This window comes from Actinomadura sp. NTSP31 (genome assembly GCF_041951385.1).
Lineage (GTDB): Bacteria > Actinomycetota > Actinomycetes > Streptosporangiales > Streptosporangiaceae > Spirillospora > Spirillospora napierensis.
Genome location: NZ_JBGNUT010000033.1, coordinates 1 through 56,056, shown reverse-complemented (window position 1 = coordinate 56,056; position 56,056 = coordinate 1). Strand labels below are relative to the sequence as shown.

General features: G+C 73.1%; 56 protein-coding genes (1 of these 56 cut by a window edge). 40 read left to right on the top strand and 16 right to left on the bottom strand.

Going from position 1 to position 56,056, the window contains the following annotated elements; all coding sequences use genetic code 11:
* Positions 1 to 293: the beginning of a LysR substrate-binding domain-containing protein gene (locus tag ACA514_RS39270; RefSeq protein WP_375046376.1), read on the bottom strand. It extends 637 nt beyond the left edge of the window; only the first 293 of its 930 coding nucleotides appear in the window; it begins with the start codon at positions 291 to 293; its stop codon lies beyond the left edge, outside the window.
* A 115-nt stretch (positions 294 to 408) separates the two neighbouring features.
* Between ACA514_RS39270 and ACA514_RS39265 the strand changes: the two genes are divergently transcribed.
* The 8 genes from ACA514_RS39265 to ACA514_RS39230 all read left to right on the top strand — a co-directional run bounded on the left by ACA514_RS39265 (position 409) and on the right by ACA514_RS39230 (position 7,200).
* A complete protein-coding gene (locus ACA514_RS39265) occupies positions 409 to 1,845 on the top strand; it encodes a 2-hydroxymuconic semialdehyde dehydrogenase (protein WP_375046375.1) in 1,437 nt (478 codons plus the stop codon).
* A gap of 11 nt (positions 1,846 to 1,856) precedes the next feature.
* Positions 1,857 to 2,657: a 2-keto-4-pentenoate hydratase gene (locus ACA514_RS39260; protein WP_375046374.1), complete on the top strand. Its 801-nt coding sequence runs from the start codon at positions 1,857 to 1,859 to the stop codon at positions 2,655 to 2,657.
* A complete protein-coding gene (locus ACA514_RS39255; RefSeq protein WP_375046373.1) occupies positions 2,654 to 3,403 on the top strand; it encodes a 2-keto-4-pentenoate hydratase in 750 nt (249 codons plus the stop codon). Before ACA514_RS39260 ends, ACA514_RS39255 begins: the two co-directional genes overlap by 4 nt.
* Positions 3,400 to 3,834, top strand: coding sequence for a RidA family protein (locus ACA514_RS39250; RefSeq protein ID WP_375046372.1), 435 nt, complete (start codon positions 3,400 to 3,402; stop codon positions 3,832 to 3,834). The genes ACA514_RS39255 and ACA514_RS39250 overlap by 4 nt, the downstream gene beginning before the upstream one ends.
* Entirely contained in the window at positions 3,831 to 4,403 is a 573-nt protein-coding gene (locus ACA514_RS39245) for a 3-hydroxyanthranilate 3,4-dioxygenase (protein ID WP_375046371.1), read from the top strand. The genes ACA514_RS39250 and ACA514_RS39245 overlap by 4 nt, the downstream gene beginning before the upstream one ends.
* 25 nt (positions 4,404 to 4,428) lie before the next feature.
* Positions 4,429 to 5,484 (top strand): amidohydrolase family protein, encoded by a 1,056-nt coding sequence (locus ACA514_RS39240; RefSeq protein WP_375046370.1) that lies wholly within the window; start codon positions 4,429 to 4,431, stop codon positions 5,482 to 5,484.
* On the top strand, positions 5,481 to 6,758 hold the full coding sequence (kynU, locus tag ACA514_RS39235) for a kynureninase (protein WP_375046369.1): 1,278 nt from the start codon (positions 5,481 to 5,483) through the stop codon (positions 6,756 to 6,758). The genes ACA514_RS39240 and kynU overlap by 4 nt, the downstream gene beginning before the upstream one ends.
* Positions 6,759 to 6,996: 238 nt before the next feature.
* Positions 6,997 to 7,200 carry a cold-shock protein gene (locus ACA514_RS39230; RefSeq protein ID WP_285920686.1) on the top strand — a complete coding sequence of 68 codons (204 nt, stop codon included), beginning with the start codon at positions 6,997 to 6,999 and terminating at the stop codon, positions 7,198 to 7,200.
* A gap of 9 nt (positions 7,201 to 7,209) precedes the next feature.
* Here ACA514_RS39230 and ACA514_RS39225 read toward each other — a convergent pair whose 3' ends face one another.
* Positions 7,210 to 8,106, bottom strand: a complete 897-nt coding sequence (locus tag ACA514_RS39225) for an SDR family NAD(P)-dependent oxidoreductase (protein WP_375046368.1) — start codon at positions 8,104 to 8,106, stop codon at positions 7,210 to 7,212.
* 116 nt (positions 8,107 to 8,222) lie between these two features.
* On the opposite strand from ACA514_RS39225, the gene ACA514_RS39220 reads away from it, so the two are divergent.
* A complete protein-coding gene (locus tag ACA514_RS39220) occupies positions 8,223 to 9,038 on the top strand; it encodes a helix-turn-helix transcriptional regulator (protein ID WP_375046367.1) in 816 nt (271 codons plus the stop codon).
* Here ACA514_RS39220 and ACA514_RS39215 read toward each other — a convergent pair.
* Entirely contained in the window at positions 9,027 to 10,214 is a 1,188-nt protein-coding gene (locus ACA514_RS39215) for an MFS transporter (protein WP_375046366.1), read from the bottom strand. The two genes, ACA514_RS39220 and ACA514_RS39215, sit on opposite strands and share 12 nt — an antisense overlap.
* A gap of 73 nt (positions 10,215 to 10,287) precedes the next feature.
* Between ACA514_RS39215 and ACA514_RS39210 the strand changes: the two genes are divergently transcribed.
* Positions 10,288 to 11,325 carry an ROK family transcriptional regulator gene (locus ACA514_RS39210; protein WP_375046365.1) on the top strand — a complete coding sequence of 346 codons (1,038 nt, stop codon included), beginning with the start codon at positions 10,288 to 10,290 and terminating at the stop codon, positions 11,323 to 11,325.
* Between the two features lie 41 nt (positions 11,326 to 11,366).
* Here the strand turns inward: ACA514_RS39210 and ACA514_RS39205 are convergent, their stop codons facing one another.
* A complete protein-coding gene (locus ACA514_RS39205; RefSeq protein WP_375046364.1) occupies positions 11,367 to 12,047 on the bottom strand; it encodes a TetR/AcrR family transcriptional regulator in 681 nt (226 codons plus the stop codon).
* Complete coding sequence (locus ACA514_RS39200; protein ID WP_375046363.1) at positions 12,044 to 13,267, bottom strand: acyl-CoA dehydrogenase family protein; 1,224 nt, start codon at positions 13,265 to 13,267, stop codon at positions 12,044 to 12,046. Before ACA514_RS39200 ends, ACA514_RS39205 begins: the two co-directional genes overlap by 4 nt.
* Before the next feature lie 46 nt (positions 13,268 to 13,313).
* On the opposite strand from ACA514_RS39200, the gene ACA514_RS39195 reads away from it, so the two are divergent.
* Positions 13,314 to 14,060: an SDR family oxidoreductase gene (locus ACA514_RS39195; RefSeq protein WP_375046362.1), complete on the top strand. Its 747-nt coding sequence runs from the start codon at positions 13,314 to 13,316 to the stop codon at positions 14,058 to 14,060.
* Between the two features lie 35 nt (positions 14,061 to 14,095).
* Positions 14,096 to 15,052, top strand: a complete 957-nt coding sequence (locus ACA514_RS39190; protein ID WP_375046361.1) for a zinc-binding alcohol dehydrogenase family protein — start codon at positions 14,096 to 14,098, stop codon at positions 15,050 to 15,052.
* A 4-nt stretch (positions 15,053 to 15,056) separates the two neighbouring features.
* Here the strand turns inward: ACA514_RS39190 and ACA514_RS39185 are convergent, their stop codons facing one another.
* Entirely contained in the window at positions 15,057 to 15,734 is a 678-nt protein-coding gene (locus tag ACA514_RS39185; protein ID WP_375046360.1) for a response regulator, read from the bottom strand.
* 22 nt (positions 15,735 to 15,756) lie between these two features.
* Positions 15,757 to 17,004, bottom strand: coding sequence for a sensor histidine kinase (locus tag ACA514_RS39180; RefSeq protein ID WP_375046359.1), 1,248 nt, complete (start codon positions 17,002 to 17,004; stop codon positions 15,757 to 15,759).
* A gap of 156 nt (positions 17,005 to 17,160) precedes the next feature.
* Here ACA514_RS39180 and ACA514_RS39175 point away from each other — a divergent pair, with 156 nt between their 5' ends.
* The 4 genes from ACA514_RS39175 to thrS all read left to right on the top strand — a co-directional run bounded on the left by ACA514_RS39175 (position 17,161) and on the right by thrS (position 21,775).
* Positions 17,161 to 17,247: a putative leader peptide gene (locus ACA514_RS39175; RefSeq protein ID WP_375046440.1), complete on the top strand. Its 87-nt coding sequence runs from the start codon at positions 17,161 to 17,163 to the stop codon at positions 17,245 to 17,247.
* 75 nt (positions 17,248 to 17,322) lie between these two features.
* Positions 17,323 to 17,838 carry a cysteine dioxygenase family protein gene (locus ACA514_RS39170; RefSeq protein ID WP_375046358.1) on the top strand — a complete coding sequence of 172 codons (516 nt, stop codon included), beginning with the start codon at positions 17,323 to 17,325 and terminating at the stop codon, positions 17,836 to 17,838.
* Between the two features lie 180 nt (positions 17,839 to 18,018).
* On the top strand, positions 18,019 to 19,488 hold the full coding sequence (locus tag ACA514_RS39165) for a sugar porter family MFS transporter (RefSeq protein WP_375046357.1): 1,470 nt from the start codon (positions 18,019 to 18,021) through the stop codon (positions 19,486 to 19,488).
* Between the two features lie 301 nt (positions 19,489 to 19,789).
* The gene (gene thrS / locus ACA514_RS39160; RefSeq protein ID WP_375046356.1) at positions 19,790 to 21,775 is read left to right on the top strand and encodes a threonine--tRNA ligase; all 1,986 of its coding nucleotides are present in this window, start codon (positions 19,790 to 19,792) and stop codon (positions 21,773 to 21,775) included.
* Between the two features lie 55 nt (positions 21,776 to 21,830).
* Here the strand turns inward: thrS and ACA514_RS39155 are convergent, their stop codons facing one another.
* Positions 21,831 to 22,937 (bottom strand): hypothetical protein, encoded by a 1,107-nt coding sequence (locus tag ACA514_RS39155; protein ID WP_375046355.1) that lies wholly within the window; start codon positions 22,935 to 22,937, stop codon positions 21,831 to 21,833.
* 96 nt (positions 22,938 to 23,033) lie between these two features.
* On the opposite strand from ACA514_RS39155, the gene ACA514_RS39150 reads away from it, so the two are divergent.
* Together ACA514_RS39150 and ACA514_RS39145 are read left to right on the top strand one after the other, a co-directional pair.
* Complete coding sequence (locus ACA514_RS39150; RefSeq protein WP_375046354.1) at positions 23,034 to 23,600, top strand: TetR family transcriptional regulator; 567 nt, start codon at positions 23,034 to 23,036, stop codon at positions 23,598 to 23,600.
* Between the two features lie 114 nt (positions 23,601 to 23,714).
* Positions 23,715 to 24,323 carry a hypothetical protein gene (locus tag ACA514_RS39145; RefSeq protein ID WP_375046353.1) on the top strand — a complete coding sequence of 203 codons (609 nt, stop codon included), beginning with the start codon at positions 23,715 to 23,717 and terminating at the stop codon, positions 24,321 to 24,323.
* 35 nt (positions 24,324 to 24,358) lie between these two features.
* On the opposite strand, the gene ACA514_RS39140 is transcribed toward ACA514_RS39145, so the two are convergent.
* Positions 24,359 to 24,934, bottom strand: a complete 576-nt coding sequence (locus ACA514_RS39140; protein WP_375046352.1) for an Asp23/Gls24 family envelope stress response protein — start codon at positions 24,932 to 24,934, stop codon at positions 24,359 to 24,361.
* A gap of 258 nt (positions 24,935 to 25,192) precedes the next feature.
* Between ACA514_RS39140 and ACA514_RS39135 the strand changes: the two genes are divergently transcribed.
* Positions 25,193 to 25,732: an HIT domain-containing protein gene (locus tag ACA514_RS39135; RefSeq protein WP_375046439.1), complete on the top strand. Its 540-nt coding sequence runs from the start codon at positions 25,193 to 25,195 to the stop codon at positions 25,730 to 25,732.
* Positions 25,733 to 25,790: 58 nt separating this feature from the next.
* Positions 25,791 to 26,192: a thiol-disulfide oxidoreductase DCC family protein gene (locus tag ACA514_RS39130; protein ID WP_375046351.1), complete on the top strand. Its 402-nt coding sequence runs from the start codon at positions 25,791 to 25,793 to the stop codon at positions 26,190 to 26,192.
* 26 nt (positions 26,193 to 26,218) lie between these two features.
* Here the strand turns inward: ACA514_RS39130 and ACA514_RS39125 are convergent, their stop codons facing one another.
* From ACA514_RS39125 to ACA514_RS39110, 4 genes are all read right to left on the bottom strand, one after another.
* Positions 26,219 to 27,172: a hypothetical protein gene (locus ACA514_RS39125; protein ID WP_375046350.1), complete on the bottom strand. Its 954-nt coding sequence runs from the start codon at positions 27,170 to 27,172 to the stop codon at positions 26,219 to 26,221.
* Complete coding sequence (locus ACA514_RS39120) at positions 27,169 to 27,624, bottom strand: hypothetical protein (RefSeq protein WP_375046349.1); 456 nt, start codon at positions 27,622 to 27,624, stop codon at positions 27,169 to 27,171. The genes ACA514_RS39125 and ACA514_RS39120 overlap by 4 nt, the downstream gene beginning before the upstream one ends.
* A 9-nt stretch (positions 27,625 to 27,633) precedes the next feature.
* A complete protein-coding gene (locus ACA514_RS39115; RefSeq protein WP_375046348.1) occupies positions 27,634 to 28,440 on the bottom strand; it encodes a polysaccharide deacetylase family protein in 807 nt (268 codons plus the stop codon).
* 198 nt (positions 28,441 to 28,638) lie between these two features.
* A complete protein-coding gene (locus ACA514_RS39110; RefSeq protein ID WP_375046347.1) occupies positions 28,639 to 30,807 on the bottom strand; it encodes an elongation factor G-like protein EF-G2 in 2,169 nt (722 codons plus the stop codon).
* Positions 30,808 to 31,135: 328 nt separating this feature from the next.
* Here ACA514_RS39110 and pgsA point away from each other — a divergent pair, with 328 nt between their 5' ends.
* From pgsA to ACA514_RS39020, 18 genes are all read left to right on the top strand, one after another.
* Entirely contained in the window at positions 31,136 to 31,855 is a 720-nt protein-coding gene (pgsA, locus tag ACA514_RS39105; RefSeq protein ID WP_375046346.1) for a phosphatidylinositol phosphate synthase, read from the top strand.
* Complete coding sequence (locus ACA514_RS39100; RefSeq protein WP_375046345.1) at positions 31,852 to 32,784, top strand: phosphatidylinositol mannoside acyltransferase; 933 nt, start codon at positions 31,852 to 31,854, stop codon at positions 32,782 to 32,784. Before pgsA ends, ACA514_RS39100 begins: the two co-directional genes overlap by 4 nt.
* On the top strand, positions 32,781 to 33,935 hold the full coding sequence (locus ACA514_RS39095) for a glycosyltransferase family 4 protein (protein ID WP_375046344.1): 1,155 nt from the start codon (positions 32,781 to 32,783) through the stop codon (positions 33,933 to 33,935). The genes ACA514_RS39100 and ACA514_RS39095 overlap by 4 nt, the downstream gene beginning before the upstream one ends.
* Positions 33,936 to 33,945: 10 nt before the next feature.
* Positions 33,946 to 34,488, top strand: a complete 543-nt coding sequence (locus ACA514_RS39090; protein WP_375046343.1) for a hypothetical protein — start codon at positions 33,946 to 33,948, stop codon at positions 34,486 to 34,488.
* 131 nt (positions 34,489 to 34,619) lie between these two features.
* On the top strand, positions 34,620 to 35,651 hold the full coding sequence (locus tag ACA514_RS39085) for a DUF3048 domain-containing protein (RefSeq protein ID WP_375046342.1): 1,032 nt from the start codon (positions 34,620 to 34,622) through the stop codon (positions 35,649 to 35,651).
* 136 nt (positions 35,652 to 35,787) lie between these two features.
* Positions 35,788 to 36,693 (top strand): pyridoxal 5'-phosphate synthase lyase subunit PdxS, encoded by a 906-nt coding sequence (gene pdxS, locus ACA514_RS39080; RefSeq protein ID WP_375046438.1) that lies wholly within the window; start codon positions 35,788 to 35,790, stop codon positions 36,691 to 36,693.
* A gap of 146 nt (positions 36,694 to 36,839) precedes the next feature.
* Positions 36,840 to 37,454, top strand: coding sequence for a hypothetical protein (locus tag ACA514_RS39075; RefSeq protein ID WP_375046341.1), 615 nt, complete (start codon positions 36,840 to 36,842; stop codon positions 37,452 to 37,454).
* A gap of 129 nt (positions 37,455 to 37,583) precedes the next feature.
* Positions 37,584 to 38,207, top strand: coding sequence for a pyridoxal 5'-phosphate synthase glutaminase subunit PdxT (gene pdxT / locus ACA514_RS39070; protein ID WP_375046340.1), 624 nt, complete (start codon positions 37,584 to 37,586; stop codon positions 38,205 to 38,207).
* Positions 38,208 to 38,211: 4 nt separating this feature from the next.
* A complete protein-coding gene (locus ACA514_RS39065) occupies positions 38,212 to 38,967 on the top strand; it encodes a YebC/PmpR family DNA-binding transcriptional regulator (RefSeq protein ID WP_375046339.1) in 756 nt (251 codons plus the stop codon).
* Between the two features lie 95 nt (positions 38,968 to 39,062).
* Entirely contained in the window at positions 39,063 to 40,214 is a 1,152-nt protein-coding gene (gene eis / locus ACA514_RS39060; protein ID WP_375046338.1) for an enhanced intracellular survival protein Eis, read from the top strand.
* A gap of 81 nt (positions 40,215 to 40,295) precedes the next feature.
* A complete protein-coding gene (ruvC, locus tag ACA514_RS39055; protein ID WP_375046337.1) occupies positions 40,296 to 40,931 on the top strand; it encodes a crossover junction endodeoxyribonuclease RuvC in 636 nt (211 codons plus the stop codon).
* The gene (gene ruvA, locus ACA514_RS39050) at positions 40,928 to 41,533 is read left to right on the top strand and encodes a Holliday junction branch migration protein RuvA (protein ID WP_375046336.1); all 606 of its coding nucleotides are present in this window, start codon (positions 40,928 to 40,930) and stop codon (positions 41,531 to 41,533) included. Before ruvC ends, ruvA begins: the two co-directional genes overlap by 4 nt.
* Positions 41,533 to 42,597 (top strand): Holliday junction branch migration DNA helicase RuvB, encoded by a 1,065-nt coding sequence (ruvB, locus tag ACA514_RS39045; RefSeq protein WP_375046335.1) that lies wholly within the window; start codon positions 41,533 to 41,535, stop codon positions 42,595 to 42,597. Before ruvA ends, ruvB begins: the two co-directional genes overlap by 1 nt.
* A gap of 178 nt (positions 42,598 to 42,775) precedes the next feature.
* A complete protein-coding gene (gene yajC / locus ACA514_RS39040) occupies positions 42,776 to 43,273 on the top strand; it encodes a preprotein translocase subunit YajC (RefSeq protein WP_375046334.1) in 498 nt (165 codons plus the stop codon).
* Positions 43,274 to 43,315: 42 nt separating this feature from the next.
* Positions 43,316 to 45,106: a protein translocase subunit SecD gene (gene secD, locus ACA514_RS39035; protein WP_375046333.1), complete on the top strand. Its 1,791-nt coding sequence runs from the start codon at positions 43,316 to 43,318 to the stop codon at positions 45,104 to 45,106.
* Positions 45,107 to 45,109: 3 nt separating this feature from the next.
* Positions 45,110 to 46,282 carry a protein translocase subunit SecF gene (gene secF, locus ACA514_RS39030; RefSeq protein WP_375046332.1) on the top strand — a complete coding sequence of 391 codons (1,173 nt, stop codon included), beginning with the start codon at positions 45,110 to 45,112 and terminating at the stop codon, positions 46,280 to 46,282.
* A gap of 106 nt (positions 46,283 to 46,388) precedes the next feature.
* Positions 46,389 to 46,913, top strand: a complete 525-nt coding sequence (locus ACA514_RS39025) for an adenine phosphoribosyltransferase (protein ID WP_375046331.1) — start codon at positions 46,389 to 46,391, stop codon at positions 46,911 to 46,913.
* A gap of 705 nt (positions 46,914 to 47,618) precedes the next feature.
* Positions 47,619 to 49,793, top strand: coding sequence for a RelA/SpoT family protein (locus ACA514_RS39020; protein WP_375046437.1), 2,175 nt, complete (start codon positions 47,619 to 47,621; stop codon positions 49,791 to 49,793).
* Positions 49,794 to 49,853: 60 nt separating this feature from the next.
* On the opposite strand, the gene aspS is transcribed toward ACA514_RS39020, so the two are convergent.
* From aspS to ACA514_RS39005, 3 genes are read right to left on the bottom strand one after another with little or no spacing between them, the layout of a single operon-like run.
* Complete coding sequence (gene aspS, locus ACA514_RS39015; protein WP_375046330.1) at positions 49,854 to 51,614, bottom strand: aspartate--tRNA ligase; 1,761 nt, start codon at positions 51,612 to 51,614, stop codon at positions 49,854 to 49,856.
* Positions 51,611 to 52,891, bottom strand: coding sequence for a histidine--tRNA ligase (hisS, locus tag ACA514_RS39010; protein ID WP_375046329.1), 1,281 nt, complete (start codon positions 52,889 to 52,891; stop codon positions 51,611 to 51,613). Before hisS ends, aspS begins: the two co-directional genes overlap by 4 nt.
* 12 nt (positions 52,892 to 52,903) lie before the next feature.
* Complete coding sequence (locus tag ACA514_RS39005; protein WP_375046328.1) at positions 52,904 to 53,599, bottom strand: MBL fold metallo-hydrolase; 696 nt, start codon at positions 53,597 to 53,599, stop codon at positions 52,904 to 52,906.
* A gap of 252 nt (positions 53,600 to 53,851) precedes the next feature.
* Between ACA514_RS39005 and ACA514_RS39000 the strand changes: the two genes are divergently transcribed.
* On the top strand, positions 53,852 to 54,604 hold the full coding sequence (locus ACA514_RS39000) for a peptidylprolyl isomerase (protein ID WP_375046327.1): 753 nt from the start codon (positions 53,852 to 53,854) through the stop codon (positions 54,602 to 54,604).
* Positions 54,605 to 54,641: 37 nt separating this feature from the next.
* Positions 54,642 to 55,913: a DUF349 domain-containing protein gene (locus ACA514_RS38995; protein ID WP_375046326.1), complete on the top strand. Its 1,272-nt coding sequence runs from the start codon at positions 54,642 to 54,644 to the stop codon at positions 55,911 to 55,913.
* Positions 55,914 to 56,056 lie beyond the last annotated feature (143 nt).

The window sequence follows — 56,056 nt, the reverse complement described above, 5'->3', positions numbered from 1 at the left end:
CCGTCGGCGAGCCCGGTGATCCGCTCGCCGGCGCGGCGCAGCTCGGCCAGCACGGCGCGGGCGTGCTCGACGAACGCGTCGCCGAACATCGTCGGCGTCACGCCGCGCGGTCCGCGGGTGAACAGCTCGACGCCGAGGATGTGCTCGACCTCGCGCAGGCTGCGCGTCACCGCGGGCTGCGCCAGCCGCAGGTGCTCGGCGGCGCGCAGCACGCTGCCCTGGTCGGCGATGGCGACGACGAGGACCAGGTGCCGCAGCTTGAGCCGGCCGTTGAGCAGGTCGATCGCACGCATGCCGCCTTGATATCACAGCCTCGTCATAGCTCTGCGGATCTTTGGTATTTGCAAGGCATAGCTGTCCGGGCGGAGGATCTGATCGTCGGGGCAGGTCACGTCGTGGAGGAGCGGGATGAAGGCTGAGCACTACGTCGGCGGGGTCTTCCGTTCGGACGGACCGGCCTTCCCGCTTGTCTCGCCCGCGGACGGCGCGGAGATCGGCACCGTCCCGGAGGCGCCGCGCGAGGCCGTGGACGACGCGGTCGCGGCGGCGCGCGAGGCGCTGCGCGGCCCCTGGGGCGCGGCCGGCGTCGAGGAGCGGGCCGCCGCGATGCGGCGCATCGCCGACGGGATCCAGGCGCGCTCCGGCGAGTTCGTGGACGCCGAGATCGCCGACACCGGCCGCCCGCGCGCGTTCGCCGAGACCGTCGACGTGCCCCGCGCCATCGGCAACTTCCGCGCCTACGCCGACCTGCTGTACGGGCGGCCCGAGCGCGCCTACACCACGCAGGTGCCGGGCTGGAGCGCCGGCGGCGGGCAGGCCCTGAACTACACGGTGCGGCGCCCGCTCGGCGTCGTCGCGATCATCTCGCCGTGGAACCTGCCGCTGCTGCTGATGACCTGGAAGGTCGCGCCCGCGCTCGCCGCCGGGAACGCGGTCGTCGTCAAGCCGTCGGAGGAGACCCCGTCCACCGCGACGCTGCTCGCCCGGGTCATCGACCAGGCGGGCCTGCCGGCCGGCGCGTTCAACCTCGTGCACGGGCACGGCCCCGGCGCGGCCGGCGAGTTCCTCACCGGGCATCCGGGCGTCGACGCCATCGCGTTCACCGGCGAGTCCGCGACCGGCACGGCGATCATGCGCAACGCGGCCGACCACGTCACGCCGGTCTCGTTCGAGCTGGGCGGCAAGAACCCGGCGCTGGTGTTCGCCGACGCCGACCTCGACGCCGCCGTCGACGGCACCGTCCGCTCGTCCTTCACCCACTCCGGGCAGATCTGCCTGTGCACCGAGCGCGTCTATGTCGAGCGCCCGGTCTTCGACGAGTTCGTGGAGAGGCTCGGCGCACGCGCGAAGGAACTCGCGGACTACGGGCCGATGATCTCCGCCGCACATCGCGACAAGGTGCTGTCGTACTACCGGCTCGCCCGCGAGGAGGGCGCCACCGTGGTCGCGGGCGGCGGCGCGCCGTCGTTCGGCGACGCACGCGACGGCGGCTTCCACGTCGAGCCGACCGTCCTCACCGGACTCCCCGAGACGGCCCGGACCGTCCGCGAGGAGATCTTCGGGCCGGTCTGCCACGTCGCGCCGTTCGACACCGAGGACGAGGCGCTCCGGCTCGCCAACGACAGCCCCTACGGCCTCGCCTCCACCGTGTGGACCCGCGACCTGTCCCGGGCGCACCGGGTCGCGCCGAAGGTGGAGACCGGCATCGTCTGGGTGAACTGCTGGAACCTGCGCGACCTCCGCACGCCCTTCGGCGGCGTCAAGGCGTCCGGGATCGGCCGCGAAGGGGGAGAGTACTCACTGGACTTCTTCTCCGAGCCCGTCAACGTGTGCATCCAGATCTGAGAGCGAGCCAAGTGACCAGCGACATCGACGCGGCGGCCGAGCGCATCCTCGGCGCCTACGCCTCGGGCGTCCCGTGCGAGCCCGTCCGCGACCTCATCGCGACCGCCGACGACGCCTACGCCGTGCAGGACCGGATGACCGAGCGGTGGCTCGGGGAGGGGCGGCGGCTGTCCGGCCGCAAGATCGGCCTGACCTCCCGCGCCGTCCAGGAGCAGATGCGGGTCGACAGCCCCGACTTCGGGATGCTGTACGCCGACATGGCCGTCCCGGACGGCGACGAGATCCCGGCCGGCGCCGTCCTGCAGCCGCGCGTCGAGGCGGAGGTCGCGCTCGTGCTGGAGCACGACCTCGCGCACGAGCGGCACACCGTCGCCGACCTCATCCGCGCGACCGCGTTCGCGCTCCCGGCCATCGAGATCGTCGGCAGCCGCATCCGCGACTGGGACATCACGCTCGCCGACACCGTCGCCGACAACGCCTCGTCCGGCATGTACGCGCTCGGCAACCGGCCCGTCCGGCTCGAGGACGTCGACCTGCGGCTGTGCGGGATGGTCATCGAACGGCGCGGCGAGCAGCTGTCCAGCGGCACCGGCGCCGCCTGCCTCGGCCATCCGCTGAACGCCGCGCTGTGGCTCGCCGACACCCTCGCCCGCGTCGGCCGCCCGCTGCGCGCCGGCGACACGGTGCTGACCGGCGCGCTCGGCCCGGTCGTGCCCGCCGCGCCCGGCGACGTGTTCGAAGCCCGCATCGACGGCCTCGGCGACGTCCGCGTCGCGTTCGGCCGCGCCGACCAGGACAGGGAGGAATCGTGACCGTTGACGTGCACGCGCTCGCCGCGACGCTGGACGACGCCGCCCGGGACGTCCGCGCGATCCCGAAGCTCACCGACGCCGCGCCGTTCGACGTGGCGACCGCCTACGCGGTGCAGCGCGAGCTGGTCGAGCACCGGATCCGGCGCGGGGAGCGGCTCTCCGGCGTGAAGATGGGCTTCACCAGCCGCGCGAAGATGGTCCAGATGGGCGTGGACGACGTCATCTGGGGCCTGCTCACCGACCGGATGCAGGCCGGGGACGCGGCGGACCTGTCGAACCTCATCCACCCGCGGATCGAACCGGAGATCGTGTACCTGATCGGCCGCGAGGTCCGCTCCGTCGCCGAGGTCGAGTCGGCCGTGGCGGGCGTCGCCGTCGGCTTCGAGATCCTCGACTCCCGCTACGCGGACTTCAAGTTCACGCTCCCGGACGTCGTCGCCGACAACGCCTCCGCCGCCCTCTACGGGTTCGGCGCCTGGCACGAGCCGCGCGACCTGTCCAACATCGGGCTGCTCATGGAGATCGACGGGCGGCCGGTGCAGACCGGGTCGTCCGCCGCGATCCTCGGCGACCCGGCCCGGTCGCTGCGCGCCGCCGCCCGGCTCGCGCTCGGCGCCGGGATGGCCCTCGAACCCGGCTGGGTGGTGCTGGCCGGCGCCGCGACGGCCGCCGTCCCGCTGCCCAAGGACGCCCACGTCCGCGTCACCGGAGCCGGCCTCGGCAGCGCGGAGGTGACGACCCGGTGAGCGATGCGATCCTCGTCGAGGGCAAGGCCAAGCCGCGCGGGCGGTTCCCGCATGTGAAGCGGGCCGGGGACTTCGTGTTCGTCTCCGGCACCAGCTCGCGGCGGCCCGACGGCACGTTCGCCGGCGCGAGCGCCGACCCGATGGGCGTCACCGACCTCGACATCCGCGTGCAGACCCGCGCCGTCATCGGCAACATCGCCGACCTGCTGCAGGCCGCCGGGGGAGGGCTGGCCGACGTCGTCAGCGTCACCACCTACCTGGTGAGCATGAACGACTTCGGCGGCTACAACGAGGTCTACGGCGAGTACTTCGACGAGACCGGCCCGGCCCGCACCACCGTCGCGGTCCACCAACTCCCGCACCCGCACCTGCTCATCGAGATCTCGTGCGTCGCCCACATCCCACGCAACGGCGAGGAGGCCGGAGCATGACCCTGCCGCAGCTGACGTTCGGACGCCCCTTCAACTTCCAGGCGTGGATCGACGAGCACCGCGACCTGCTGAAGCCGCCGGTCGGGAACGTCCAGGTGTTCGACGACGCCGGGCTGATCGTCATGGTGGTCGGCGGGCCCAACCAGCGCACCGACTTCCACGACGACCCGACCGAGGAGTTCTTCTACCAGCTCAGGGGCAACATGGTCCTGCGGGTCATGGAGGAGGAGGGCAAGCCGCCCACCGACCTTCAGATCAACGAGGGCGACGTGTTCCTGCTGCCGCCGCACGTGCGGCACTCCCCGCAGCGGCCCGAGGAGGGCTCGATCGGCCTCGTGGTGGAGATCCCGCGGCCCGAGGGGCTCACGGAGGCGTTCGAGTGGTACTGCACCGAGTGCCACCACCTCGTGCACCGCGCCGAACTTCAGGTCCGCTCGATCGTGGACGACCTGCCGCCCGCGTTCGAGGGCTTCTACGGCGGCGACCGCGAATGCCCGAACTGCGGCGCCGTCCACCCGGGCCGCCGGTGGCCCGAATCCATGGTCCCCAAGACGGCGCCGCGCGCCTGACCCCCTCGCGTTCGACGGAGCTCCAGTGACAGTCATCGACGTCCACGCCCATGTCTTCCCCCGGCTCGGCCGTGCCGAGGGCCGGATCCTCGCCGACGGCGGTGAGCCGTGGCTGCGCGTCCACGGCGACGGCACCGGCATGATGATGAGCGGCGACCGGGAGTACCGGCCGGTCGAGGAGGGGCTGTGGGACCCCGCGCGGCGGGTGGCCGACATGGACGCCGCCGGAGTCGACGTCCAGGCCGTCTCGTCCACCCCGCTGATGTTCGGGTACGAGGCCGAGCCGTCCCGCGCCGCCGACTGGTGCGACCTGGTCAACGACCGCATCCTCGCATTCTGCGCGGACGCGCCGGACCGGCTGCTGCCGCTCTGCCAGGTCCCCTTGCAGGACCCGGCGCTGGCCTGCGAGGTCGCGACGCGCGCGGCGGCGGCCGGGCACCGCGGCGTGCACATCGGCAACCACGTCGGAGACCGGAACCTGGACGACCCCGGCATCACCGCGTTCCTCGCGCACTGCGCGCGGATCGGCCTGCCCGTGCTCGCGCACCCGTGGGACATGCTCGGCGCCGACCGGATGCGGGGGCACATGCTGCCGTGGCTGTCGGGCATGCCCGCCGAGACGCAGCTGAGCATCCTCGGGCTGATGCTGTCCGGCGCGTTCGAGCGGATCCCCGCGTCGCTGCGGCTGTGCTTCTGCCACGGCGGCGGCAGCCTCGCCTTCACGCTCGGACGCGCCGACAACGCCTGGCACCGGCGCGACATCGTCCGCGCCGACTCGCCGCGCCCGCCGTCGGAGTACACCGACCGGTTCTTCGTCGACTCCGCCGTGTTCGACCCGCGCGCGCTCCGGCTGCTGGTGGAGGTGATGGGCGCCGACCGCGTCATGCTCGGCACCGACTACCCGTTCCCGCTCGGAGAGCAGGAACCGGGCGCGACCATACGAGCGTGTCCCGGCCTGGACGACGCCGACTGCGCCAAGCTGCTCGGCGGCAACGCGCAGGCGTTCTTCGCGCCCGCTACGGTCCCTGTCGCCGGCACGGCCGGCACGGCCGGCACGGCGGTCGCGGGGAGCGCGTCGTGAGCGCGGAACGGGAGGCCCTGGAGCGCGAGGCGCTGCGGCTGGACGAGACCGACCCGCTGCCCACGCTGCGCGGGGAGTTCCTGATCCCGCCCGCGCCCGGCGGGACGTATCCCGAGGCCGCCTACTTCGCCGGCAACTCCCTCGGCCTCCAGCCGAAGGCCGTCGCGGGCCGCCTGCGCGAGGAGCTCGACGACTGGGCGCGGCTCGCCGTCGAGGGCCACACGCAGGCGCGCCGCCCGTGGGTCGACTACCACGAACTGCTCCGCGAGCCCGCCGCCCGCCTCGTCGGCGCGCTGCCGCACGAGGTCGTCGCGATGAACTCGCTGACGGTCAACCTGCACCTGATGATGGCGAGCTTCTACCGGCCGTCCGGAGACCGCACCCGCATCGTCATCGAGGACTCGGCGTTCCCGTCCGACTCCTACGCGGTCGCCAGCCAGGCGATCCACCACGGGCTCGACCCCGCGGACGCGGTCGTCCGGCTGGCGCCGCGCCCGGGCGAGGACAACCTGCGCACCGAGGACGTCCTGGCGTTCCTCGAACGCGAGGGCGGCACGGTCGCGCTGCTGATGCTGGGCGGCGTCAACTACCTGACCGGCCAGCTCATGGACATGCCCGCGATCACCAAGGCGGGCCGCGCCGCCGGCGCCGTCGTCGGCTGGGACCTCGCGCACGCCGCCGGGAACGTCCCGCTGCGGCTGCACGACTGGGACGTCGACTTCGCCGCCTGGTGCACCTACAAATACCTCAATAGCGGGCCGGGCGCGGTCGCGGGCTGCTTCGTCCACGAACGGCACGTCGCCGACCCGTCGGTGCCGAAGCTGTCGGGCTGGTGGGGCACCGAGCCGTCCGTCCGGTTCCGGATGGAGCCCGACATCGCGCCGCCCGCCTCCGCCGACGCCTGGCAGCTGTCCAACCCGCCGATCCTCGCGCTGGCGCCGGTGCTGGCCTCCCTGGAGATCTTCGACCGGGTCGGGATGGCGGCGCTGCGCGCCCGCAGCGAGCGGCTCACCGGCTACCTCGCGGCCCGGCTCGCCCCGCTGCGCGGCGTCCAGGTGATCACTCCGGACGACCCGGCGGCGCGCGGCAGCCAGCTGTCGCTGCGGGTGGCGGGCGCGGAGGGCGCCGGGGGACTGGTGCGGCGGCTCGCCGAGACCCACGGTGTGGTCGCCGACGCACGCGAGCCGGACGTCGTGCGGTTCGCCCCCGTGCCGCTGTACTGCACGTTCCACGACTGCCACCGCGCGGCCGTCGCGCTCGATGATCTGACTTAGGTGTGTCGGGGTTCCCTCCGGGCCCGCATGGGGTAGGTTCGTTGCTGTCGCCGCGACCGGCCAGGTGCGGCGGCCAAGCAGTCTCGAACGTTTGCTTTATGAAACGCCCGCAGAAGTTCAAGACGAGGGCGTTCTCCGTTGCAGCTCCGGGTGAATCCGGGCGGACGTGAGATGAGTCCGCTTGCAGCCCGGCCGCCGTCCGGCGGCTGGTGATTCCGTTCACCCAGAGGAGAACATCATGGCCGAAGGCACCGTGAAGTGGTTCAACGCCGAAAAGGGCTTCGGGTTCATCGCCCCCGACGGCGGCGGCCCGGACGTGTTCGTCCACTACTCGGCGATCACCTCCAACGGCTACCGGAGCCTGGACGAGAACCAGCGCGTCGGCTTCGAGATCACCCAGGGCCAGAAGGGCCCGCAGGCCGAGGGTGTCTACCCGCTGTAAGGCCGGCGTTCAACGCGTGAATCGGCCGGGGACGTCCGCCGTCCCCGGCCTTTCGCATGCCTGCCCGCCGTAGGTCGCGGCGTCGATGCCGACGGCCCGCAGGAGCAGCCGGTCACGGGCGCGGTCGGGGAGCTTCGCGAGCGCCGCCATCATCCGGGCGTCCCGGCCGACCAGATAGCGCGACTTCGGGCGGCGCTCGGTCAGCGCCCTGACGATCGTCTTCACGGCCGAGTCGACCGGTCCCGGCTTCGCCCGGGCGTTGAACTCGCCCATCTTCGTACTGACCCCTTCGTAGAGGCGCTGAGCGTCGGCGTCGCCGCGCCATCCGGTCACGCGCCGCGAGGCGCCGGACTTGCCGAAGATATCGGTGTCCAGCAGGCCGGGCTCGATCACGCACACCTCGACGCCGAGCGGCCGCATCTCCACCCGCAGCGCCTCGGTGACCGACGCCAGCGCCGCCTTGGACGCGGCGATCGGCCCGAACGCGGGGCCGCTCATCCTCGAACTCACGGCGCCGATGTTGACGATCCGGCCCTTCGCGGCGCGCAGCATCGGCAGCACCGCCTGGGTCATCGCGATCTGGCCGACCACGTTGACGTCGAACTGCCGGCGCCAGTCCTCCAGCGGCACCAGTTCCACGGGGCCCTCGACGATGACGCCGGCGTTGTTGACCAGCGCGTCCAGGCGCCCGCCGGTGCGCGCGGCGATCTCCTTGGCGGCGGCGTCGACCGTCTCCTCGTCGATCAGGTCGACGACGAGGGGATGCGCCCCGCCGGGGACCCGGCCGGCGTCGGACGGCCGCCGCACCCCGGCGTACACCTCCCAGCCCAGTTCGGTCAGCCTGCGGACGGCCGCGGAGCCGACCCCGCCGGCCGCGCCCGTGATCAGTACGGTTCGAGTGCTCATGCCGCCGATGCTGCGCCCCCCGGCCCGGCCGGACAAGATTAGAGTTAACGCTATTAACGCCACTGACAGGCATGCGCGAAGCGAGGTGACCGGTCCTGCCCTCCCCGACCGCCGACGTGCGGCGCAAGGAACTCGGCGACTTCCTGCGGTCCCGCCGCGCTCGGCTGCGGCCGCAGGAGGCGGGCATCGTCCCCGGCCCGCGGCGCCGGACGCCGGGGCTGCGCCGCGAGGAGGTCGCGACGGCGGCCGGCGTCAGCCTCACCTGGTACACCTGGCTGGAGCAGGGCCGCGTCAACGGGGTGTCGCGGCAGGTCCTCGACAGCCTGGCCCGCGCGCTGCTGCTCGGCGAGGCCGAGCACCGGCACCTGCTGGAACTGGCGGGGGAGCCCGCCGCCGAGCCGCCGGAGCCGGCCGCGGTGACGCGCGAGGTGCGCGACCTGCTCGCCATGGTCGAACCGAACCTCGCCCACGTGGTGACCCGCTGCTTCGACCTCGTCGCCTGGAACGCGCCGGTGGAGGCGCTGCTGCGCACCATGCCCGAACGGCCCGCGGGCGACGACCTCAACGTCGTCTGGCTGATGTTCCACAACGCCTGGATGCGCGAGCGGTTCGCCGAGTGGGAGGCCGAGGCCCGCTGGCTGACCGCGCTGCTGCGCAACGAGTCCGGGCGGCAGGCCGGAAACCCCCGCTTCCAGCGGCTCGTGGCGCGGCTGGCCGCCACCAGCCCCGATTTCCGCGCGTTCTGGGCGTCCCACGAGATCACCCCGTTCACGCCGTCCGAGCGGGTGTTCCGCCACCCGGCCTTCGGGGAGATCACGCTCCGCTACATGAAGATCAATGTCGAGAACGATCCGGATCAGAGCGTCCTCGTGCACTACGCGCCGCCCGGGTCGGCCACGGCGGCGATCCTCGCCCGTCTCTCAGGGGCGTAGCTCCCGGACGGGGGGCTCGACCGGCGGTCCGGCGGGCGCCGCGACCGGGGCGGGACGCGGGCGCAGCGCGCCGGCGAACAGCAGCGTCGGCGCGACGATGCAGGTGATGAGCGCGAACGCGGCCGGGTAGGACAGCGCGCCCGCCGCCCAGCCCGTCACCGCCGGCGCCGTCAGCCCGGACAGGTAGGTGATCGTGGCGACGCCCGCCACGCCCTCGCCCGGGGTGTTCCCGGCATTGCCGGCCGCCGCGAACACCAGCGGGACGACGGTCGCGACGCCGGTGCCGAGCAGCGCGAAACCGGCGATGCCCGGCACCGCGCTGCGCGCCGCCACCACCAGGACGCCGCCGAGCACGGCGACGCCCCCGCCGCAACGCACGACCATCGCGGGACCGAACCGGCGGACGAGCCGGTCGCCGGCGAGCCGGGTCGCCGCCATGCACGCCATGAAGACCGTGTAGCTGGCGGCGGCCAGTCCCGGGCCCGCGTCCGCGACCTTGGTGAGGTAGACCGCCGACCAGTCGGCGCTCGCGCCCTCGGCGAACGTCGCGCAGAACCCGACGACGCCGATCGCCGCGATCGCCCGGTTCGGCAGCGCGAACCGGCGCGGCGCCGGGGCGTCCGCGTCGGCCCGGTCGGGGAGCAGGCCGCGGCCCGCCGCGGCGCCCGCGGCGAGCAGGAGCAATGCGACCACGCCAAGGTGCACGCGGGCGTCCACCCCGGCGTGCGCGGCGAGGATGCCGACACCACCCGCGGCGAGGCTCCCGACGGCCCACAGCCCGTGCAGACCCGACATGATCGGCCGCTTCAGGTGCCGTTCCACCGACACCGCGTGGCCGTTCATCACCACGTCCGACATCCCGGCGGCCATCCCGTAGACCAGCATGGCGGCGAACAGGAAGCCGGGCGCGGGCGACAGCGCGGGCAGCGCCAGGGCCGCGGCCCAGAAGGCGATCAGGGCGCGGGTGGCGGTGCGCTCCCCGATGCGGTGCGCGATCCGGCTCGCGGTCGGCATCGTGGCGAACGCGCCGATGGAGGGGCACAGGAGGGCGAGCCCGAGGAGCGTGGCGCCGAGGTGGAGGTGGTCCTGGATCCAGGGGATGCGGGTCGCGAGGGTGCCCGCGACGGCGCCGTGGACGGCGAAGACCGCGGCGATGGCGCGATGGGGACGGCTCATGGTCACAGAAACTAACAGGCAGGCTTCCTGATGAAAAGCGGATCGGGCAGCCTCCCTGACTAATATGGCTCCCGTGAAGACCGCCGACCCGACGATGGCCCGCGCGATCAACGACCGGCTCGCCCTGGACCTGCTGCTCGAACGGGGCCCGCTCACCGCGCCGCAGCTGCGCGCGCTGACCGGGCTGTCCCGGCCGACGGTGTCCGACCTGGTCGAGCGGCTGCGCGCGGACGGGCTGATCGAGGTCACCGGGGAGGCCGGCGCCGACCGGCGCGGCCCGAACGCCCGGCTCTACGGCCTGGTCGCCGGCCGCGCCCACGTCGCCGGGGTCGACCTGCGCCGCGACGCCGTGCACGTCGCGGTCGCCGACCTCGCCGGGAACCCGGCCGGGGCGTCCTCCCGCCCGCTGCCGGCCGCCCCGGACCTGCCGGCCCTGATCGGCGAGGCGGTCGCCGACACCGCGGGCGGCATCGACCTGCACGCCGTCGTGGTCGGCACCCCCGGCCTGATCCATCCGGGCACCGGCCTGGTGACCGACGGCGACATGCCCGGCTGGCGCCCCGACCTGCTCCCGGCCCTGCGGGACCGGACCACCGCGCGCGTCGTCGTGGAGAACGAGGTCAACCTGGCCGCCATCGCCGAACACCGCGACGGCGCCGCCGCGGGCCACGACGACTTCGCGCTGCTGTGGCTGGACGACGGCGTCGGCGCCGCGATCGTGCTCGACGGGCGGCTGCGGCGCGGCGCGTCCGGCGGCGCGGGCGAGGTCGGGATGCTCCGGTTCGGCGGCGCCGGGTTCTGTGACCTGGTCGATCTGGCGTCCGCCGGGGACCTGGACGCCGAGACGTTCGCCGACCGCGTCGCCGAGGGCGCGTTCGCCCTGGTCGCGGTGCTGGACCCGGGCCTGGTCGTGCTCGGCGGCGTGCTCGGCCGCCGCGGCGGCGACCGCCTCGCCGGCCTGGTCGGCGCCCGGCTGGCCGTCCTGAGCCCCGCCGCCACCGCGGTGCGGCCGGCCGCGTACGACGGCGACGCGGTGCTGCGCGGCGCCGTCCTCACCGCGCTCGACCTCGCCCGCGACGACGTCTTCGGCCGGCCGGTCGCCGCGGGCTGACCGCCGCCCGCGTCCCCGGTCGTCTCACGGGAGCGGAGCCGTCAGCCGCGGGGCAGCCGCTCGCCCGTGCGCAGCCGGTCCAGGCCCAGCCAGATGAACTCCAGCGCCATCTGCTCGGCCCGCTCGCGCGGCGTGTCGGGATGCTCCAGCCACCACGACACCATCGACAGCATCGACCCGTACATCAGCGGGACGAGCAGCCGCGCCCGCCGCTCGTTCACCTCGAGGGCGGCGCGCGACAGCTTCGGGTCGGCGCGGCGGCGGCGCAGCAGCAGGTCGGCGAACGCGGTGCCGAGCCGCTCGCGCAGCTCCCGCAGCTCCAGCCCGACCTCCGGCTTGTCGAGGTGCCGGACCACCAGCGCCCACGCGTCGGGCTCCTCGGTCGCGTAGTCGAACAGCACCCGGATCATCGCCCGGATGCCGCCCGCCGTGCCGTGCGCGGCGGGCACCGCCTGGTTCAGCCGCCCGGTCAGCTCGGTGACGATCGCCTCCGTCACCTCGGCGAACAGCTCCTCCTTGGACACGAAGTGCTGGTACAGCAGCGCCTTGGACACCTGCGCCGCCGCGGCGACGTGCTCCATCTGCGTCAGGTGGTAGCCGCGCCGGCCGAACTCCTCCAGCGCCACCTGGAGCAGCTGCTCGCGCCGCCGGGCGTACGGCATCCGGCGCCGCACGCCCGGCCCCGCCGCGGGCGGTCCCGCGTCCCCCGTGCCGTCGGTCATGTGCCGAGGTACTTGCCCAGCTCGGCGCGCGCCACGGAGCGGACGTGGACCTCGTCCGGCCCGTCGGCGAGGCGCAGGGTGCGCAGGCCCGCCCACATCGCGGCGAGCGGGGTGTCGTCGCTGACGCCGGCGCCGCCGTGCACCTGGATCGCCTTGTCGACGACGTCCAGCGCCACCCGCGGCGCGATCACCTTGATCGCCGCGACCTCGGACCGCGCGGCCTGCACGCCCTGCTTGTCGATCAGCCACGCGGTCTTGAGGGTGAGCAGCCGGGCCTGCTCGATCGCCATCCGCGACTCGGCGATCTGCTGGCGCACCACGCCCTGCTTGGCGAGCGGGCCGCCGAACGCCACGCGGGACGCCGCGCGCTCGCACATCAGCTCCAGCGCCCGCTCGGCCATCCCGATCGCGCGCATACAGTGGTGGATGCGGCCGGGCCCGAGCCGCGCCTGCGCGATCGCGAAGCCGCCGCCCTCCTCGCCGACGAGGTTCTCCACCGGCACCCGGACGTCGGTGAAGGTGATCTCGCAGTGGCCGTGCTGGTCCTGGTAGCCGAACACGGGCAGCGGCCGGACGACCTCGACCCCGGGCGCGTCCAGCGGCACCAGCACCATCGACTGCTGCCGGTAGGGGTGGCCCTCCGGGTCGGTCTTGCCCATCACGATCATGATCTTGCAGCGCGGGTCGGCGGTGCCGCTGATCCACCACTTGCGGCCGTTGACCACGTAGTGGTCGCCGTCGCGCTCGATCCGGGTGGAGATGTTGGTGGCGTCCGAGCTCGCCACCTCCGGCTCCGTCATCGCGAACGCGCTGCGGATCTCGCCGTCGAGCAGCGGCCTCAGCCACCGCTCCTTCTGCTCGGGCGTGCCGAACAGGTGCAGGACCTCCATGTTGCCGGTGTCGGGGGCCGCGCAGTTCGTCGCCTCCGGCGCGAGGCTGGGGGAGCGGCCCGTGATCTCGGCGAGCGAGGCGTAGTCGGTGACGCTCAGGCCGTGTGCGGGGTCCTCGCTGTCGGGAAGGAACAGGTTCCAGAGGCCGCGCTTGCGCGCCTCCACCTTGAGGTCCTCGACGATCCGCGGGACGTGGTGCTCGCGGCCCTGCGCGCGCAGCTCCGCCCGCTGCGCCGCGTAGACCGGTTCCGCCGGGTAGACGTGGGAGTCCATGAAGTCCTGGAGGCGGCCGAGGTGCTCCTGGGCCCGCTCGCTCAAACCGAAGTCCATTCCGCTAGAGTAACTGACGAGTCAGTTACTTGGGAGGGGAGTCCCGATGGCAGCCTTCGACGGAACCGGCAAGGTCGCGCTGATCACCGGTGGATCCAACGGCATCGGCGCCGCCGTCGCCCGCCGGCTGGCCCGCGCCGGCGCCCGGGTCGTGCTCGCCGACGTCGACGCCGAGGCCGGCGCCGCGCTCGCCAAGGAGCTGGACGGCGCGTTCGTCCGGTGCGACGTCCGCGAGCCCGCCGACAGCGAGGCCGCCGTCGCCACCGCCGTCGAGCGCTTCGGCGGCCTGGACGTGGCGTTCCTCAACGCCGGCATCGCCGGAGGCGGGCGGCTGGACGAGACCTTCGACCCCGCCGTCTACCGCCGCGCGATGGGCATCAACCTCGACGGCGTCGTCTACGGGGTGCACGCCGCGCTGCCCGCGCTCCGCGGCCGCGGCGGCGGGAACATCATCGCGACGGCCAGCATGGCCGCGCTCACCGCGACGCCCTTCGACCCCGTCTACGGCGCGAACAAGGCCGCCGTCGTCGGCCTCGTCCGCGCCCTCGGCCCGACCTACGAGCCCGAGGGGATCCGGGTCAACGCGCTGTGCCCGTCGTTCGCCGACACCGCGATTCTCGGCGAGATGAAGGGGCAGCTCCAGGAGAGCGGGTTCCCGGTCCTGGAGGTGAGCGACGTGGTCGAGGCCTTCATGCGGATCCTCGAGGCCGACGGCGCCGGCGAGGCGTGGTACGTGGTGCCGGGCCGCCCGTCCGAGCCCTTCAGGTTCCGCGGCGTCCCCGGCCCGCGCTGATCCGTTCTTCGAACCAGCACCCGAACAGGAGAGTCATGCGCGCGATCCAGATCACCGAGTTCGGCGGCCCCGAGGTGCTGAACGTCGCCGAGCTGCCCGACCCGGTCGCCGGGCCCGGGCATCTGCTCGTCGACGTCTCCCGCGCCGGCGTCAACTACGCCGACACCCACCAGGCCGAGAACAGCTACCTGTCGGAGTCGACGCTGCCGATGGTGCCGGGCGGCGAGGTCGTCGGCACCACGCCGGACGGGCGCCGCGTCGTCGCGCTCGTCGGCACCGGCGGGTACGCCGAGAAGGCCGTCGCGCCGGAGCCGCTGGCCTGGGAGGTCCCGGACGCGATCGACGACGTCACCGCGCTCGGGATGATCGTCCAGGGCGCGTCGGCGTGGGTGCTGCTGCGCCGCAGCGTGCACCTGGCGCCGGGGGAGTCGGTCGTCGTGCACGCCGCCGCCGGCGGCGTCGGCACCCTCGCCGTCCAGCTCGCCAAGGCCTGGGGCGCCGGACGCGTCATCGCCACCGCCTCCTCCGAGGACAAGCGCGCCCTCGCCCTCGAACTCGGCGCCGACGCGGCGATCGACGCCAACGAGCCCGACCTCAAGGACGCGCTCATCGAGGCCAACGGCGGCCGCCGCGTCGACGCCGTCCTGGAGATGACCGGCGGGACCGTCACCGACCAGAGCCTGAAGGCGCTCGCGCCGTTCGGCCGGCTCGCGTTCTACGGCATGGCCTCCCGCAAGGAGCCGTCGCCGGTCCGGCCCGCCTCGCTGATGTCGCACTCCACCACGATCGCGGGCATGTGGCTGCCGCACGTGTTCCAGCTGCCCGGCGACGTGATGCGCGCCGCGCTGGACGAGCTGTTCGTCCTGGCCGCGGACGGCCGGCTGCGCGTCGTCGGCGGCGGCGAGTACGGCCTCACCGAGGTCCGCCGCGCCCACGAGGACCTGCGCGCCCGCCGCACCACCGGCAAGCTCGTCCTGGACCCGGCCCGCTGAGCCCTCAGCCCACCAGGCCGTTCTCGTAGGCGAACACCACGGCCTGGGTGCGGTCGCGCAGCGCCAGCTTGGTCAGCACGTGCCCGACGTGCGTCTTGACCGTCTGCTCGGCCAGCACCAGCTCGGCGGCGATCTCGGCGTTGGACAGCCCGCGCGCGATGAGCCGCAGCACGTCCATCTCGCGCGGGGTGAGCCCCGCCGTCGCCGCCGGGCTCGGCCGCTGGTGGCGGCGCCGGCGCGCGAAGTCGCCGATCAGCCGCCGGGTGATCGACGGCGCGAGCAGCGCGTCCCCCGCCGCCACCACCCGCACCCCGGCCACCAGGTCGGCCGCCGAGGCGTCCTTCAGCAGGAACCCGCTGGCCCCCGCGCCGAGCGCCTCGTAGACGTACTCGTCCAGGTCGAACGTGGTGAGCATCAGGATCTTCGGCCGCACGTCCGCCGGATCGCCGTCGGCCCGGGCGGGCTCGCCGATCAGCTCGGCGGTCGCGGCGAGGCCGTCCATCTCCGGCATCCTGATGTCCATCACCACGACGTCCGGATCCAGCGCGCGGGCCATGTCCACGGCCTCCCGCCCGTTCCCCGCCTGCCCGATCACCTCGATCTGCGGGTCGGAGGACAGCAGCGCCGCGAGCCCGTCGCGGATCATCACCTGGTCGTCGGCGATCAGCACCCGAATCGTCACGACGCCACCCTACGGCGAATGATCAGGTCCCGTACGGCAGCTCGGCCGCGACGGCCCAGCCGGCCGGGTCGCGCGGCCCCGCCGCCAGCTCGCCGCCGAGCATGGTGACGCGCTCGCGCATGCCGACCAGGCCGTGCCCGCCGCCCTCCGAGGCGTCCGGGGCGCGGCGCGCCCCGTCGTCGGCGACGGTCACCGCGAGCGCCTCCCGGCCGTACTTGATCTCCACGTGGACGCTGGATCCCGGCGCGTACCGGGCGGCGTTGCTGAGCGACTCCTGGACGATCCGGTAGGCCGACAGGTCCACCCCGGCGTCCAGCGGGCGCGGCATCCCGACGACCACCGTGGCGACCGACAGCCCGGAGTTGCGGGCCGCCGCGGCCAGCTCGTCGAGCCGGTCCAGGCCCGGGCTCGGGGCGCGCTCGGCGCCCTCGTCGTCCGAGCGCAGCAGCCCCACCACGCGGCGGGTCTCGGTGAGCGCCTCGCGGGCCGCGTCCCGCACCACCCCGAACGTCTCCCGGGCGGAGTCCGGCAGGTCGGGGATCTTGAACGGCGCGGCCTCGGCCTGCATCGCGATCACCGACATGTGGTGCGCGACGACGTCGTGCAGCTCGCGGGCGATGCGGGCGCGCTCCTCCAGCACCGCCTGGCGGGCCAGGTCCTGCCGGTGCTGCTCCTCGCGCAGGCGCAGCTGCGCCTCCGCGGACCGGCGGCCGCCGACCGCGTCGCCGAAGGTCAGCACGACCGCGGTGATCCCGGCGAGGATCATGCCGAACCAGCCCGGCATGCCGAGCAGCACGGCGGGCAGCAGCACCCCCACGATCGTGACCGCGCCGACGCCGAGCGTCACCTCCCGGTCGCAGCCGACCCCGGTGAAGAACAGCACGACCACCAGCGCCAGGATCGCGGTCACCGGCCAGGGCATGAACCCGGTGCCGTGCCGGACGAACACGGTGATCAGCAGCCCGATGGCGGCGATGCGCCAGGAGGCCAGCGGCCAGCGGGCCGCGAAGACCAGCGGGGTCGCCATCAGCACGCCGAGCGGCCAGGCCGCGCCCGCGTCCACGTGGTACTGGTCGATGGAGATCGCGATGGACCCGGCGGTGAACCCGATCGTCAGGGCGAGCAGGAGGCCCAGGATGGGCACGCGCAGCAGCAGCCGGCGCGGCAGCAGGGTGACGGCCGGGTCGTCGCGGCCCGGGAGGAGGGCCGAGGAGACGCCGGCGAGCAGCCTCGGCCGGCCGCCGGTGTCGGAGCGGTGTGGTTCGTTCATCTCGTTGCGAGCCTAGAGCGCCCCGCGCCGTGTCCGCCTGCCTCCGGGGAGGGAGATCCGGCCGCCCCCGCTGGTATCACCCCTGCCCAGCGGGCGGACGGCGCTTCCATGCTTTCCCGATTGACTTTATAGGGATTGTGGTCCACCCTATTGGGCGTGACGATCTCCATCTCGCTGCACGAGCGGCTGCACGTCGATCTGCGCCGCCAGGCCAGCGCGCTGTGTCGCCGGACGACCCGCTGACGCCGACCCGCCGGGACCCGCCGGCGGGGGAGCCGCTCCGGAACGTCCGACCGCACAGCTGAGGAGAACGAGGACATGACCACGGCCACGACCGAATTCGGCGCGCCCGAGCCCGGCGCGTCCGCCGCGGAGGGTTCGAAGGACACGGGCGCGCCGTTCGCGCCGCCGCGGCTCGCCGAGCGGGCCCGCGCGCTCGCGGCGAACCCGGAGGAATGGATCCACCGCGTCCGGCTCGACCCGCAGGGCCGCTGGTACGAGCGGATCCACCAGGACGCCGACCACGAGATCTGGCTGATCAGCTGGCTGCCCGGCCAGTCCACCGGCTTCCACGACCACGGCGGCTCCGCCGGCGCCTTCGCGGTCGCCCTCGGCACGCTGGAGGAGCACCGCGTGCGCGCCCGGCGCGAGGTCGGCTCCGGGCAGGTCCGCTCGTTCGGGCCCGACTACGTCCACGACGTCCGCAACACCTCGGACGCGCCCGCGGTGAGCGTGCACGTGTACTCGCCGCCGCTGTCGACCATGCGCCGCTACGACGTGGACACCGGCGGCGAACTCGTCCGGCTCGCCGCGGAGTCGGCCGACGACTGGTGACACGGGCCGCCGGCTGGTGACGCGGGCCGCCGGCTGGTGACGCGGGCCGCCGGGGGGTGATCCTCCCGGCGGCCGGAGGTTCGGCTCCGTCCCAGCGCACGGTCTCGGAACCGCCATCGGAGGGTGAGGCCCGGGCAACGCAGCCGCATAAGGTCCTTTCTGCGGGGAAGATCCGGCCTCATGAGCACACCGGGAAGCGAACCGAAGACGGCGGCGGACGAGCACCACGACGGCCCCTCGCATTCCGCCGCGACCGCCGCTCTCCTGGCGGGCGCCGCCGCGCTCGGCGGCTTCCTGTTCGGTTACGACTCCTCGGTCATCAACGGGACGGTCGACGCGCTCAAGGACACCTTCCACCTGAGCGGCTTCGTCGTCGGCTTCGTGGTGTCGGCGGCGCTGCTCGGCTGCGCGGTGGGCGCGTGGTTCGCCGGCCCGATCGGCGACCGGATCGGCCGGGTGAAGGTGATGCTGGCCGCGTCCGCGCTGTTCGTCATCAGCTCGCTCGGCTCGGCGTTCGCCTTCAGCGCCGTCGACCTCACCGCGTGGCGGCTGGTCGGCGGCCTGGCGATCGGCGCCGCGTCGGTCATCGCGCCCGCCTACATCGCCGAGATCGCGCCCGCCGAGCTGCGCGGCCGGCTCGGCTCGCTGCAGCAGATGGCGATCGTCCTCGGCATCTTCGCCGCGCTGGTCGTCGACTACGTGATCTCCCAGGTCTCCGAGGGCGGCGCGACCGGGACCTTCCCCTGGGGCGGCGGCGCCTGGCGGTGGATGTTCGCCAGCGCGGCCGTGCCCGCGGTGTTCTGGGGCGTGATCGCCACGACCATCCCCGAGTCGCCGCGCTACCTGGTGAAGAAGCACAAGATGACCGACGCGCGGCGGGTGCTCGCCCGGGTCATGGGCCGCGGCGACGTCGACGGCAAGATCAAGGACATCGGCCGGTCGATCGCCGAGGACCGCGCGGTGCACCTGCGCGACCTGCGCGGCTCGCGGCTCGGCCTGCTGCCGATCGTGTGGGTCGGCATCCTGCTGTCGGTCTTCCAGCAGTTCGTCGGCATCAACGTGATCTTCTACTACTCGTCGTCGCTGTGGCAGGCGGTCGGCTTCTCCGAGAGCAACGCGATGCTCACCTCCGTGATCAACTCGGTGGTCAACGTGGCGTTCACGCTGGTCGCGATCGCGCTGGTCGACCGGGTCGGGCGGCGCCCGCTGCTGCTCGGCGGCGCGGCGGGCATGGCGCTGTCGCTCGGGACGCTGACGGCCTGCTTCGCGACCGCCCACGTGGTGGACGGCAAGCCGGAGCTGAGCGGCGCCGCCGGGCCGATCGCGCTCGTCGCCGCGAACGTCTTCGTCGCCGCGTTCGCCGCGACGTGGGGCCCGGTCGTGTGGGTGATGCTCGGCGAGATGTTCAACAACTTCATCCGGGCGTCGGCGCTGGCCGTCGCCGCCGCCGCGCAGTGGCTCGCCAACTGGGTGGTCACGACGACCTTCCCCGGCATCTCCGGCTTCTCGCTCAGCCTGGCCTACGGCCTGTACACCGCGTTCTCCGTGCTGGCCTTCGTCTTCGTGATCCGCGCCGTCCCGGAGACGAAGGGACGCGAGCTGGAGGACATGGACCGGCTCGAAGGACCGCGGCGGACGGCCCGCGCATGAGCGCGGGAACCGCCGTGCCGGGGGAGGCGGCCGTCGGTTACCATGAACGCATGCAGGCCGTATCGCTCGTGTTCGAGACGACGACGCCGGGTCGCACCCGGCGCCACGGCCGCATGCACTGACATCGCACGCTGTGAGGGCCCCGGGAGCGATCCCGGGGCCTTCGCGCTCTGCGGGGTCGCGGCCGGGTCCTCCCGGAAGAGGACAGGAGCGGCCGATGGAGGCGGATGCGTCCGGGGGAGACCCCGAGTCGATAGCATCGGAACCCGTTGATCCCCAACCACCATCACGAGGAGTACCCGTGTCCACCGTGTCTGAGCTGCGCATCACCCTCGACGGGAGCGAGCGGGCGGTGCCGGCGGGCACCACCGCGGGGCAGGCACTGGACGCCGACGGCCGCACCGTGATCGCCGCCCGGGTCAACGGCGAGCTGCGCGACCTGGCCGGCGAGCTGCACGACGGCGACGCCGTCGAGCCCGTCGAGATCGGCTCCGACGACGGCCGGGCCATCATGCGGCACTCCGCCGCGCACGTCATGGCGCAGGCCGTGCAGGAGCTGTTCCCCGAGGCCAAGCTCGGCATCGGCCCCCCGGTCGAGAACGGCTTCTACTACGACTTCGACGTCGCCGAGCCGTTCACCCCCGACGACCTCAAGCGCGTCGAGAAGCGGATGCGCGAGATCGTCAAGCAGGGCCAGCGGTTCTCCCGCCGCCCCGTCTCCGACGACGACGCCCGCGCCGAGCTGGCCGCCGAGCCCTACAAGCTGGAGCTCATCGGCCTCAAGGGCTCCGGCCCCGTCGAGGACGCGGCGGACGGCGCGAACGTGGAGGTGGGCGGCGCCGAGCTGACCATCTACGACAACCTCGACGCCAAGTCCGGCGAGCTGCGCTGGAAGGACCTGTGCCGCGGCCCGCACCTGCCGTCCACCCGGGTCATCCCGGCGTTCAAGCTGATGCGCTCGGGCGGCGCGTACTGGCGCGGCAGTGAGAAGAACCCGCAGCTCCAGCGCATCTACGGCACCGCGTGGGAGTCCCGCGAGAAGCAGGACGAGTACCTGAAGTTCCTGGAGGAGGCCGAGAAGCGCGACCACCGCCGCCTCGGCGCCGAGCTCGACCTGTTCTCCTTCCCCAACGAGATCGGCAGCGGCCTCGCCGTCTTCCACCCGAAGGGCGGCGTCGTCCGCCGCGTCATGGAGGACTACTCGCGCCGCCGGCACGAGGCCGCCGGGTACGAGTTCGTCAACACCCCGCACATCACCAAGGGCAACCTGTTCGAGATCTCCGGCCACCTCGGCTGGTACAAGGACGACATGTTCCCGCCCATGGAGGTGGACGGCGGGGACTACTACCTCAAGCCGATGAACTGCCCGATGCACAACCTGATCTTCCGGGCGCGCGGGCGGTCCTACCGGGAGCTGCCGCTGCGGCTGTTCGAGTTCGGGTCGGTGTACCGGTACGAGAAGTCCGGCGTGGTGCACGGCCTCACCCGCGTCCGCGGCATGACCCAGGACGACGCGCACATCTACTGCACCCGCGAGCAGATGGTCGGCGAGCTGAAGAACCTGCTCACCTTCGTGCTCGACCTGCTGCGCGACTACGGCCTCAACGAGTTCTACCTGGAGCTGTCCACCCGGGACGACTCGGAGAAGTTCATCGGCTCCGCCGAGGACTGGGCCGAGGCGACCGCGGCGCTGGAGGAGGCAGCCGGCGACTCCGGGCTCGACCTCGTGCCCGACCCGGGCGGCGCGGCCTTCTACGGGCCGAAGATCTCCGTCCAGGCCAGGGACGCGATCGGCCGCACCTGGCAGCTGTCCACCATCCAGGTCGACTTCAACCAGCCCAAGCGGTTCGAGCTGGAGTACCAGGCGGCCGACGGCACCCGCAAGCAGCCCGTCATGATCCACCGGGCGCTGTTCGGGTCGATCGAGCGGTTCTTCGGCGTGCTGCTGGAGCACTACGCGGGCGCCATGCCGCCGTGGCTGTCGCCCGTCCAGGCGGTCGGCATCCCGATCGGCGACGCGCACGTCGCGCACCTGGACCAGGTCGCGGCCCGGCTGCGCGAGCGCGGGATCCGGGTGGAGGTCGACTCCTCCTCCGACCGGATGCAGAAGAAGATCCGCAACGCGCAGAAGCAGAAGATCCCCTACATGCTGCTCGCCGGCGACGAGGACGTCGCGAAGGGCGCGGTGTCGTTCCGGTACCGCAACGGGGAGCAGAAGAACGGCGTGCCGATCGACGAGGCAGTCGAGGAGATCGTGAAGGCCGTGGAGGCCCGCGTCCAGATCTGAACGGCGCCGCCCGCGTCCGCGCCCGCCCCCGCGCGGGCGCGGACGCGGGGGCCCGTCAGTCCGTGGAGATCACGTAGGGCTTGCCCGCCAGGGCGCCGACCGCCCACATCGTGCGGGTGCCCGGGACGCGCGTGAGGCCCCTGACGATCGCGGTCGTCTCGAGTTCGGTCCGCCAGGCGCCGTCGGTGTAGTGCAGCAGGACCGAGCCCTCCGGAGCGTTCCGTCGTGCCCCGGCCGCCCAGACGCCGCCCGCGCCGTCGTCCGCGACGGGCCCGGTGAACCGGACGCCGTCGGGCGCCGGCGGGCTCTGCCAGGCCGACCCGTCCCAGTGGTGGGCGCCGCCATCGCCCACGGCCCAGACGTTGCCGGTCCCGAGGGGAAGGACACCCGTGATCCGTCCGGACTGCCCCGCGAGCTGAGGGGGCGTCATGTTGTGCCACGTCGAGCCGTCGAAGCGGGCCGCGTAGAATCGCCCCTCCCCGTAGGGGGCGGCCTCCGCGCCCACGGCCCAGACGTCGTCCGGTGCCCGCTGCCTGATGGCGCGGACGTCCATCGCGCCGGTGTCCTCCGGCGTCCAGGCGCCGGACCAGCGGTAGACGGCCGAGCCGCCGTGCGCGCGGTCGGCGTACCCGGCGGCCCAGGCGCCCGCCCCGTCGGCGTCGAGCGCGAAGAAGCAGGTGAGAGGTGGCGCGGAGACCTCGTTCCAGGCGCCGGCGTTCAGGTGCGCGAGGTAGGGCGTGCCGCAGCTCACCCCGTCGGAGCGGTCGCGGGGGCCCGCGGCCCACACGTCGGTCCCGGAGACGGCGTCGAGCGCGGTGATCTGCCCGCTTCCCGTCATGCCGGGCGTGCCGATCCAGGACCAGGACGCGCCGTCACCGCTCTGCAGGACGGGGTTCTGATAGGAGCGCGGGGCGCACTGCCCGAACTCCCCGCAGAACGGGGGCACGTAGGAGCTCTGCCACTGGTAGCCGCCGGCCCAGATCGCGCCGGGCCCGGCCGCGGTGACGGCGGTCAGGCCGCTGGTGCCGAGGGTGAAGGGCGTGTTGCGGCCCGTCCAGGCGGTGTCGGCGTGCGCGGGGGCGGCGGCGAGCGCGGCGGTCATCGCGGCCGCGGCGAGTCCGGCCGGCAGGGCGCGGGCGGCTCTCCTCTTCGTGAACTTCACATCACGCAATATGTGACAACGCGGCGGTCACTCTCTTGTCCGGAGCGTGACAAGTTCTCCGTGCGGGACGTGATCGGCACTGGGCACAATCGCGGGATGTGTCCACGCGGCGGTCCCCGGGACCGGATGCTCGACGCCACCTCCGCGATGGTGGCGAACGGGGACTGGGACGCCCTGCGCCTCGCCCAGGTGGCGCGGGCCGCCGGGGTCAGCCGGCAGACGGCCTACAACGAGTTCGGGTCGAAGGTCGGGCTCGGCCGCGCGCTCGTCGAGCGGGAGGTCGACGCGTTCCTCGGCGGCGTGCAGGAACGGATGGAGCGGTGCGCCGACGACATCCCCGCGGCGGTGGAGGCGGCCGTGCTGTTCACGCTCGCGGAGGCGGAGCGGCGGCCGCTGCTGAAGCACGTCCTCGGCGCCGGGCGGTCCCGCGACGACGACCTGCTCGCGCTGGCCACCCGCGGCCGCGACCCGATCGTCGCGCACGTGGTCGCGGCGTTCCGCGGCTACGCCGACGCGACGTGGCCGGCCGTCCCCGCCGAGGTCAAGGACCTGCTCGTCGAGACGCTGATGCGGGTCACCGTCAGCCATGTCGTCGCGCCGCTGCACGGGCCGGGCGAGGTGGCGCGGAGCCTGGCGGAGCTGACCCGGCGGCTGCTGGGGTGAGCGGGGCGACCGGCCCCGGCCGGGCCACGGCGGACCCGGGCATGAGGGACATGGGGGATCCGCGGAGTTGGTAGCCTCAACGGTCACGTTCCAGGGACCGGGGAGAGGGCCGAGATGAAGTCCACGAGGCCGCGGCGGCGGGGGCCGCGGCCGGCGCGCCCGATCTGGGGCCGGGTCGCCGGCTACGGGGGCGCCGCGCTGCTCGTGGCGGCCGCTCTCGTGGTGCTGCTCGTCCCGCTGCTCGACGGGCACGGGGGCGGCACCGGCGCCGCGGGCGCCACCGGGACGGCGGGCGCCGGCACGTCGCCGACGGTGGGCCAGGGCGTCGTCCCGGGCCCGTCCGGGCAGCCCGTGACGCCGACCAATCCCGTGCCGCAGGGCAGCGGGGGCAGCCCCTACACCGGGGGCGGCCAGGGCGGCGGCATGCAGATCCCCGACCAGAACGGCACATCCGGCACCGACTGGTGCCCGCAGGGGACGGCCTTCTACCGCGCCTCGGGCGGGAACGTCGACGTGACCATCACCGTCTCCGCCAGCGGGCTCGTCCGCGTCGAGATGTCGGTCAAGGGGCACGCCATGCAGACCCGGCAGAGCAGCGTGTCGGGGGGGAAGCCGCACACCTTCCGGTTCAAGAACGTCTCCGCCGGGCTCGTCCAGAAGGTGAAGGTGACGACCGTGTCGGTCGGGGTGGCCATGCAGAACTGCTACGCGCGGCCCGCCTGACGTCGGATACCGCTTGGTACGCGGGCGCGGCGCGCCTAGAGTGCGTGTCCTGTGCCCGGGCCCGTTCCCGTGGGCGGGAGGGGAGCGGCCCCGCCGGCGCCCGCCTCGCCGGACCCCGCTCCCGGCGAGCGGCGGACGTCCTCGACCGCCACGTTGACCGCGGTGACCCGCGCGCCCAGCATCAGCCCGGTCATCCGCGCCACCCCGGCCTGCACCGCCGCCGCCACGTCCCTGATCACGTGGCCGTACTCCACGACGACGCCGACGTCGACCGTGACCGCGTCGCCCGAAACCGCGTCGCCCGAGCGGCGGACCCGCACCCCGGAGCCGAGCGCGCAGACGCCGCCGGCCTCCAGCGCGGCCAGAACGGCGACCTTCTCGGCGATCTCGTCGCCGATCGTGATCCGCCCCTCCACCGGCGGCGCGGCGGTCGCGGTCGCCGACGAGCCCGCGGAGGACCCCGCGGACGGGGCCAGCGAGGGCCCCGGCGGGGGCGCGGGCAGCGGCGGCGGCACCGGCCGGCCGGAGGCCCCGGGGAAGAACGGCATCGGCCCCGCCCCCGGGTGCGCTTCGGCGCCGTCCGCGGCGCGGCCCCTGTCGAGCTCGCTCATGATCGCTCCCACTGGTCGGCTGGACGACCATGGTGTCGGAGAGAGCGGTGATACGTCACGCAGGCCCCCGTTCGCGGGCGCGTCCGCGGCGTCCGCCGGGCAGCCCGGCTACGTGCCCTCGGCCTCCCCTCTCTATGCTGCTGGTCAGGCCGTGAACAAAAGGAGACCGCCGCCTTGACCGCAGAGCCGGAGAAGCCCGTGGACCAGCAGGGGCGCGACGAGGCGTCCGGGCCGGGCGCCGGGGAGCGCAGGCCCCGCCTGGAGGAGGAGAGGGGCGGCGCCGGCACGCCCGACCACTTCCAGCGGTTGTGGACCCCGCACCGGATGGCCTACATCAAGGGCGAGAACAAGCCCACCGGCCCGGACGCCGGGGAGGGCTGCCCGTTCTGCGAGATCCCGGAGATGTCCGACGAGGACGGCCTCGTCGTGGCGCGCGGCCGGTCGGTTTTCACCGTGCTCAACCTCTACCCCTACAACTCCGGGCATCTGATGGTCGTCCCGTACCGGCACGTCGCCGACTACGGCGAGCTCGACGAGCCGGAGTACACCGAGCTGGCCGTCTTCACCCGGCGCTCGCTCGCCGCGCTGCGCAAGGCCAGCGGCGCGCAGGGGTTCAACGTCGGCATGAACCTCGGCCTGGTCGCCGGGGCCGGCATCGCCGCGCACCTGCACCAGCACGTGGTGCCGCGGTGGGGCGGCGACACCAACTTCATGCCGGTCGTCGGGCACACCAGGGTACTGCCGCAGCTGCTGCGCGACACCCGGCAGATCCTCGCCGACGCCTGGCCGCAGGACTGACGGTGCCGGCGCGCACCTGCGGCACGCCGTGCACGGACGGCACGGCATGATGGACGCCATGACGCGACGCGAGCGGCCGGTGCTGGTCTACGACGGTGACTGCGGGTTCTGCACCACCTCGGTGCGGTTCCTGGAACGCAACGTCCCCGTGGACGCCGAGGTCGTCGCGTTCCAGTTCGCCGACCTCGCCGCACTCGGCACCACCCAGGAGCGCGCGGAGCACGAGGTGCTGTGGGTCGACCGGGCCGGTCGCGTCAGCGGCGGCGCGGAGGCGATCGGACGGCTGCTGACGGCGGCCGGCGGGATCTGGCGCGTCCCCGGCGTCGTCATGCGGACGCCCCCGGTGAGCTGGCTCGCGCACGCCGTCTACCGGCTCGTCGCGAACAACCGGCAGCGGATGCCCGGCGGCACGGCCGCCTGCATGCTGCCCGCCGCGCAGCGCCCCGGCGCCCAGGGCTGACCGCCCGCGGCCCTGCTCGCCGGCGGTCAGGCCGCCTCGACCGCGACCGCGTCGGCCGCGGCAGCCCGGCCGCCCAGCGTCCGGCGGAGCCCCGAAGGGAGCCGCCCGGTCAGCCGCTCCAGCGGCAGGAACGCCGCCAGCCAGATCGCGTGCGGCAGGAAGTGGATGCTCATCAGCGCGTAGGTGGCGGCGTGGAACCCGGCGAAGAACAGCACGAACAGGTACAGCGGCCGGCCGCGCAGGAAAAGCAGCGCGGGCGAGACCGCCTCCGCCGTGATCATGAACCACTGGCTGGCCTTCAACACCAGCGGATAGCCGATGAGGCTGCGCCCGAACGCCGTCCCGCGCCGGCTCAGCGCCCACTGGACGGTCGCCCCGTTCGGCCAGGCGGGGAACCCGCCGATCCGCACCTTCGCCCACATGGACAGGAAGTAGGCGGCCACCACCGAGATCTGGATGCCGCGCACCGCCCACGCGGACGACTCGCACCCGCGCTCGTCGTCGATCCGGGCCCGTCCCACGCTCGGCAGCACGAACAGCGCCACCACGAGCGCGAGATGGTCGTGGTCGACCTTCCCGTACGACATGCTGATCGTGACCCACCACAGGTACCCGCACGCGCAGACATAGCCGGTCAGCCGCGGCAGGAACCGGCCCGTCGCCGCGGCGAACCCGGTCGCGAGCGTCACGGCGAGCAGCGCGTACATCGCGGCGGGCGTGGGCGCGGGCAGGTGCAGCAGCCGCCCGGCCAGCACCGGCCGGTACAGGTCGGCGGGCAGCCGGGCGTGCGCCAGCGAGCTGCCGGTCAGCAGCAGCATGTCGAACGGCAGGAACGCGTAGCCGAGGATCCGCAGCCAGGCGATGCGGGCGCGCGGGACCGGGCCGAACCACCAGCGGTCCCACGGGGTGCGGGCGGGGCCGGGCTCCGCGCCGGCCGGCGCGACGGGCCTCGGCGCCTCCGGCGTCGCGGCGGCGGTCACCGCACGTCCCAGACGACGCGGTTGACGCGCCTGGTCGACACGACCTTGCCGTGCTCCAGCCTCTTGATCTCTTCCACCACGTAAATCCTGGTGAGCCGGGGATCGTGGGGATGCAGCCGGCGCTGCCCCTCGGCGATCCCCTGCAGCAGCGCCGGATGGTGGACGATGCGGTCCATCTGCCCCTCGATCTCGGCGCGCTTCATGCCGGTCCCGACGGCGTCCCGGGACAGCTCGACGTGCCGGCCCTCGGCGGTGTCGGCCTCCAGCCAGAACGATCCGATCGTCCCGCCGTCGTTCTTCACCGAGAACGCGAACTGCGTCATCGGCCCGATGGGGAAGTCGTCGTTGCTCCCGTACGCGCTGGTGAACAGCAGCGCGGCGACGAAGGCCGCGCCCGCGAGCGACCGCCAGAGCCGCGCGCGGGCGCCCAGGCGGAGGACAGGTAGGTTCACCGGGCAAGCCTAGAGCGCGGCCCGCCGCAGCTGCGACACGGTGACGAAGTCGAAACCCCGGCCGCGCAGCCCGCGGATCATCGCGGGCAGCCGCTCGACCGCCGCCTCGCGGCTCCGGGCGCCGACATCGTGGGCGAGCACGATGGTGCCGGGCCGGGCGTTATCGACGACGGCGGAGACCATCTCGGCCGGCTCGCGGCTCAGCCGGAGGTCCTGCACCAGCAGCGACCACAGCGCGATGTCGTAGCCGTGCTGGGCGGCGACGTGCAGGGTGGTGCCGCCGAGCCGGCCCCACGGCGGCCGCAGCAGCCTCGGGGTCCGCCCGGTGACCTGCTGGATCGCCTCGTGCGTGCGGTGGATGGAGCGGTACGCGTGCGCGAGGCTCAGCTTGGACAGGTCGTCGTGGTTCCAGGTGTGGTTGCCGATCTCGTGCCGGCCGAGGCGCCCCTCGACGAGATGGGCGTTGCGGACCAGGCGGCTGCCCACCACGAAGAACGTCGCCGGGACTGCCGCCTCGTCGAGCGCGTCCAGGGCCTGCGGCGTCCACTTCGCCATCGGCCCGTCGTCGAAGGTCAGCGCGACCAGCCGGCGCCGGATGTCGACCGACCACACCACGTCGACCTGCCGGTCGGGCGGCTGCCAGGAGTCGACGGACGCGGCGGAGGCGGGGGTCGGCGGGCCGTCCCCGCGCCAGGCCTGCTCGGTGGCGAACCCGGCGCCGGCCGCGAACAGCCCTCCGGCCGCGAGGCCGATGCCCCGGACCACATTGCGGCGCCCGGGTCGTGCGGGCCGCCGATCTTCCCCCGTGTCGCTCATAGCGCAGTAAGAGTTTCACGACGGAAACCGCCCGCCATCGCCCAAGAAGCCTAAATCGGAGTCACCCTCAGGGATGAGGCCGCGCCGCCAGTTGGACGACTCCGGAAGGAGCATCCGGGGTGTCCCGGGTGGACCACGACGGCGACGGGACGGGGACGGGCGGCCCGCTCGCCTCCGCCCGTCCCCGTCCGCCGCGCGCTAGTCGTGCACCGCCTCCGCCTTGGCGACCTTCTCCGCCAGATGCGAGGGGAGCGGCTCGTAACGCAGGAACCTCCGGTCGAACGAGCCGGTGCCCTGCGACATCGACCGCAGGTCGATCGCGTACCGGACGATCTCCAGCTGCGGCGCCTCGGCCTTGATCATCGTGCGGCCGCCCGGCACCGCCTGCGTCCCCAGCACCCGGCCGCGCCGCGAGGTGAGGTCGGACATCACCGCGCCCACGTACTCGTCGGCGATCAGCACGGTCACCTCGTCCACCGGCTCCAGGAGCAGCACCGGCACCTGCCCGGCGGCGTCCTTCAGCGCGAGCGCGCCGGCGGCCTGGAAGGCCATGTCGGAGGAGTCCACCGAGTGCGCCTTGCCGTCGTACAGCGTGACCTTGATGTCGACCAGCGGGTAGCCGGCGGACACGCCGCGCTCCATCTGCTGCCGCACGCCCTTCTCGACCGACGGGATGAACTGCCGCGGCACCACGCCGCCGACGATCTTGTCGACGAACTCGAAGCCCTCGCCGGACGGCAGCGGCTCCACCTCGACGTGGCAGATCCCGTACTGGCCGTGGCCGCCGCTCTGCTTGACGTGCCGGCCGAGGCCCTTGGCGGACCCGCCGAACGTCTCGCGGAGCGGCACCCTCAGCTCGACCCGCTCCACCTCGACGCCGTACCGGCCGCTGAGCCGGTCGATCAGCACGTCGGCGTGCGCCTCGCCCATGCACCACAGCACCAGCTGCCGGGTCTCGGCGTTGTTCTCCAGCCGCAGCGTCGGGTCCTCGGCGACGAGCCGGCCGAGCGCCTGGCTGAGCTTGTCCTCGTCGGCCTTCGACTTGGCCCGGATCGCCACCGGCAGCAGCGGGTCCGGCATCGTCCACGGCGCCATCACCATCGGGGACGACGGGTCGGACAGGGTGTCGCCGGTCTCGGCCCGCGACAGCTTCGCCACCGCGCAGATGTCGCCGGCGCCGCACGAGGCGACGGTCCGCTGCGTCTTGCCGAGCGGGGAGGTGAGGGCGCCCACCCGTTCGTCGACGTCGTGGTCCTCGTGCCCGCGCTCGGCCATGCCGTGCCCGGACACGTGCACGGTCATGTCGGGACGCAGCGTCCCGGAGAACACCCGCACCAGCGAGATCCGCCCGACGTAGGGGTCGGACGCGGTCTTGATCACCTCGGCGACGAGCGGCCCGCCGGGATCGCAGCCGACCTCCTTCGGCGGCCCGCCGTCGACGGGCGTCACCGCCGGGATGCCGTGCTCCAGCGGCGAGGGGAACGCCTGGGTGACGACTTCGAGCAGTTCCAGCATCCCGACGACCGGGCCGGGGTGGTCGCCGTGCGGCACCGACGTGGCGAGCACCGGGTAGAAGCTGCCGCGCGCCACCGCGGTCTCCAGGTCCTCGATGAGCGCCTTGACGTCGATCTCCTCACCGGACAGGTACCGGTCCATGAGGGTCTCGTCCTCGCTCTCCTGGATGATCCCCTCGATCAGCGAGGCGCGCTGCTCGGAGATCTGCTCCAGGTACCGCGGGTCGGGCGCGCACTCGGTGCGCTCGCCGGTGGAGTAGTCCAGGCAGCGCTGGGTGAGCAGCCCGACCAGGCCCTTCAGCCCGTCGCCGCCGGCCGCCGGGAAGTACAGCGGCAGGACACCCTCGCCGAAGGCGTCCTGGCAGCTCAGCACCACGTCGTCGAAGTCGCCGCGCTGCTGGTCGATCTTGGTGATGACGACCGCGCGGGGCATCCCCACCGCGGCGCACTCCTCCCAGATCATCCGGGTGAGGCCGTCGATGCCGTCCACCGCCGAGATCACGAACAGCGCCGCGTCGGCGGCGCGCAGCCCGGCCCGCAGGTCGCCGACGAAGTCGGCGTAGCCGGGGGTGTCGATGAGGTTGACCTTGATGTCGCCGTGCTGGAGCGGGGCGAGCGCGAGATTGACCGAGCGCTGCTGGCGGACCTCGACGTCGTCGAAGTCGCTGACCGTGGTGCCCTCCTCGACGCGGCCGGCCCGCTGCAGCGTGCCCGCCGCCGCCAGCAGCGCCTCCACGAGCGTGGTCTTGCCCGCCCCCGAATGGCCGACCAGCGCGACGTTGCGCACCTTGTCGCACCCGCCGGCCTCCGGTGCCCTGCCGGGGGCTCCCGGGTGTCCTCCCTTGTCCGCCATGGCTACCTCCTCGGAGGGGCCTCCTCGCGGGGGCCCGCGTGCGGCTGGGGCCCGGCCCGGAGGGGCCCGGCCCTGACGTCCGAGTGCGGCGTCCGACCTCGTCCAACGTGCGTGACCGACGTCACACCCGTGTCAACACCCTTTCCCGTGCGCGGCGGGACCACAAGGGGTGAACGGCATTCAACCCGCTTCTGTCCGCCGCGCGGGGCGGCAAACCCGGGCCTGACCGCGCCGGGCCGGCGGCCGCACTACGATTGGGCCCGCCAACGGCGGCCCCCCTGGCCGATGCCGGCGGCCCTTCCACCCGGCAGCAGGAGAACGGACGGCGATGCTCAACAGAATCAGGCCCGCGCTGGGGCGCGTCCTGACGCCCATCGGACGGACGGTCGCGCGGACCGGGGTGTCGCCCAACGCCATCACCGTCATCGGCACCGCCGGCGTCGCGGCCGGCGCCCTGGTGCTGTTCCCGCGCGGGGAGTTCTTCTGGGGCACGATGGTGATCACCGCGTTCGTGCTGTTCGACATGCTGGACGGCGCGGTCGCCCGGGTCACCGGCAAGATCTCCAAGTTCGGCGCGTTCCTGGACTCCACGATGGACCGGGTCGCGGACGCGGCGATCTTCTCCGGGCTGATGATCGGGCTCTACCGGGACGGGCAGCACGGCCTCGCCGGCGCCGCCCTGTACTGCCTGGTCGCCGGGGTCGTGGTGTCCTACGCCAAGGCCCGCGCCGAGGGCCTCGGGTACACCTGCAACGTGGGCATCGCCGAACGCGCCGAACGCCTGATCATCGCGCTGGTGGCGGCCGGGCTGGACGGCCTCGGCGTCCCGTACGTCCTGGCGATCGCGCTGTGGGTGCTCGCGGCCCTCAGCACGGTCACGGTGGGGCAGCGGTTCGCGACGGTCTACGCCCAGGCGAAGGCCGCCCCCGCGGCGGACCCCGCCGGCCCCGGTTCCGGCCCCGGCGCGTCCGCGGCCTCCGGCGGGTCCGAGGACGAGGAGAACGGCGAGAAGGCGCACGCGAAGGCCGGGCCGGGCCCGCGGCGATGACCCGCTCCGCGCCGGCGGCGCTCCGCGACGAGGTGATGGACGCCGCGTACGCGATGGGCTGGACGATCGTCCGCAAGATGCCCGAGGGCGCCGCCCGGCTCGCGTTCACCGCGGTCGCCGACCGCGCCTGGCAGGCGCACGGGGCCGGCGTCCGGCAGCTGGAGCGCAACCTGTGCCGCGTCCTCGGCAAGGACGCCGTCGACGACGAGGTCCGCGTCCTCAGCAAGCGGGTGCTGCGCTCCTACGCCCGCTACTGGCTGGAGGTGTTCCGGCTGCCCGAGTACGGCCGGGCGCGGATCCTCGGCCGGATGCGGGTCACCGGCGAGAAGAAGATCTTCGCCAACCTCGACGCCGGCCGCGGCGTGATCCTCGCGCTGCCGCACATGGGCAACTACGAGCACGCCGGCGCCTGGCTCGCGGCCTGCGGATACCCGTTCACGACGGTCGCCGAGCGCCTCAGGCCCGAGTCGCTGTTCGACCGGTTCGTGGCGTTCCGCGAGAGCCTCGGCATGGAGGTCCTCGCGCACACCGGCGCCTCCGCATTCGGCCGGATGGCCCAGCGGCTGCGCGGCGGGCGGCCCGTCTGCCTGGTGGTCGACCGCGACCTCACCGCGAGCGGCGTCGACGTCGAGTTCTTCGGCGCCACCGCCCGGATGCCCGCCGTTTCCGCCGCGCTCGCGGTCCAGACGGGCGCCGCCCTCATTCCCGTGACACTCTGGTACGAGGGGAAGTACTGGGCGGCGCGCGTCCACGAGGAGATCCCGGTCCCGGACGAGGGCGCCAGGCGGGAGAAGATCCGGACCATGACGCAGGAGACCGCGCGGGTCTTCGAGGCGGGCATCGCCGCCCACCCGGAGGACTGGCACATGCTGCAGAAGGTCTGGGTGGACGACCTGGAACCGCCCCGGCCGGGAGGGGCGCCGCGGTGAACGTCGGCATCGTCTGCCCCTACACATGGAACGTCCCCGGCGGCGTCCAGCAGCACATCCGCGACCTCGCCGAGGCGCTGACCGCGCTCGGCCACCGGGTGTCGGTGATCACTCCCGCGGACGACGACGCCGAGCTGCCGCCCTACGCCGTCTCCACCGGCCGCGCCGTGCCCGTCCCCTACAACGGCTCGGTGGCGCGGATGGCGTTCGGGTTCCTGTCCTCGGCGCGCGTCCGCCGCTGGATCAACGAGGGCCGGTTCGACGTGCTGCACGTCCACGAGCCCGCCGCGCCGTCGCTCGGCCTGCTGGCGTGCTGGGCGGCGGACGGGCCGATCGTCGGCACCTTCCACGCCTCCTACGAGCGGTCCCGGGCCCTGTCCGTGACCGCGCCGATCCTGCGCAGCGCCCTGGAGAAGATCAACGGCCGGATCGCGGTGTCGGAGGCGGCCCGCACCAGCCTGGTCGAGCACCTCGGCGGCGACGCGGTGCTGATCCCCAACGGGGTCGCCACCGAGCGGTACGCGATGGCCGACCCGCTGCCCGGCTGGCCGGGCCGCTCCGACACGCCGCGCGGCGCCGAGGCGCTCGGCTTCCTCGGCCGGATGGACGAGCCGCGCAAGGGCCTGCCGGTGCTGCTGCGGGCCTTCGAGATCCTCGGCCGCCGCCGTCCCGGGCTGCGGCTGCTGCTCGCCGGGCCCGGCGACGCCGACGACGTGGCCGCCCGCGTCTCACCGGAGCTGCGCGACCGGGTGGTCGTGCTCGGCATGGTGAGCGAGGAGGAGAAGATCCGCGCCTACCACTCGGTGGAGGTGTTCGTCGCGCCCAACGTCGGCGGCGAGAGCTTCGGCATCGTGCTCGCCGAGGCGATGTCGGCGGGCGCCCCCATCCTCGCCAGCGACATCGAGGCGTTCGACCGGGTGCTGCTCGGCGGCCGCGCCGGCGCGCTGTTCACCGCCGGCGACCACGAGGCCCTCGCCGCCGCGGCCGGCGCGCTGCTGGACGATCCCGCCCGGCGCAAGCAGCTGTCCGCCGAGGCGCGCGCCGCCGTCCGCGCCTACGACTGGTCATCGGTGGCCCGGGACGTCCTGCGCGTCTACGAGACGGTCGCCTACGCCGGCGCGGGCGTCGTCGAGTCCGGCCCGGGCGCCTGAGGGATCACCGATGCTCTACCACTGGATCATCGACGTCCTGTTCTGGATCGCCGTCGTGTTCCTCGTCGGCGTGTACGTGTCGTGGCGCGCCACCCGGCTGGACCGGCTGCACGTCCGCGTCGAGACCGCCCGCGCCGCGCTGGACGCCGCGCTGGTCCGGCGGGCCGCCGCCGCGCTGGAGCTCGCGGCCTCCCGGCTGCTGGACCCGGCCGCGAGCCTCGTGCTGGCCACCGCCGCGCACGAGGCCCGCACCGCCGACGCCGACAACCGCGAGTTCGCCGAGAGCGATCTGTCGCGGGCGCTGCGCGCCGTCGCCGACCAGCCCGACTTCGCCGGCACGGTCGCGGGGAAGGGCGGCGGCGAGGGCGCCGACGTCCTGGAGGAGCTGTCCTCGTCGTCCGCGAAGGTCGCCTACGCCCGCCGCTTCTACAACGACGCCGTCGCCCAGGCGCGGGCCGCGCGCCGCAAGCCGCTCATCCGGGTGCTGCCGCTGGCGGGACGGGCGGCCCTGCCCGACTTCTTCGAGATCGACGACGACCCGCCCCGGTTCTGACCGCCGGCCGGATCCGCCGCCCGGATCCGGGGGCCGATCGAGCCCGTCGGGGCGCCCGCGCGTACAGCGGACCGGGCGAACGCATCATTTCCGTTCGCTACCCTCGGGCAGATCGCCGCAAAGGGAGGGTTATGCGACACGCGTGGCACAGGACGGCACGGGGGCGGGCGGCCGCGGGGCTCGGCGCCGTCGTGCTCGGCTCGGCCCTCGCGGCCTGCTCGGACTCGCACGGATCGGGCACCGCGGCGCCGCCGAGCGCGCACGGCGGGACGGCGTCCGGGAGCCCGGTGCCGGCGACGCACCCGTTGAACGGCGGCACCAGGGGGATCGGCAACCCCGTCCTCGCCGTGAAGATCGAGAACACCAAGCCCGCGCTGCCGCAGGCGGGGGTGTCCGCCGCCGACATCGTCTACGTCGAGCAGGTGGAGGGCGGCGAGACCCGCCTGATGGCGGTGTACTCCTCGAAGCTGCCCAAGCGCGTCGGGCCGGTCCGCAGCGCCCGGATCTCCGACCTGCACATCCTTCCGCAGTTCGGGCATCCCGCCTTCGCGTTCTCCGGTGTGCAGAGCAAGATGAAGAAGTACATCCGCAAGGCGCCGGTGTACGACATCTCACAGGAGAACGCCGGTTCCGCCTACTCCCGCTCCAGTGCGAGGCAGATCCCGTACAACCTCTACGGCGACCCGAAGGCCCTGCTCAAGAAGGCGCCCAAGGCGTCCGCGCCCCGCGACATCGGCTTCCGGTTCGGCCCGGCGCCGGAAGGCGGCAAGCCGACCGGGTCGTTCACCGCGAAATGGCCGGCCGCGACCATGGGGTTCACCTGGTCGGCCAAGGCGAAGCGCTGGCTCGCCAGCTGGGGCGGCAAGCCCGACATCGCGGCCGAAGGCGGCCGCCTCGGCGGCGCCACGATCGTCGTCCAGTACGCCAAGACCACCCGCTCGAAGTTCCACGACTTCCTCGGCAGCTACACCCCGCTGATCCAGACGACGGGCACCGGCCGCGCCACCGTGCTGCGCGACGGCAAGTCCTACGACGCCAAGTGGTCGCGCCCCTCGGAGACGGCCGGGACGACCTACACCACCCCCGGCGGCAAGCCGATGACGTTCGCGCGGGGGCAGGTCTGGGTGGTCCTGCTGAACGACGGCAAGCCCCACATTCCATAGCGCCGCGGGCGCCCGGTCAACGGCCAATTCCCGCCCATTGGCCTGCCCCCGGAGGGGCGTCGAAACGGCCCTCAAGCAGGCAATACCATGGAAGGCGACCTGTCGTCCGCGCACGTGAGGAATGCCCGTGTCCACTTTGAATTCCGCCCCGGAGAACGCGCCCGAGACCGGGACCGCCCGCGTCAAGCGCGGCATGGCGGAGATGCTCAAGGGCGGCGTGATCATGGACGTCGTCACCCCCGAGCAGGCGAAGATCGCCGAGGACGCCGGCGCCGTCGCGGTGATGGCGCTGGAGCGGGTGCCCGCCGACATCCGCGCCGAGGGCGGCATCTCCCGGATGAGCGACCCCGACATGATCGACGGCATCATCGGCGCGGTGTCGATCCCGGTGATGGCCAAGGCCCGCATCGGCCACTTCGTCGAGGCCCAGGTGCTGCAGGCCCTCGGCGTCGACTACGTCGACGAGTCCGAGGTGCTCACCCCCGCCGACTACGAGAACCACATCGACAAGTGGGCGTTCACCGTCCCCTTCGTCTGCGGCGCCACCAACCTCGGCGAGGCGCTGCGCCGCATCACCGAGGGCGCGGCGATGATCCGCTCCAAGGGCGAGGCCGGCACCGGCGACGTCTCCAACGCCACCACGCACATGCGGCGGATCCGGCAGGAGATCCGCCGGCTGCAGAACCTGGCGGAGGACGAGCTGTTCGTCGCCGCCAAGGAGCTGCAGGCCCCCTACGAGCTCGTCAAGGAGGTCGCGAAGGCCGGCAAGCTCCCCGTGGTGCTGTTCACCGCCGGCGGCATCGCCACCCCGGCCGACGCCGCGATGATGATGCAGCTCGGCGCCGAGGGCGTGTTCGTCGGCTCCGGCATCTTCAAGTCCGGCAACCCCGCGCAGCGCGCCGAGGCGATCGTCAAGGCCACCACCTTCCACGACGACCCCGGCGTGATCGCCAAGGTGTCCCGCGGCCTCGGCGACGCCATGGTCGGCATCAACGTCGCCTCCCTCGGCGAGGACCAGAAGTTCGCCCACCGCGGCTGGTGACCCGTTCCGCCGGCGGGATCCCCCTCCCCGGCGCGCCGCCGGAGGGATTACGCTGGCGGCGCGGCCGGTGAGGGGCCGGGTCACCGGGGCGGGCCCCCCGGAGACCGGGCGCCCCTGCGCGGTGCCCGGCCGCGGGAGGGGAGAGCATGGCTTGGTCCGTCGCGCTGGCGTGCGCGAGCGCGGGTGAACCCACCGAGGTGTTCCGGCCGGGCCTGGTGCCCGACCCGGACGCGGCAGCGCGGATCGCGCGCGGCCTCTACCCGGCGGCCACCCTCACCGAGACCGGTGACACGGTCCTGGACTTCGCGCTCTGGCCGTACGAGGACGAGCTGTTCGTCGGCGCGTTCGAGCGGGCGCTGCTGCTGTGCGACCGGCGGCTGTTCTGCCTGGACGACGACGCCCGCCGGATCGCCGACACCGCGGCCGCCGCGCTGCCCGGCGCGTCCTGCGGCGTGCTGGTCCTGCACACGGTCATCCGCGGCTGCTGGTTCCGCTGGTACACCGCGGGCGAGCTGCTCCGCGACGTGTTCGTCACCGCCGAGGACGGCGTCGTCGTCGACCAGGGCGAGCGGCTCCCCGCGGAGCTGCCGTTCTGGCGGGCCATCGACGCCGGCGCGCCGGACGTGCCGCTGCCCTTCGACCACGAGGAGTTCGGGCTGGCGCTCGCCGCGGCGCACATGTTCGGCCGCGGCATCGCCGACCGCGGCAAGGACGGGTTCCTGCCGCTGGAGCTCCCGCTCCGCCGCTTCAAGCACGCGTAGTCTTCGCGACTCCGGCCCAGGGCGCCGGGCACGCCCCGGGGAAGATCAGCCCGGCTGCCCGGTGTTGTAGAGAGTGTCCAGGGCCATGGCCCGCCCGTGCCGCCGCGCGACCCCCGAGAGGTTCCCCACGTGACTGCTGCCGTACCGACGATCGGCGTCCTCGCCCTCCAGGGCGACGTGTTCGAGCACGCCCGCGCGCTCGACCAGGCCGGGGCGCGCACTGTGACGGTGCGCCGCGCCGAGGAGCTCGACCAGGTCGACGGGCTGGTCCTGCCGGGCGGGGAGTCCACCACCATGTGGCGGCTGGCGCGCGCGTTCGAGCTGCTGGAGCCCCTGCGCAAGCGGATCGAGGCGGGCCTGCCCGCCTACGGCTCCTGCGCCGGCATGATCATGCTGGCGGACCGGATCCGGGACGGCGCGGCGGGCCAGGAGACCGTCGGCGGGATCGACATGACCGTGCGGCGCAACGCGTTCGGCCGGCAGGTCGACTCCTTCGAGTCCGACGTCCCGCTGACCGGTATGGGGGACACGCCGTACCACGCCGTTTTCATCCGCGCACCCTGGGTGGAGTCCGTCGGCGACGCCGTCGAGGTCCTCGGACGCGCCGAGACCGGGCCGAACGCCGGTAGGATCGTCGCCGTCCGCCAGGGCCGCCTGATGGCGACCGCCTTCCATCCGGAGCTGACGGGCGACTTCCGCGTGCACCACTACTTCGCCGATCTGGTGCGCCGGGCGATGCGCAAGGAGGATTGACTGAATGTCCGGCCATTCCAAATGGGCGACGACCAAGCACAAGAAGGCGGCCCTCGACGCCAAGCGGGGCAAGCTCTTCGCCAAGCTGATCAAGAACATCGAGGTGGCGGCCCGCACCGGCGGCGGCGACCCCGACGCGAACCCCACCCTCTACGACGCCATCTACAAGGCGAAGAAGAACTCCGTCCCCAACGACAACATCGAGCGCGCGCGCAAGCGCGGCGCCGGTGAGGAGGCCGGGGGCGCGGACTGGCAGAACATCACCTACGAGGGCTACGCCCCCGGCGGCGTCGCCGTCCTGATCGAGTGCCTGACCGACAACCGCAACCGCGCGGCCTCCGAGGTCCGGGTGGCCCTCACCCGCAACGGCGGCTCCCTCGCCGACCCCGGCTCGGTGTCGTACATGTTCACCCGCAAGGGCGTCGTGATCGTCCCGAAGGCGGGCACCAGCGAGGACGACGTCATGATGGCCGTCCTGGACGCCGGCGCCGAAGAGGTCAACGAGCTCGACGAGGAGAACTTCGAGGTCGTGAGCGAGGCCGGCGACCTGGTCGCGGTCCGCACCGCCCTCGTGGAGGCCGGCATCGACTACGAGTCGGCCGAGAGCAAGTTCCTGCCCAGCGTGACCGTCCCGCTGGACGAGGAGAACGCCAAGAAGGTCTTCCGCCTCCTGGACGCGCTGGAGGACTCCGACGACGTACAGGACGTCTACGCCAACTTCGACGTCTCGGACGAGGTCATGGAGAAGATCGACGCCTGAGGCGCGTCCCGTGCCGTGAACGCCGCCGCAGCCCGCGAGGGCGCGGCGGCGTCCGGCGTTCCGGGAGGCCGCCGGCATGGCCTACGGTCGGGATCATGGAGATTCGTGCCCTCGAACCCGGCGAGATGGACAGCACCCGCGACATCCGCGCCCGCGCCTTCGGGGCGCTGCCGGACGCCGAGTGGGAGGCGACGCTGCGCAACACCGCGCCGGTGGCGGCGGCGGGGCGGCAGTTCGCGGGCTTCGACGGCGACCGCGTCGTGGCGACGGGCCGCATCCACGACATGACCCAGTGGTGGCACGGGCGGGCGGTCTCGATGGGCGGCATCGGCGGCGTCACGGTCGCGCCGGAGGAGCGCGGGCGCGGGCTCGGACGCCGCCTGATGACCGACATCCTGGAGCGCTGCGCGGGGTTCGGGCACGCGCTGTCGATGCTGTACCCGGCGACGACGCGGATCTACCGCTCGCTCGGCTGGGAGCACGCCGGCGCCCAGCACAAGATCGAGATCCCGGCCGAGGCGCTGCGCGGCATCGCCGCCGAGCGGATGCCGGTCCGCCGCGCCGGGCCCGGTGACGCGGCGGAGGTCGCGGCCGTGATCGGACGCGCCCACGCGGCCGCCGGCGACTGCGGCCCGATCGGGTGGCACGCGAGCATGTGGCCGGCCTTCCTCGACGACCGCGACGTGTACTGCTACCTGGCCGAGGACGGGTTCCTCGCCTACCGCTGGGCCAAGGGCAACACCGCGCTGGAGGTCGTCCGGGCCGTGGCGTCCTCGGAGCGGACGCTGCGCGCGCTGTGGGCCATCGTGGGCTCCGGCTCCTCAACCGCCCCGACCGTCCGTGCCTGCGTGTCGCCCATGGACCCGGTCCTGTGGCTGCCGGGCGAGCGCGAGAAGGAGACCGTCCAGCGCAGCCAGTGGATGCTGCGGGTGGTGGACGCGCCCGCCGCGATCGCGGCGCGCGGCTACCCGGAGGGCGTGACCGCCGCGGTTCCGCTGAAGATCGACGACCCGCAGCGGCCCGCGAACTCCGGCCACTGGCGCCTGGAGATCAAGGACGGCGAGGGCCGGCTGGAGCGTTCCGGAGAGGACGCCGCCGCAGTGCGCCTGGGCGCGCGGGGCCTGTCCGCGCTCTACGCGGGCATTCCGGTCGCGACCCTGCGCCGTGCCGGGCTGCTGCAGGGCGGGGACGCCGGAGCGCTCTCCGCCCCGTTCGCGGCCGTCCCTTTCTCCCTCGACTACTTCTGATGGGACACGCCCGCCGCGGGCGGACGATGTCATCCTGAGTTGGTAGCGTGTTCGGCCGAACACATGATCGAAGGAGCGGCCGTGCGGGTGATGGGGGTGGACCCCGGGCTCACCCGGTGCGGGGTGGGCGTCGTCGAGGGCGCGCCCGGCAAGCGGCTGCACCTGGTCCACGTGTCGGTGGTCCGGACCGACCCCGGCGAGGACCACGCGCTGCGGCTGCTGGGCGTCGAGCGGGGGATCGAGGCGCTGATGGACGAGCTGCGCCCCGACGCCGTCGCCGTCGAGCGGGTGTTCTCCCAGCACAACGTCCGCACGGTGATGGGCACCGCGCAGGCCGCCGGCATCGCGATGCTGGCCGCCGCCCGGCGCGGCCTGCCGGTCGCGCTGCACACCCCGAGCGAGGCCAAGGCCGCCGTCACCGGCAACGGCCGCGCCGACAAGGCGCAGGTCACGACGATGGTGACCCGGCTGCTGAGCCTGGAGACGGCGCCCAGGCCGGCGGACGCGGCGGACGCGCTCGCGCTCGCCATCTGCCACGTGTGGCGCGGGGGAGCGCAGCAGCGGCTCGCGCGGGCGCAGGTCGCGCGGATCGAGCAGGCGGCGCGGGCCGAGCGCGAGCGGCTCGCCGCCCGCGGCGGCACCGCCCCGGGGGACGGCCCGCCGAGCCCCGGGGGCGTCCGCAGGAAGGACCCGAGCAGAGGAGGAAGCATCAAGTGATCGCCTTCGTCAGCGGCCAGGTGGCCGCCGCCGGGCCGGACGGCGCGGTGATCGACGTGCACGGCGTCGGCCTCGCGGTGCAGTGCACGCCCGCCACGCTCGCCGGGCTGCGGGTCGGCGACCAGGCGAAGGTGCCCACCTCGCTGATCGTCCGGGAGGACTCGCTGACCCTGTTCGGCTTCGCCGACGACGACGAGCGGGCGGTCTTCGAGCTGCTGCAGACCGCCAGCGGGGTCGGTCCCCGCCTGGCCCTGGCGATGCTCGCCGTGCACACCCCGAACGCGCTGCGCCGCGCGGTCGCCACCGAGGACCTGGCCGCGCTGACCAAGGTGCCGGGCATCGGCAGGAAGGGCGCCCAGCGCATCGTCCTGGAGCTGAAGGACCGGCTCGGCGGCCCGACCGGCGACGCCGCCGGCGACGTCCGCGCGCCCGCCGCCGCGCAGGCGTGGCGCCCGCAGGTCCAGATGGGGCTGGTCAACCTCGGCTGGTCCGCCAAGGACGCCGACGCCGCGGTCGACGCCGTCGCCGCCGACCTGGACGGCGCCGAGGCGCCCCCGGTCGCGACCCTGCTGAGGTCCGCGCTCAAGAAGCTCGCCAAGTGATGGACGAGGCGGACCGGCTCGTCTCGGCGGACGCGGAGGGCGCCGAGGAGCAGGTGATCGAGGCCGCGCTGCGGCCGAAGAAGCTGGCCGACTTCGTCGGGCAGGAGCGCGTCCGCGAGCAGTTGTCGCTGGTGCTGCGCGGGGCGCTGCGGCGCGGCCGGGTGCCCGATCACGTGCTGCTGTCGGGCGGTCCCGGCCTGGGCAAGACGACCCTCGCGATGATCATCGCGGCGGAGCTGGGGCAGCCGCTGCGGATCTCCTCGGGCCCGGCGATCGAGCGGGCCGGCGACCTGGCGGCGGTGCTGTCCACGCTCGCCGAGGGCGAGGTGCTGTTCCTCGACGAGATCCACCGGCTGGCGCGCCCGGCCGAGGAGATGCTCTACATGGCGATGGAGGACTTCCGGGTCGACGTCGTCGTGGGCAAGGGGCCGGGCGCGACCGCGATCCCGCTGGACATCGCGCCGTTCACGCTGGTCGGCGCGACGACCCGGGCGGGGATGCTGCCGGGGCCGCTGCGCGACCGGTTCGGGTTCGTCGCGCACATGGACTTCTACGCGCCCGCCGAGCTGGAGGTGATCGTCCGGCGGTCGGCGCGGCTGCTGGACGTGGAGATCACCGACGACGGCGCCGCGGAGGTCGCCGGGCGGTCCCGGGGGACGCCCCGGATCGCCAACCGGCTGCTGCGCCGCGTCCGCGACTACGCCGAGGTCCGCGCCGACGGCGTGATCACGCGGGAGCTGGCGCGGGCGGCGCTCAAACTCTACGAGGTGGACGAGCGCGGTCTCGACCGGCTCGACCGGGCCGTCCTGGAGTCGCTGATGCGCAAGTTCGCGGGCGGGCCGGTGGGGCTGTCGACGCTGGCGGTGTCGGTGGGGGAGGAGCCGGAGACGGTCGAGGTCGTCGCCGAGCCGTTCCTCGTCCGGCAGGGACTGCTGGCCCGGACGCCCCGCGGGCGCATCGCGACGCCCGCCGCGTGGGCGCATCTCGGCATCGCCCAGCCCGCCTCCTCCCCGATGGCCGGTACGCTGTTCGAGGTGGACGACGACGCCGATCGGCCCGAATAGTGATCATGTTGTAACGGGATGGGAACTTCCCGGCACCGCGGATCGTCACGTCGTTGCCGGGGTCTCGCGTACTCTCTAGACTCCGGGACTTGGTTCCACCGTCTCCAGCCCGCGTTCCCCATGGGGTGGCCGATCCGGTCACAGGCTGGGCAAACCACATCGGAAGGATGCCCCAGTAATGGGCAGCGACATGATTTTGGCGGCGTCGTCCGGCGGCGGGGGTTTCAACCTGCTGCTGCTCCTCGCCGTCCCCGTGGTGTTCTACTTCCTGCTCATCCGCCCGCAGAGCAAGCGGCGCAAGGAGCAGATGAACATGCAGAGCGCCATGGAGCCGGGTGCCCGGGTGCTGACGACCAGCGGCATCCGCGCCACCGTGGTCTCCGTCGACGACGACGGTCTCCTGCTGGAGATCGCGCCGGGCGTCGAGGTCCACTTCGTCAAGCAGGCCGTCATGCAGGTCCTCAAGGGCGACGAGCCCGAGGAGCTGGACGACGAGGCCGACGAGGACGAGCTCGAGGACGGCGAGGACGGCGAGCGCGTCGACCTGGTCAAGGACGAGCCGTCCGAGGTGGACCTGTCCAAGGACACCGCCGACCTCGACGAGCTCGACGAGGACGAGGCCGAAGAGTCCAAGCCCAAGGCGAAGGCCAAGGCCGGGGAGAAGCCCTCGGCCTGACACGCCTCCGGCAACGACTCGAGACGGGAAAGAAAACGACCAGTGGCCTCGCCTAGCAACGTTCCCAAGCCCGGGCGCACGCTCTTCGCGCTCTTCGCGGTCATCGCGATCCTGGCAGGCGTCGCGCTCCTGCAGGGACAGACCAAGCCCAAGCTCGGCCTGGACCTGGCGGGCGGGACGACCGTCACGCTCACCGCCAAGACCGAGAAGGGGAAGAACCCGCCGGCGGACCTGATGGACCAGGCCGTCAAGATCATGACGCAGCGGGTCAACGGTCTGGGCGTGTCCGACGCCGAGGTCGCCAAGCAGGGCAGCAACAACATCGTGGTGAACGTGCCCGGCGAGGGGCAGGGCCGCGTCGTCGGGCTGATCGGCACGACCGCCAAGCTGCAGTTCCGGCAGGTGTTCGCCTACACCGACGGCAAGCCGACGGCCGGCGGCGCCACCGCCACCCCGTCGGCCAGCCCGACCGGCAAGGCGAGCCCGGGCTCCTCGGCGTCCCCGTCGGCCTCCCCCTCCGCGTCGCCGTCCGCGACGCCGCGCAAGCGGGCGGTCTCGGACGCCCTCGCGGCGCCGACGCCGAACCCGTCCGGGTCGGGCTCGCCGTCGCCCTCGGCGTCCCCGTCGGCGTCGCCGTCCTCGCCGCTGGTGTCGCCGTCGCCGTCCACCGGCGCCCAGACCTACGCCGGTGTCACCGACAAGGCGGTCATCCAGCAGTTCGAGTCGCTCGACTGCTACAACGGCGACCGCCACGCGCCGGGCGCCAACGACCCGAACCGCAAGTTCGTCGCGGCGTGCGCCCAGAAGGTCGAGGACGGCCAGGTCGGCAAGTACATCCTCGGGCCGGTCCGGGTGCTGGGCGAGAACGTCAAGAGCGCGACCGCGATGCCGCCGAACTCCCAGCAGGGCCAGGCGAGCTGGTCGGTGTCGCTGAAGTTCGACGGCAAGGGCGCCAAGCAGTTCGGCGACGTCACCACCGACGCGTCCAAGGCCTACCAGGGCGACCCGTCCGCGCCGCAGGCGCAGGTCGCGATCGTGCTGGACGGCCAGGTCGTGTCCGCGCCGCAGATCAACCAGGGCGCGATCACCGGCGGCAACGCCAGCATCGACGGGCCCGCCGACAGCTTCACCCAGCAGTACGCGACCGACCTGGCGAACGTGCTGAAGTACGGGGCGCTGCCGCTGGAGTTCAAGCAGAGCTCCATCGACGAGGTGTCGTCCACGCTCGGCTCCGACCAGCTGACCGGCGGCCTGATCGCCGGCGCGATCGGCCTCGGCCTGGTCGTCTTCTACTGCCTGCTCTACTACCGGGGCCTCGGCCTCGTCGCGGTGTCCAGCCTGATCGTGGCCTCCGTGATCACCTACGAGGCGGTGGTGATCCTCGGCGAGGGGATGGGCTTCCGGCTCTCGCTGCCGCACATCATCGGCCTGATCGTGTCGATCGGCATCACCGCCGACTCGTTCATCGTCTACTTCGAGCGGCTGCGGGACGAGCTGAGGGCGGGCCGCAAGCTCCGCTCCTCGGTGGAGAACGCCTGGAAGCGGGCGCGGCGCACCATCCTGGTCGCCGACGCCGTGACCTTCCTGGCCGCCCTGGTGCTGTACTTCCTCGCGGTCGGCGGCGTCGCCGGGTTCGCGTTCGCGATGGGCCTGACCACGCTGATCGACATCGTGGTGGTGTTCTTCTTCACCAAGCCGATGGTCGCGCTGCTGTCGCGGACGGCGTTCTTCGGCCGGGGCCATCCGATGTCGGGGCTGGACGCCAAGCGGCTGCGCCGCACCACGCCGGACACCGCCGGCGCCACCGCCCGCAAGACGAGCCAGGAGGCCTGAGACATGGGGCTGCGCGCGGTCATCTCCCGGATCTACCGAGGCGAGATCAGCGCCGACATCGTCGGCAAGCCGAAGATCTGGTACTCGCTGTCCGGGGCGTTGCTGATCCTGTCGATCGCCGGGCTGCTGATCCAGGGCCTCAACTTCGGCGTGGAGTTCAAGGGCGGGTCGGTCTTCACCTTCAAGGCGCAGGGCTCCTCGATCGAGCAGGTGCGCGGCGCCGTCACGGGCGCCGGCACCCACGAGGCGATCGTGCAGAAGGCCGGCGACGACTGGCGGATCACCACCGAGAGCCTGCCCTCGGAGCGGGTCACCGAGGTCAAGGCGAACATCACCAAGGAGCTGAAGGTCCCCGCCAGCAAGGTCAGCACCCAGGTGGTCGGCGCCTCCTGGGGCGGGGAGATCCAGAAGAAGGCGTGGCAGGCGCTGGTCGTCTTCATGATCCTGATCATCGGCTACCTGTCGGTGGCGTTCGAGTGGCGGATGGCGCTCGCCGCGGTCGTCGCCCTGGTGCACGACCTGATCATCACCGCCGGCGTGTACGCCTGGTCCGGGTTCGAGGTCACCCCCGCGACGCTGCTGGGGTTCCTGACGATCCTCGGGTACTCGCTGTACGACGCGGTGGTCGTCTTCGACATGATCAAGGAGGTCACCAAGCCGCTCGGCCCGACCTCCAGGACGACCTACAGCGAGGCGGCGAACCAGGCGCTGAGCAGCACGCTGGTGCGGTCGCTGAACACCTCGCTGGTCGCGATCCTGCCGGTCGGCGCCATCCTGTTCATCGGCACCACGCTGTTCGGCGCGGGCACCCTGAAGGACCTGTCGCTCGCCCTGTTCGTCGGCATGATCATCGGTACCTACTCCTCGCTGTGCGTGGCGACGCCGCTGCTCGTCCAGCTCAAGGAGCGGGAACCGAAGTACAAGCAGATCCGCGCGAACATCGCCCGCCGCGAGCAGAGCGCCAAGCGGCAGGTGAGGAACGCCAAGGTCAAGGCCGCCACCGGGCCGTCCGGCGACGCTCCGGCGGACGACGGACCGGACGACGACGCCGGTGACCCGGCGGAGGCCGCCGACGGCCTGCCGACCGGGGTGACCATCCGGAAGGTCGTGCAGACGGGGCCGCGGCAGCAGCCGCGCCGCGGCACCCGCCAGCAGCGCCGCGGCGGCGGCAAGTAGAGCGGAGACGGGCCGTGCCCGCGCCGGTCACCCACCGTGGTGACGGGCGCGGGCACGGCCCGGTTCTGGGCAGGAACACGTGGGATTCGTCACAGGGAGTGAAACGGTGGACCTCGGCAAGCTGATCCAGGAGCGGATCCGCGATGTGGACGACTATCCGAAGCCGGGCGTGGTGTTCAAGGACATCACGCCGCTGCTGGCCGACCACGTGGCGTTCGCCGGGGTCGTGGACACGATCGTCAACCACTACGGTCGCGGCACCGTCGACAAGATCGTCGGGATCGAGGCGCGCGGGTTCATCCTCGCCGCCCCGGTCGCCTACCACTTCGGCGCGGGGTTCGTCCCGGTGCGCAAAAAGGGGAAGCTGCCCTCGCGCACGCACGAGGAGACCTATGATCTCGAGTACGGGACCGAGACGATCGAGATCCACGTCGACGCCTTCGAGCCCGGCGACCGGGTGCTGATCGTCGACGATGTGCTGGCTACCGGCGGGACGGCCCGGGCCGCCGCCGAGCTGGTCCGCCGGGGCGGCGGCGAGGTCGTCGGCCTGTCGGTGCTGCTGGAGCTGTCGTTCCTGCACGGGCGCGACAAGCTGGGGAATCTGGACGTCCAGTCATTGGTTACGGTCTAGGACGAAATGACCGGCGGATACACTGGCGCCAACAGGGTCCGCCGGGGACGGGCGCGTTCCCGCGGAGACGACGCCCGCGAGGGCTGAGGAGGCTGGGTGCGCGGTGAGGTGGCATCGACCGGAGCGGTGACCGACGCCGCAGCGGACGCCGCGGACGACGCCCGCCGGGAGCGGGACGCCGCCGTGGAGCCCGCCGGGGGCACCGGTGCGTCCACCGCCGCGGGGCGGCGCACCGCCGACCGGCCCGCCGGCCGTCCGCCCGCCACCGGCCAGGAACCGCCCGCCACCGAACCGTCCGCCGCGGGCTCACCTGCCGCCCAGCCCTCGGAACCGGAACCGCCCGCCGAGAAGCCGCCGGCGGCGAAGCCGTCCGCCGAGAAGCCGTCCGAGAAGCCGCCCGCCGAGAAGCCGGCGAGGACCAGGCCGCCCGCGGGTGAACCGTCCGCCGCGGAACCGTCCGCCGGCACATCATCCGTTTCGCCAGGGGAGAAGCCGCGGAGCGCGGCGCCCTCCGCCGATGGAGCCTCCGATGCGCCGGCCGCCGCGGCCCGCCCCGTCGGAGGGCCCGCGACACCGCAGCCGCCCGCCGGACCGGGAGCGACCCCCTCCGATGCCCAGACCAGGCCGACGCAGGCCGCGATTCCGCCGTCCGCCGCCCGGGTGCGCCGCAGGCTCGCCAGACTGGGCGCCCAGCGGGGTCCCACTATGAACCCGGTGCTCGAGCCGCTCATCAAGACGGTCCGCAACACCCACCCCAAGGCCGACCTGCGGCTGATCGAGCGCGCCTACGACGTCGCGGCGCATTACCACCGCGACCAGAAGCGCAAGAGCGGCGACCCGTACATCACGCACCCGCTCGCCGTCGCGACCATCCTCGCCGAACTCGGCATGAACACCGAGACGCTGTGCGCGGCGCTGCTGCACGACACGGTCGAGGACACCGAGTACGCCCTCGAGGAGCTGCGCGCCGACTTCGGCGACGAGATCGCCGCGCTCGTCGACGGCGTCACCAAGCTCGACAAGGTCAAGTACGGCGAGGCCGCCGAGGCCGAGACCGTCCGCAAGATGGTCGTGGCGATGTCCCGCGACATCCGCGTCCTGGTGATCAAGCTGGGCGACCGGCTGCACAACATGCGGACGCTGCGCTACATGCCGCGGCACAAGCAGGAGAAGAAGGCCCGCGAGACCCTCGAGGTGTTCGCGCCCCTCGCGCACCGCCTCGGAATGAACACGCTGAAGTGGGAGCTGGAGGACCTCGCGTTCGCCACGATGTACCCCAAGCGGTTCGACGAGATCGCCCGGCTGGTGTCCGAGCGCGCCCCGCGCCGGGACGTCTACCTGCAGGAAGTGATCGAGAACGTCTCCACCGACCTGCGCGAGGCCCGGATCAAGGCCACCGTGACGGGCCGGCCGAAGCACTACTACTCGATCTACCAGAAGATGATCGCCCGCGACGTCAGCTTCGACGACATCTACGACCTGGTCGGCATCCGGGTCCTCGTCGACAGCGTCCGGGACTGCTACGCCGCCCTCGGCTCGATCCACGCGCGATGGAACCCGGTCCCCGGCCGGTTCAAGGACTACATCGCGATGCCGAAGTTCAACATGTACCAGTCGCTGCACACGACGGTGATCGGCCCCGAGGGCAAGCCCGTCGAGCTGCAGATCCGCACCTGGGGCATGCACCGGCGCGCGGAGTACGGCGTCGCCGCGCACTGGAAGTACAAGGAGGAGACGGTCGGCGGCCGCAAGGCCGGCGACATGCAGTGGCTCCGCCAGCTCCTCGACTGGCAGAAGGAGACCGCCGACCCGGCCGAGTTCCTGGAGTCGCTGCGCTTCGACCTGTCGGTCTCCGAGGTGTTCGTCTTCACCCCGAAGGGCGACGTCATCGCGCTGCCGCAGGGCGCCACGCCCGTCGACTTCGCGTACGCGATCCACACCGAGGTCGGGCACCGATGTATCGGCGCCCGCGTGAACGGCCGCCTCGTCCCCCTCGAATCGACCCTCGACAACGGCGACACCGTCGAGGTGTTCACCTCCAAGTCGCAGGACGCCGGCCCGAGCCGCGACTGGCTCGGCTTCGTCAAGAGCGCCCGCGCCCGCAACAAGATCAAGCACTGGTTCTCCAAGGAGCGCCGCGACACCGCGATCGAGTCCGGCAAGGACTCGATCGCCCGCGCGATGCGCAAGCAGAACATGCCGCTGCAGCGGATGATGTCGGGGGAGGCGCTGCTCGCCCTCGCCCGCGACATGCGCTACACCGACGTGTCCTCGCTGTACGCGGCGGTCGGCGAGGGCCACGTGTCCGCGCAGACCGTCGTCCAGCGCCTCGTCGACGCCCTCGGCGGCGTGGAGAGCGCCGAAGAGGACCTCGCCGAGATCGCCCTGCCGACCCGCCGCAAGCGGACCCGCCCGGCGGGCGACCCGGGCGTCGTCGTCGCCGACGACCCGGACGTGTGGGTCCGGCTGTCGCGCTGCTGCACCCCGGTCCCCGGCGACGACATCGTCGGCTTCGTCACCCGCGGCCACGGCGTCTCCGTCCACCGGGCCGACTGCGCCAACGTCGCCGCCCTGAAGGCGCAGCCCGACCGGCTGATCGACGTCAAGTGGTCGCCCGGCGAGGACTCGGTGTTCCTCGTCGCGATCCAGGTCGAGGCCCTCGACCGTCCCCGCCTGCTGTCGGACGTGACGCGCGTGCTGTCCGACCAGCACGTCAACATCCTGTCCGCGTCCGTCACCACGACCCGCGACCGCGTCGCCGTCTCCCGCTTCACCTTCGAGATGGGCGACCCCAAGCACCTCGGCCACGTTCTCAAGGCCGTCCGCACCATCGACGGCGTCTACGACGTCTACCGCGTGACGAGCGGCGCCACCCGCTGACAACGCCGAAGGGCGGTCACCGCGGTTTCGCGGTGGCCGCCCTTCGGCGTGGCCGCCCGGTCAGCTCTCGGCGGGGGCGTCTTCGGGGATGACGTCGACGCCGGCCTCCTTGCGCTGCGCCGGGGTGATCGTGGTGGGCGCGGCGGTCAGCGGGTCGAGGCCGGACGCGGCCTTCGGGAAGGCGATCACGTCGCGGATGGTGTCCCCGCCGGCCAGCAGCATGACGGTGCGGTCCCAGCCGAACGCGATGCCGCCGTGCGGGGGCGGGCCGAACTTGAACGCCTCCAGCAGGAAGCCGAACTGCGACTCGGCCTCCTCCTTGGACAGCCCGAGCACGTCGAACACCCGCTGCTGCATCTCGGCGCGGTGGATGCGGATGGAGCCGCCGCCGATCTCGTTGCCGTTGAGGACGAGGTCGTAGGCGTCGGCGAGCGCGGAGCCCGGGTCCTCGTGGAAGGTGTCGGCGAACTGCGGCTTCGGCGCGGTGAACGGGTGGTGCACCGACGTCCAGCCGATCTGCTCGCCCTTGTCGTTCTCCACCGGCTCGAAGATCGGCGCGTCGACGACCCACACGAAGTTCCACGCCGACGCGTCGATCAGGCCGCCGCGGCGGCCGATCTCCAGGCGGGCGGCGCCGAGCAGCTCCTGGGTGGCGTGCCGCTTCCCGGCCCCGAAGAAGACCGCGTCACCGGGGGACGCGCCGGTCTTCGCGGCGAGCCCCTCCTTCTCGGTGTCGGACAGGTTCTTGGCGACCGGGCCGCCGAGCGTGCCGTCCTCCTGGAGAAGGACGTAGGCGAGGCCGCGGGCGCCGCGGGCCTTCGCCCAGTCCTGCCAGCCGTCCAGCTCCTTGCGGGTCTGGGACGCGCCGCCCGGCATGACGACCGCGCCGACGTACGGGGCCTGGAACACCCGGAACGACGTGCCGGCGAAGTACTCCGTCATGTCGGTCAGCTCGTTGCCGAACCGCAGGTCGGGCTTGTCGGAGCCGTACCGGGCCAGCGCGTCGGCATAGGTGATGTGGGGGATCGGCCGGGGGATCTCGTACCCGGCGATCTCCTTCCACAGCCGCGCGACGAGGTCCTCGCCGACCTGCAGGACGTCGTCCTGGTCGGCGAACGACATCTCGATGTCGATCTGGGTGAACTCCGGCTGCCGGTCGGCGCGGAAGTCCTCGTCCCGGTAGCAGCGGGCGATCTGGTAGTAGCGCTCCAGGCCGCCGACCATGAGCAGCTGCTTGAACAGCTGCGGCGACTGCGGCAGCGCGTACCAGTGGCCGGGCTTGAGCCGGACGGGCACGAGGAAGTCGCGGGCGCCCTCGGGGGTGGAGCGGGTCAGCGTCGGGGTCTCGACGTTGACGAAGCCGTGCTCGCGCATGACCTCGTGGGTGAGGAAGGACGCCTCCGACCGGATCCGCATCGCCCGCGCGACGGCGTCGCGGCGGATGTCGAGGTACCGGTACTTGAGCCGGATCTCCTCGTTGACGTTGACGTCGCCCTCGATCGGGAACGGCAGCGGGGCCGACTCCGACAGCACCTGGATGTCGGTGGCGGCGACCTCGATGCCGCCGGTCGGCAGCTCGGGGTTCTCGTTGCCGGCGGGCCGGACGCGGACCTCGCCGACGACCTTCACGCAGAACTCCGAGCGCAGGTCGTGCGCCGCCTCGTCCTCGCGGAAGACGACCTGCGCGGTGCCGGACGCGTCGCGCAGGTCGATGAACGTGACGCCGCCGTGGTCGCGGCGGCGGCCGACCCAGCCGGCCAGCGTGACCTGCTGCCCGGCGTGCTCCTTGCGGAGCGTCCCCGCCTCGTGCGTGCGGATCATTTCTGGAGCCTTTCCTTCAACGTCGTGGTGATGCCGGTGAGCGGGACGGCGGTCTGCTCGCCCTCGGCCAGATCCTTGACCTGGGCGACGCCGCCGGCGATATCCCGCTCACCGAGGATCACGGCGTACCGGGCGCCCGACCGGTCGGCGTCCTTCATGGCGCCCTTCAGCTTCTTCCCGCCGAACGACATGTCGGCGGCGATCCCCGCCCGGCGCAGCTCGGCGACCAGGGCGAACAGCCGGCGTTCGGCGGTCTCGCCGAGCGCGACCCCGAACACGTCGCAGCGGGACTCGGGCGCGAACGCCGCGCCCCCGCCCTCGGCCGACTCGGCCTCCAGCGCCAGGATCGTGCGGTCCAGGCCGAGGCCGAACCCGATGCCGGGCAGCGGCGGGCCGCCGATGTCCTCCGACAGGCCGTCGTAGCGTCCGCCGCCGCCGATGCCGGACTGCGCGCCGAGCAGCGGGTGGTCGAACTCGTAGGTGGTGCGGGTGTAGTAGTCCAGCCCGCGGACGAGGGTCGGGGTGTCCTCCCAGCCGATGCCGAGGTCGGACAGCAGCTCCCGGACCCGGTCGTGGTAGGCCTTGCAGTCCGGGCACAGGTGGTCGGCCATCAGCGGCGCGTCCGCGAGCTGCGCCTTCACCTGCGGGCGCTTGTCGTCCAGGACGCGCAGCGGGTTGATCTCGACGCGCGCGCGGGTCTCCTCGTCCAGGTCGAGCCTGCGCAGGAAGTCCTGCAGCAGCGCCCGGTAGGCGGGCCGGCACTCCTTGCAGCCGAGCGAGTTCAGCAGCAGCCGCACCCGCGTCAGGCCGAGCGAGCGGTACCAGTTCGCGGCGATCGCGATCGTCTCGGCGTCGATCTGCGGGTCCTCGCTGCCGATCGCCTCCAGGTCGAGCTGGTAGAACTGCCGGTACCGGCCCTGCTGCGGGCGCTCGGCGCGGAACGCGGGCCCGGACGTCCACACCTTCACCGGCAGCGCGCCCTTGTGCAGGTTGTGCTCCAGGACGGACCGCAGCACCGTCGCGGTGAACTCCGGCCGCAGCGTCAGCGACCGGCCGCCGCGGTCCTCGAAGGTGTACATCTCCTTCGACACCACGTCGGTGGACTCTCCGACGCCCCGCCGGAACAGGTTCGTGTCCTCGAAGACGGCCAGCTCCAGGTAGCCGTAGCCGGCCAGCCGCGCCTGCTCGGCGAACGCCTCGCGGATGGCGTAGAAGAGGTCCGCGCGCGGCGGAACGTACTCACTGACCCCCTTGGGGGCCCGGAAACTCGAACTCATGATCTTTTAGGCTCAGAATCCCTTGGTCGGCCCGTCGGCCGGAGTCAACTCGGCCAGGAACGGGTTGGTGACGCGTTCGCGGCCGATTGTGGTCTGCGTGCCGTGCCCGGGCAGGACCGCCGTCTCGTCCGGCATGGACAGGCACACCCGGGACAGGCTCGCGAGGATGTCCTCGTAGGACCCGCCGGGCAGGTCGGTGCGGCCGATGGAGCCGGCGAACAGCAGGTCGCCGGTGAACATCACGTCCGGCAGCTCCTGGTTCTTCGGCGTCCGGAACGTCACCGACCCGGGCGTATGGCCGGGCGCGTGGTCGACGGTGAAGCTCAGCCCCGCGAGCTCCAGCACCGCGCCGTCCGCCAGCTCCTGCACGTCGTCCGGCTCGGTCAGCTCCAGGCCCCCGAACATCTGCTGCCCGGGGCCGAGGGAGAGCCCCTTGGCCGGATCGGTGAGCAGGTCGCGGTCGTCCGGATGGATGTAGGCCGGGACGTCCTTGGCGCCGCACACCGGCGCCACCGACCACACGTGGTCGATATGGCCGTGCGTCAGCAGCACCGCGACCGGCTTGAGCCGGTGCTCGCGCAGGATCTCCTCGATCCCGGCCTCGGCGTCCTGGCCCGGATCGACGATGACGCACTCCTCGCCCGCGGCGGGCGCCACGACGTAGCAGTTCGCGGCGAACGATCCAGCGGGGAACCCGGCGACGAGCACGGTCGTCCTTCCTTGAAACCATCTCGGGTGGGCTTGTCCCGAGCGTACCGGCGCGGCCACGGCCATCGCGAACGAGATGCGGCGATCGCCGTGTCGCGGCGCGCCCCGCGGGAGGGCCCGCGGGGCGAGCGGCGGGCCGGGCGCGGGCCGGCGCGGGTTCCTCCACGTTCGTTCAGGTGGAGGCCCGTCCGGCGCGCGGGTGCCGCTACTATGCGCTGCACGTTCACCTGATCACGGCGAAAGGGCAGGCACGTGGCGGCGAAGGACCGCAAGAAGCAGCTCGCTCGGCAGCGCTACGAGCGGCAGCAGCAGGCGCTGGCGCAAGCGGCCGCCAAGGCCCGCCGCGTCAAGATCATCAGCTCCGCGGTGGCGGTGGCGGTCGTCGTGGTGGGAGGCGCGGCCGTCGTCGTGTTCACCGGCAAGGACGACAAGTCGAAGGCCGACGGCCTGCACTGCGCCTACAACGGCGCGGGCCGGCCCGCCGGCAAGATCAAGGACCTCGGCACTCCGCCGAAGAAGCCCGCCTACAAGGGCACCGTCCAGGCCACGGTGAAGACGAACCAGGGCGACATCGTCATGGACCTGGACGCCAAGGCCGCGCCGTGCACGGTCGGGTCGTTCGTCTACCTCGCCCAGAAGAACTTCTACGACGACAGCCCCTGCCACCGGCTGACCAGTGGCGGCCTGAACGTCCTGCAGTGCGGCGACCCGAGCGGTACCGGCAGCGGCGGCCCCGGCTACCAGTACGCCGACGAGAACACGGCGAACGCCAAGTACACGGCCGGGACCCTCGCCATGGCGAACTCCGGCGCCGACACCAACGGCAGCCAGTTCTTCCTGGTCTACAAGGATTCGCAGCTGGACCCGGCCTACTCGGTCTTCGGCAAGATCACCAAGGGGCTGGACGTCCTGCAGAAGATCGCCAAGGCGGGCTCCGACCCGGCGACCGACGGCAAGCCCAAGAAGAAGGTCACGATCCAGGACGTCGCGATCGCCCCGGTTTAGGCGATCGGGATACTAAGGTGTGGAGGGTCCGGTGGCCATGAGCCCGATCGGACCTGCGATTCAGGAGGCAAGGGTGTCCAGCGCGACCGATCCCTGGGGCCGGGTGGACGAGGACGGCACCGTGTACGTCAGGACGTCCGACGGCGAACGCGTCGTGGGGTCCTGGCAGGCCGGTGCGCCCGAGGAGGCCCTGGCCTACTTCAAGCGCAAGTACGACGCGCTCGCCACCGAGATCGGCCTCCTCGAACAGCGCGTCCGCACCACCGACCTGCAGCCCGCCCAGGCCCAGCACAGCATCGCCCGGCTCCGCGAGGCCGTCGGCGAGGCGCACGCCGTCGGCGACCTCGACGCCCTCGCGCGGCGCCTCGACGGCCTGACCGAGCAGGTCGGCCGCCGCCGCGAGGAGGTCAAGGCCCAGCGCGAGCAGCACCGGCACGAGGCCCGCGAGATCAAGGAGCGGATCGTCGCCGAGGCCGAGCGGATCGCGGTCGAGGAGACGCACTGGAAGAACGGCGGCGAGCGGCTGCGCCAGCTCGTCGAGGAGTGGAAGGCCGCCGACCGCATCGACCGGCCCACCGAGACCGCCCTCTGGAAGCGGCTGTCGTCGGCCCGCAACGCCTTCACCAAGCGCCGCAAGGTCTACTTCGCGACCCTGGACGACCAGCGCGAGGAGGCCCGCCGCGAGAAGGAGCGCCTCGTCGCCGAGGCCGAGGCGATGCGGGAGTCGACCGACTGGGGCGAGACCGCCGCCGCCTACCGCGACCTCATGCGCCGCTGGAAGCTCGCCGGCCGCGCCGCCCGGGACGCCGAGGAGGATCTCTGGGCCCGCTTCAAGGGCGCCCAGGACACCTTCTTCCAGGCCCGCAGCGCCGTGTTCGCCGAGCGCGACGCCGAGTTCCGCGGCAACGCCGAGGAGAAGGAGAAGATCCTCGTCGAGGCCGAGCGGCTGCTGCCCGTCCGGGACGTCCGGCAGGCCCGGCAGGCGCTGCGTGCGATCCAGGAGCGCTGGGAGGCCGCCGGCATGGTGCCCCGCGACCAGCGCGACCGCCTCGAGGGCCGGCTCCGCAAGGTCGAGGAGGGCGTCCGCACCGCCGAGGAGTCGGAGTGGCGCCGCACCAACCCCGAGGCCCGCGCCCGCGCCGAGGCCACTGTCAACCAGCTGCGCAGCTCCATCGAGCAGCTGGAGAAGCGGCTGGACAAGGCCCGCACCGCCGGCCGCGACAAGGACGTCAAGGACGCCGAGGAGGCCCTCGGCGCCCGCCGCGCCTGGCTCGAAGAGGCCGAGAGGACCCTCGCCGAGTTCTCGTGATCTCCCAGGGGGGCGACCCCCTGGAACCCCCGTTGCGACGAACAGGGCGTTTCGCGCTCCGCTGGAGCTCCGCGCGAAACGCCCTGTTCGTCGTCGGGCAGGCCCGCTCCGCTCGCTGCACTCGCTCCGCGTGCCTGCCCGTG

What these genes read in the sequence shown, in the direction of transcription:
- ACA514_RS39265 (WP_375046375.1), top strand. Translation starts at nt 409, where the DNA reads ATGAAGGCTGAGCACTACGTCGGCGGGGTCTTCCGTTCGGACGGACCG.
- ACA514_RS39245 (WP_375046371.1), top strand. Translation starts at nt 3,831, where the DNA reads ATGACCCTGCCGCAGCTGACGTTCGGACGCCCCTTCAACTTCCAGGCG.
- ACA514_RS39230 (WP_285920686.1), top strand. Translation starts at nt 6,997, where the DNA reads ATGGCCGAAGGCACCGTGAAGTGGTTCAACGCCGAAAAGGGCTTCGGG.
- ACA514_RS39225 (WP_375046368.1), bottom strand. Translation starts at nt 8,106, where the DNA reads ATGAGCACTCGAACCGTACTGATCACGGGCGCGGCCGGCGGGGTCGGC.
- ACA514_RS39215 (WP_375046366.1), bottom strand. Translation starts at nt 10,214, where the DNA reads ATGAGCCGTCCCCATCGCGCCATCGCCGCGGTCTTCGCCGTCCACGGC.
- ACA514_RS39205 (WP_375046364.1), bottom strand. Translation starts at nt 12,047, where the DNA reads ATGACCGACGGCACGGGGGACGCGGGACCGCCCGCGGCGGGGCCGGGC.
- ACA514_RS39200 (WP_375046363.1), bottom strand. Translation starts at nt 13,267, where the DNA reads ATGGACTTCGGTTTGAGCGAGCGGGCCCAGGAGCACCTCGGCCGCCTC.
- ACA514_RS39195 (WP_375046362.1), top strand. Translation starts at nt 13,314, where the DNA reads ATGGCAGCCTTCGACGGAACCGGCAAGGTCGCGCTGATCACCGGTGGA.
- ACA514_RS39190 (WP_375046361.1), top strand. Translation starts at nt 14,096, where the DNA reads ATGCGCGCGATCCAGATCACCGAGTTCGGCGGCCCCGAGGTGCTGAAC.
- ACA514_RS39180 (WP_375046359.1), bottom strand. Translation starts at nt 17,004, where the DNA reads ATGAACGAACCACACCGCTCCGACACCGGCGGCCGGCCGAGGCTGCTC.
- ACA514_RS39170 (WP_375046358.1), top strand. Translation starts at nt 17,323, where the DNA reads ATGACCACGGCCACGACCGAATTCGGCGCGCCCGAGCCCGGCGCGTCC.
- ACA514_RS39165 (WP_375046357.1), top strand. Translation starts at nt 18,019, where the DNA reads ATGAGCACACCGGGAAGCGAACCGAAGACGGCGGCGGACGAGCACCAC.
- ACA514_RS39150 (WP_375046354.1), top strand. Translation starts at nt 23,034, where the DNA reads ATGTGTCCACGCGGCGGTCCCCGGGACCGGATGCTCGACGCCACCTCC.
- ACA514_RS39145 (WP_375046353.1), top strand. Translation starts at nt 23,715, where the DNA reads ATGAAGTCCACGAGGCCGCGGCGGCGGGGGCCGCGGCCGGCGCGCCCG.
- ACA514_RS39140 (WP_375046352.1), bottom strand. Translation starts at nt 24,934, where the DNA reads ATGAGCGAGCTCGACAGGGGCCGCGCCGCGGACGGCGCCGAAGCGCAC.
- ACA514_RS39130 (WP_375046351.1), top strand. Translation starts at nt 25,791, where the DNA reads ATGACGCGACGCGAGCGGCCGGTGCTGGTCTACGACGGTGACTGCGGG.
- ACA514_RS39115 (WP_375046348.1), bottom strand. Translation starts at nt 28,440, where the DNA reads ATGAGCGACACGGGGGAAGATCGGCGGCCCGCACGACCCGGGCGCCGC.
- ACA514_RS39110 (WP_375046347.1), bottom strand. Translation starts at nt 30,807, where the DNA reads ATGGCGGACAAGGGAGGACACCCGGGAGCCCCCGGCAGGGCACCGGAG.
- pgsA (WP_375046346.1), top strand. Translation starts at nt 31,136, where the DNA reads ATGCTCAACAGAATCAGGCCCGCGCTGGGGCGCGTCCTGACGCCCATC.
- ACA514_RS39100 (WP_375046345.1), top strand. Translation starts at nt 31,852, where the DNA reads ATGACCCGCTCCGCGCCGGCGGCGCTCCGCGACGAGGTGATGGACGCC.
- ACA514_RS39090 (WP_375046343.1), top strand. Translation starts at nt 33,946, where the DNA reads ATGCTCTACCACTGGATCATCGACGTCCTGTTCTGGATCGCCGTCGTG.
- ACA514_RS39085 (WP_375046342.1), top strand. Translation starts at nt 34,620, where the DNA reads ATGCGACACGCGTGGCACAGGACGGCACGGGGGCGGGCGGCCGCGGGG.
- ACA514_RS39075 (WP_375046341.1), top strand. Translation starts at nt 36,840, where the DNA reads ATGGCTTGGTCCGTCGCGCTGGCGTGCGCGAGCGCGGGTGAACCCACC.
- ACA514_RS39065 (WP_375046339.1), top strand. Translation starts at nt 38,212, where the DNA reads ATGTCCGGCCATTCCAAATGGGCGACGACCAAGCACAAGAAGGCGGCC.
- eis (WP_375046338.1), top strand. Translation starts at nt 39,063, where the DNA reads ATGGAGATTCGTGCCCTCGAACCCGGCGAGATGGACAGCACCCGCGAC.
- ruvB (WP_375046335.1), top strand. Translation starts at nt 41,533, where the DNA reads ATGGACGAGGCGGACCGGCTCGTCTCGGCGGACGCGGAGGGCGCCGAG.
- yajC (WP_375046334.1), top strand. Translation starts at nt 42,776, where the DNA reads ATGGGCAGCGACATGATTTTGGCGGCGTCGTCCGGCGGCGGGGGTTTC.
- secF (WP_375046332.1), top strand. Translation starts at nt 45,110, where the DNA reads ATGGGGCTGCGCGCGGTCATCTCCCGGATCTACCGAGGCGAGATCAGC.
- ACA514_RS39020 (WP_375046437.1), top strand. Translation starts at nt 47,619, where the DNA reads ATGAACCCGGTGCTCGAGCCGCTCATCAAGACGGTCCGCAACACCCAC.
- aspS (WP_375046330.1), bottom strand. Translation starts at nt 51,614, where the DNA reads ATGATCCGCACGCACGAGGCGGGGACGCTCCGCAAGGAGCACGCCGGG.
- hisS (WP_375046329.1), bottom strand. Translation starts at nt 52,891, where the DNA reads ATGAGTTCGAGTTTCCGGGCCCCCAAGGGGGTCAGTGAGTACGTTCCG.
- ACA514_RS38995 (WP_375046326.1), top strand. Translation starts at nt 54,642, where the DNA reads ATGAGCCCGATCGGACCTGCGATTCAGGAGGCAAGGGTGTCCAGCGCG.